Source organism: Salinivibrio sp. AR647 (genome assembly GCF_001995415.1).
Classification (GTDB): Bacteria; Pseudomonadota; Gammaproteobacteria; order Enterobacterales; family Vibrionaceae; genus Salinivibrio; species Salinivibrio costicola.
In genome coordinates this window covers 57672-115342 of sequence record NZ_MUFE01000007.1, presented here as the reverse complement: position 1 = coordinate 115342, position 57671 = coordinate 57672, and the positions used below count along the sequence as shown (strand labels likewise).

Here is a 57671-nt window from a genome sequence, read left to right as displayed (position 1 = left end):
AAACGCATCGCATCCAGGGTGCCAGCATACGCGGGGTCGTGATGCTTTTCGTGCATCCGTGCTTGGTTACGGACTTGCCAGGTAATCTCTGGCATGGTTTTTTGTAGTAACCCTTGAAGATATTGCTCACGCTCACGACTGGTATCGCTCGGATCATAGTAGATCACATCGATATCATTCAGCGCACTTGGCGGATATTTATGCATCGCATCCCAGACAAGGTTTCTCACAAACCCGGCGGCGATATAGCACTGAGGCAAATTGAGAGACTGAACACATCGTAATGCTCGCATCCTCACAGGATCTGCTTCAATTAAATCAATTAAAGCGCGACGATATGTCTTCTGGCATAAAAAGAATTGATGCTGGTGGCGTTTACGGATCCGACGGCGCTTCATGGATTAATCACCGTGGCGGACGTGTTCATAAATTGAGCGTGATACATGGTAGTTGTACTGCCTGGCAATTTTCTGGGCCAAAAAAAGCTGTGGTAATTCAAATAGCACTAAACCAACCAAAATCAGAGCGAAATACGGCTGGCTCATCACTAAGCCAATAATGGCGATTACCAATAACGTACATTCTACGATAAACAACCGGTACTTTCGCAAGTAAAGATGATGGAATCCGCCTAAGAAAGCCCAATTGAGTACCGCATAGGTGTCTGGATCTTTCAGTTGTCTGGTTTGCTCGGCAAAATAGCGTTTTTTCTGGCTTGGGGTTAAGCCATTCACTTGATCACGCAGCAAGGCTTCCTGTGTTTCCAGCTCTTGCCATGGTTGCGTTATCCGCATCTAAGGCACCTCATCGTGAATTATTTCTACTGCATCGGGATCATTACAACGACGAATGCGCGCTAAGCCGAGTTGCCAGCCGCGAAGTGCGCCGTACTTTTCGATCGCTTGGCGCGTGTACTCCGAGCAGCTCGGCTCGAAATTACACGCAATATTGAACCGTTTCTTTGATCCACCTTTAGCTTGGTAACGATGGATTAAAGTAAGCGACAAATACTTGAGCATTAGCGACCTAGGGTGACAATCACAGCTTCACGTTGCCAAAATAGCATATAACGTTTCTTTTCAATCACTTGAAAAACAACCTGCCAACCATCTTGTGCGTATTGATTGAGTTCGGCTTCGAGGCGTTGCAACGGCAAGCCACTTGAGCCCAGCAATAAGGTGCCGCAACCACCTTCAACAATATGAACAACTTTGTACTCGGTAAACTGACTCATTTTTTCTCCTGACAGTTAAATGGATAAAACGGAATGTCCGACTGGTGATTCCACGACTCACTCTTCCATTGCAGGATTGAGTTTGGCGGTGAGGACATGATCTTGCCAGCGGCCATTGATCTTGAGGTAACGGCGAGCATAGCCTTCGCGCTCAAACCCCAGCTTGGTAAGTAGCCGCTCACTGCGCGTGTTGTCCGGAATATAGTTGGCCATCACACGGTGCAACCCAACCTGATCAAATACAAAACGGATGCCTGCTTGGATGGCTTCGTGCATGTAGCCCTGCCCTTGATAATGCTTGTCAGCGGCATAACCTAACAGGCACGCTTTAAAGGCGCCGTGGATTACGTTAGTAAAATTGCACACCCCTATCACATCGTCCTGTTCATGATGCAAAATCACAAACTTGAAGGCTTGCTGCTGTTGAAACAAGTCTTTCGCTTCTTGCAGCGCGCGATGCCAATAGTCTTCGCGATAAAATGCGGCAGGACGTATGGGCTCCCATGGGGAAAGCTGAGCACGATTTCGTTGATAAAACTGCGCCATCATGTCGGCTTTTTCTGGGGGAAGTAAAACCAGTCTCGTCCTTGGCGTGCTTAGCACTTGGGCCTCCTTACATCGGTTCGCGTGACGGACAGTACCAAAATCTATCGCAAAAAATGCCGCCCTTAAGGCGGCATCAAAGATTACCAGATATTCACCCGCTGATCTTCGGGTAAATACATGCCGTCACCTTCTTTAATATCAAAGGCTTCATAGAATGCAGGGACATTACGCGGCGCACCAAGTACGCGAAATTGCGGTGGCGCATGCGGACCCAGCGACACGCGCTCACGCAGGGCATCTTCACGCATCTTCATTTTCCAGATCTGCCCCCAGCTGAGGAAGAATCGTTGCTCGCCGGTATACCCGTCCATCACGGGAGACGGTTCACCGTGCAACGATTTTTGATAGGCGCGGAAGGCGGTGGTCAAGCCGACTAAATCACCAATGTTCTCACCCAAGGACACCTTGCCGTCAATGAACAAGTCCGGCAATGGCTCAAACTGGCTAAATTGCTCAGCCAGCTTTTGGGTGCGTGCATCGAAGCGCGCCCGGTCCTCATCCGTCCACCAATTGGATAGGTTGCCATCGCCATCATAACGCGAGCCCTGATCATCAAAACCGTGTCCCATTTCATGACCAATCACTGCACCGATACCGCCATAGTTCACGGCGTCATCCGCATTCATATCAAAAAATGGTGGTTGTAAGATCCCGGCGGGGAACACAATCTCGTTGGCAGTTGGGCTGTAATAGGCGTTGACCGTTTGCGGGGTCATACCCCACTCTTTGCGATCAACCGGCGCACCAATCCGCGACAACATATCTTGATAGCCCCAGCGTGCGGCACGTTTGCTGTTGCCAATCAAGTCATCGGCGTTGATGGTCAGCGCGCTGTAATCTTCCCATTGCTCTGGATAGCCGATTTTAGGCGTGAATTTACTCAATTTATCCAATGCTTTCGCTTTGGTTTCATCACTCATCCAGGCTAAGGACTCAATCGAGTCTTTAAACGCGGCACGCAAGTTATCAATCAAGGTTTCCATACGCGCTTTGGCTTCTGGCGGGAAATAACGCGCGACATACTCTTGGCCGAGCGCTTCACCCAGCACCCCTTCGGTGGCTTGCACGCCCCGCTTCCAACGGTCACGCTGCTCAGGAATGCCGTTAAGGGTTTTGGAATAGAACGCAAATTGACGTTCAACCAGCTCATGATTTAAGCGCGGTGCAAACGCATTGAGCGTGCGAATGGTTAGATAATCTTGCCACGCTTGCAAACTGGTTTGCTCAAACACCTGCCCTAGCGCCTCAAAATAAGACGGCATGCGCACCACTACTTCATTGGCTTTGTCGATGCCCGCGCGCTTGGCAAAGCGAGCATAATCAAACTCGCCCATCAACTGGTTGAGCGCCTCAATTGGCATTTTATTATAGGTTGCTTGCGCGTCACGGCGTTTAGCGCGTGTCCAATGGTGCTCTGCCAGTGTCTTTTCCAGCTGATAAATTCGATCCGCGCGTTGTTTGGCCTTATCGTAGCCCGCTAAGGTCAGCATATCTTCGAGATAGCTTTTATACGCGGTGCGGATACGCTCAGCGTCCTCGGTGTCTCGGAAATAATAGTCTCTATCCGGCAAGCCCAACCCGCTTTGGCTCAGATACAGGGCGTTATAGTCAGGGTTTTTCGCATCGGCCCACGCATAAAAACTAAACGGGATCCCAACGCCAACTTGTCGCAAATCGGCCATCGCGTAAATCAGCGCAGGCTTCGAGGAAATCGCCGCAATACGATCAAGCTCAGGTTTAATTGGCGTGACCCCTAGGGCATCAATTTTATCTTGGTCCATATAGCTAAGATAAAAATCACGCAGCTTTTGCTCGTTGGAGCCGGGCTTGAGATCATCACGCGCCACCAGCTCATCAATGATGCCTTTCAGACGCTTTTCATTTTCTTCAGCCAAGATACGGAACGCACCATAGCTGGACATATCACTGGGGATTTGGGTTTGGTCGTACCAAGTGCCGTTCACGTGACGGAACAAGTCATCTTGCGGACGAACCGATCGATCAAAATCTTGTAAATACAGACCTGATTCGCGCTGTACTTCAGCGTGTGTGGTGTTAGCAGCGTACACCTGCCCAGGCACCAGGCTCATCACGCCTAGTGCAAACGCGACCCCCATCGCGGCTCGCTTAAATCGCACTCGGTTGACTGATTTATTTTTCATCATTCGTTTACCTAATTCCTTCCATAACATGGCTCAAGCGACGTAATCTTGCCGATTCCCGAAAAGACATGCGCTGTTCACGACATAAGGTCTCGATAGAGCACCACACAGTGATAATCACGCCCCTCGTCTTGCTCGGGTTCAAAATGGGTAATACGACAAAACCCTTGCTGATACCAGAATCGAAACGCGCGAATGTTCTCGGCATAAACATTCACCCCCATGCGTCGATAGTCCCCATAAGCTTGCACGGTTTCAATCACACTCGCAACCGCTTCGCTGCCATAGCCATGCTTTTGATATCTTGGAGAAATAGTGAGCATGGGCAGCCAAACACTCTGTGTATCCGGCGCATTGAGCGAGATTTGCAGATAGCCGATATCTTTACCGTCATGGGTTTGAATGCGACGAAGATAAAAGGCGTCTTCCACATCAGGCGCCTTTTTCTCCGCACTGTCGGCAATCAATGATTGATAGGTGGATAACGACCAAGGCTTAAACGTGGGATCTTGATATTGCAGATGCTGATTTTGCTCAAACAGTGCTTTAACGCGCTTTGCATCACTGTACTCAAACGCACTAAAACATAGGCGTTCAGACCGCCATGTTGCTGGGAACATGTTCCTATTCCTATTTTATCAGCGCATACATTGATTATTATCGCGCTACGTACCTTATCCAGACTGCATATTACTCGTTTCGCTGCCAGTGGTAATCCATTTGCTTGGCCACGCGCTGGGCTAAGTCCTCGCTGTGCAGATCAGCCACCAGCTGCAAACTCATATCAATACCCGCAGAAATACCCGCGGAGGTAAGATATTTTCCATCCCTCACCCAGCGCTTTTCTGATACCACGCTTAATGGCGGATAAGCACGGCTGAGCTCGTCCATATCTTCCCAATGCGTGATCACTTTTCGACCATCGAGTAGCCCGGCCTCTGCGTGCTCATACACATAAATACCAATATTCATCGTTTGTCCTTACATCCATGTAGGAGCGATTATGACGACGTGGCTACGAGGCGTGTTTTCTCCCGCACCGATAACAAAAGCATACCGATGCTGGCACACACAGCCATCGCAATAACAAGCAACCAAGTCACCGAATAGCCGAACGTATCGATGACATAGCCAATCAATACAAAGCTTGGCATCAGCAATAAGCTACGCAACGTGATCAATACCCCTTGAATACGACCGCGATGACTCGCCGGTGAGTTGTTGGCAAGATACACGCCCTCTTTGGTGAGGACCAACACCTCGCCAGCGGAAAGGAAAAACCACGCTAAAAAGTGAACGGGGATCGTAGGTGACAACATCACAAGACCATAACCCAACACAAACAAGAGCCCTGCATAGGCCAACGCCATGGTCTCGGTGTGTCCAGATGTGGCACGTAGCAATAGCGGCGTGATGATCACCACCAACACGCACGCATACGTCATCAATTGACCAAAACGCACGGGCCCTTCTTGGCCAAATAAATGACTCAAATAAAGCGGGCTAGCCATTGTCATTTGATTCAATGCAAACCAAAGCATGCCACAAAACAAAGTGAACACAATGAGATAAGGACGTGATTTAAGCACCGACCAGACACTGCCTTCTACCGCGCGCTCAAGGTCAGACTCAGACTCGGGGACGGCTTGCTCGGTCACGTTGACCAAAAAGGCCACCACAAGAATACCCACCAAGACGGCAAGCCCGTTACCAAAGAAAATCCACTCAGTGTGCTGCCAAAACAAATAGCCCGCTAAGATGGGGCCAATCGCTGAACCCAAGTTATAGGCAAGGTAACTAAGCGACATCACCGCATCGCGATTGCCTGCGTGAGATAAATCGGCCACCAATGCATTACTGGCCGGCAACGCCACACCAATAAAAAAGTACGCAGCGAATAATAACGCCGGCACCATCACCGGGGCATCGGGTGCAAACCCGCACACCAGCAGCAAGATAGCGCCGACACCTTCCCCCGCCACCATAGTATTTTTATGGCCTATCCAGTCAGAAAGCTTGCCACCAATAAAACTCCCCAGCAGGTACAAGCCAGTAATACTCATCGCCAATGTACCCGCCAGCGACGCGGAGTAGCCGAGCTTATCGGTAAACAAAAGCACGAGGAAAGGAATAATAAAGTTGCCCATCCCGAGGATCATGCGGGCCAGTGCAACGTAGTAAATATTGCGGTGCAATCCTTTATACATCGCCACCGCAGAAATAATCTTGTTGATTGTCGTAATCGTTAAACGTCCGTGTTAAAAAATCAGCACATAATGTACATGATTGATAAATTTATAAAAACTCGTCATTCACTAACGACCAATGGTGCGGCATGAGCTCGCGCACAGTTTTAAAAACTAGCTGGTTATCTGGCGTAGAAATCGCGGCTTTTGCGCGATTATTGTGCCCAAAAGAGGCAAATACGTGGCTTGCGCTTTTCTGTTTTTCGAAAAAATAAAATCCCTAATATGGTGGCTACGTTTCGACCTCTTCAGAGACACTTCGATGGATGATAACGCTCGGCAACTGCTTAACCACCTATGCCACGGCTATGACCAATTGGCCCTACGTCACCAGACGCGCGCTTTTCCAGAGCTCTCCACCGCTATCAAGCACCCACTCGGTTATTGTCTGATTCACTGCCCGGTCGGTAGTCAGCGAGTATCGATTGTTTCGCTACAATTAGCCCCCAGCGTTCGCGGCCGAGGAGTGCTGACGGCGTTTATCGACTATATTCAAGCGCATCCGCATCACTACCGCGGCATTGAAGTTGCCACCATTCAAAATCAAAGCTTAGCGAAACGGCTACTGGCATTGGGTTGGCGATATAAGTCTGCCCTAACCAAGCTATTTCGCGCCAACACCCCCACCTTGGTGCATGATTTCTAATCAAAATACGGAAGTTTTCGCTAAGTAGGGTTCCTATTATTGACAACTTTTTTTCTTTCGCAAGGTATTACAAGTAAGCGTCAAACCCAGTTCGTCAAGCGACGGTTACTTAAAGCAGACTTCCGCCCAACGCGCTAAGCCCGCGGTGACTGAGCCAAAGTAGTCGCCACTCACTACAGGAATGTTCGGCAGCTCTGCTTGTACAGCCTCCCGTAAGAAGGGCGAGCGCGCCGAGCCACCTGTCATAAAAATCACGTCAGGCTTTACACGGGCCTGCGCGACCACATCGTGAACTAGGGCGATCATCTTACGTTTGGGCGCCTCAATCGCATCAATCATGTTATCGCGCGATACATCAACGTCCACGCGCTCAGAGAACAGTTGAATACCCGCTCGGTAAGCCGCTTGATCCGACAGCGCAATCTTTGCCTCTTCCGCACGACGGACAATGTTGTGACCCAACGACTCGTGATATACCTCAAGCAAACGGGCCAGTTTATGTGGCTCTTGCGCTTGCTTGTGCAGCCCTTTGAGCACCGCCAAGTTTTCAAACGCATAGAAATCGTTTTGCGCTTGTACGTTGTTAATCGCGATGGGGTTGGAAAACTGCGTAATCGGCATCTCAATGCCAGATTCCATCTTACTGCCCATCCCAAACGGGAACATCATTTGTTTGAATGCCAACGCAATATCTAGGTCATTGCCGCCAATACGCTGGCCTTTGTGCGCTAACAAACTTGCACTGCGATCGCTACTACCGCGCCATGATGGCCCCATCTCAATCAATGAACAGTCTGTGGTGCCCCCACCGATATCGACCACAAGAACGATTTGGTCTTCGCTCAGTGTCGCTTCATAGTCCAGGCCGGCAGCGACTGGTTCAAACTGAAATTCAACCTGTTTAAAGCCCGCCCGCTTAGCCGCATTGAGCAAAATACCTTCGGCTTGGCGATTTGCCACCTCGCCTCCACGGCCTTGAAAGTTAATCGGCCGACCGATCACCGCATCATGAATACTCTGTTGAGTTTGGTGTTCGGCTTGGGTTTTGATGTTATCCATCATTGCGCATACGAGGTCTTCAAAAAAGCGCAGTTGGGCATCACGTAAACCTGACGCGCCAAGGAAAGATTTAGGCGATTTCACGTAGTACATATCACGCGGATCATCGAGATAACGATCGAGCGCCGCTTGACCAAACGCCATGTCCTCCGCCTCAAGTTCAATGCTTTCCTCTCGGTTTACATGGATGGCGCGGCGCAACATCTGCTCGCCAATCGTATCTAGCGGCTTGATACCCCGATGACGAAACAGATACTCAGACACCGATTCGCGCGTAGGTGCGGCAAGGGAGGAAGGAATAAACGTGCTGTCCCCTTCTAGACGTAACAGCGTCGGCTGACCGTTTTCAATCTTCGCCACCGAACAATTGGCTGTACCATAGTCAAAGCCGATATACATAAATGCCTCTCACCGCTGAAAAAGTCGGCAATGCTACCTCAACCGTCGCGGGATTTCTAACATCCGTCTACAGAGGCCAATCAGTCGCGGCGTCGCTGCGAAACGCCACGCGTTGACAGTGATGTTGATCCACTTTAACGGACACGTCTTTCGTTAAGTACATTGTTTTTCAAACGCTATCGGCGACATATAGCCAATGCTACTGTGTAACCGTGTTCGATTATAAAAGTACTGAATATATTTTCTGAGCTTCTCTCGTAAGTGCTTTAAGTTAGCAATCGGTGCATCTTTGATTAACTCGCCCTTAAGCGATTTAAAGAACGACTCGACTTCTGCATTATCCGTGCATTTCCCTGGCCGATTCATGCTCTGCTCAACACCGTGTTCCGCCAGTAAATGTCGCACCCTATCCGCACAATACTCGCGCCCTCTGTCGGTATGAAATAGCAGTCCCCGTTTAGGCTTTCGGCTAGCGAGTGCTTTGACGATGGTGAACATCGTCAAGTTTGAATCAAGTCTGTCGCTGAGCGCCCAGCTAAGTACTTTTTTTGAGTAAACATCAATCACTACCGCTAAGTAGCCCCATCGGTTTCCTACTTTTATATAGGTAACATCCGCGGTCCATTGTTGATTGATTTTGCTCGCTTTTTCTTGTTCTAAACGTCGATTGACGAGTCCTTTAAAGAACGTCCGACTCTTTTTCTGACGACGGTAAACACGGTCCACTCTCGCCTTTAAACCGGCTTCTCGCATCAAGCGGGCCATACGCTTACGACTCACTGCGAGACCTTTTGCCTTCAACGCCGCATGGATTTTAGGACTCCCATATCTGCCTTCGCTTTTACGGTAGATGAACGCTATCTCTGCGCCTAGCTCACTATCTGCGCGCGCGTGTCCTGACTGTCCGCGGCTTAGCCAATCATAATAGCCACTACGAGACACAGAAAGGTGCCTACACAGCTTCTTTACTGAGTAAACATCACTATATTGCTTTACGAATCGGTAGGCTTGCGCCTTTGTTCTGCTTGAAAGCGTTGCCACTTTTTTAAGATATCGTTCTCCTCTTCAAGCTCCGTGATCCGTCGCTTGAGCGCCGATAACTCATCCTTCGCCTTGTCTGGCTTCACTTTATTTTTTAGGGACTTGACCATACCAAACTCTCCATCTCGATACGCTTTACGCCATTTCGATAGCATGAATGGATGGATATCAAGCGCCTCTGCAACCGACTTCACTGTTCGATGCGTTTCATAGCTCCATTCAACCGCTTTCAGTTTGAAGTCTAGTGAATATTGCGCTGTCTTCTTACCCGTTTTATAGGCTGGCATACTGACCTCCTCAGGTCGTCGATGCGTGTCCAGTAAAACGGATCAAGTCCATGTCCTGATTAATTTGCTTGTTAGCTTTCTGGTTACTGATCCATGCATAGACTGTCTCATTAACTTCTTGCATTATTGGAGAGCTACATGAATTGGCATAGCTTAAAATCGAAGGATCTTCTTTTTGAAACCTAAGCATATGATCCATACCCTCAACAATATAAGCATCAGCTTGGCTTGGGGATATTTCTGGTATTAAAAGTGTATCATCTGGATGGCACTGAAAATCCTTGCTGCCTCCAATCGCTAAGATCGGATGCTTGGTATTTTTCAAGAATGATTTAACGTCATAGTTAAACGTCTCTCGATAAAACTTAGTACTCACCCTAGAAAAAGAAATCCACATTCGCTTGGCTTTAGTTTTTTCAACCTTGTGCCTAAGCTTTGTCATGGTTTCTAATGGATCTTTAGTATATAGGAACATTCGGGCTAGTATTCCTTTTAAACCTGTCATTTTGTTTAAATCTCGATTCATTACTTCGGCGTTTTTAACTCCGTCCTCTTCAAAACTTCTTAGACTAGCGCATAACATCAATATACCAGCAAGGTTATGTCTTTTTAATGCGATCTCAGGAGCTAAAACCGCGCCTTCACTATGTCCAAGCAGGTAAATTTTATTTGAATCTATAGCATCTGTTTGCTCACTAATGAAATCTATTGCAGCACAGGCATCTTTAACCATTTCAGATAAACCGGCAACTTTAAAATTCCCTTCACTTTTTCCACACCCTCTTTTGTCATAACGAAAAGAAGCAATTCCTTTATCCGCTAAAAATTCTGCAATGTATTTAAAGATTTGACTGTTAAAACCTGAGATGTTCCCATCTCGATCTTGTGCGCCACTACCATGAACCATGATGACACAGGATAACGGTGAATCACCTTTAGGAACTGTAAGCGTACCTGAGAGGAAAATTGCATCCGATGGAAAAGTTACTTCTGAATGCAAACCAAACTCCTTTTGAAAGCTAACGCCGCGTTCACCGGCTTGTCCGGTTCAACGTCTTGTTATAAGCGCTGTCGATTTCGGAAGATATATCTTTCATGCCCTTACTTAGGCTAGAACTAATTGATCCTTGGGGGATATACCTATTCATAACCACATCCAGCTTTTTCGCTTCAGGGTGCCTCATCATCACATCAAGATACACTTTCAGTCTATCAGGCTTTGTTGTCGGCCGTTGAAGCTCCTTTTTAAGCTTCTCTTGAAACCTAAAGATTTCGTCTTCGTCATCCCACTCATGCAACTCGCTGTACAAAATTCGAGCAAACCTGTTCTGAGTCCACCCTAGCTCTGCTAACAGCCCTTTTATTTGCAAAAAAAGCTCATGAGATTCCTGTTTTGTCCCCATTTGTCTTTTCCTAACCCCTAGCATTGTCAATGTCCCAGCGGGGACAATTTTTATTCAACTATGGAGACTACTATGTCCGAATCAATGTCAAAAGCCGCTGCTGCTCGAATTCAGTCAGCGACAGCTAAATCAAACGGTGGAGTCGTCCCAAAAGGTTCTTTTGCCGCAAGAGCGCAATCTGCAGCAAGTCAACCTGGTTCAACTCGCCCACACAACGGTCCAAGCACAACCGGTAAGCCTTCTGGAGGCAAGCGAGGCAATAACCCTCCAAAGGGAAAGTAACTAATTGCAGCTAGTCAGGCTGCCTCTAAAACGAGTCAGAAACTCTGACTCGTTTTTCTGTGCCTCTTTGTAACTGATCACTTGCATTGTTTTTTCTAAGGCACATAGACAAATCTGAATTTTGTCAGCTTGGTGGTAAGAGCTCCTTGGTATGCGCGACGAGTTTACACAACTATCTACAAGTTCATATTCAACATTAAGTGGATATCGTTGATCCTCAAAGAGTATTTGATCTGCCTTATATGTTCCGAATGCGCCAATAAATAGAGCAGTTGTAGCCGATAAAAGCGGCTTCTTAAATTTCTTGTAAGAGTGGCCTGAAAGTGACTCTTTGCATTCGCTACAAACAATATTTTCACCAAACTCAATTTTGTTGTCTGTAGTGCAAGATGGACATTCGATCTGCATGAATTTCCTTAAAGCTTATAACGCCCGCATTTGCGGATGGTTTGGAGCGCAGCGGAAAACCAGTCCGGCAACATGCGCTTGTTACACCTAACTCAACTCACCAAAAAGGAGGCTAAATATTGTTGCGTTATCGTTCATAACTGAAACCACCTCATTCGTTTGAACGACGCCGTGTTCCCGATATAGGAACACATCAAGTAGCAGCCCATATGAAATATGTAGCAGGTAATAAGCATGGGCATATGTGGCCAATTTTGCCGAACTACTTCTGAATGGTGGAAAAACCCCACCATGAAACCTCTCATTCCTAGAGTTAGCCAAGATTACTTTTATAAGAAACTTTGATAGTTCCTCATCTGAAAATAAAAATTTATCGCCAGCAAGATCAACTTCATTACCGCTAAAAATTAGCTTTAATAGCCGACCAGCCTTTCTTTGATCGGCTGGTGTAGGCTTACCATTGGCTCCTGGTGGATACTTGGAGACAAATTTTTCTATGAAACTAGCGCCTAGCGAATTCTTGGCCCTAGAGAATAATGTTGTGGCATGATTATCAACTTCGCTAGATGCCTCGATAACTCTTTTCGCAGCATATTCGCATGTCTGGAATGGAATTAGTGGAAGATAACTTAGAAATACTGCTGAAGATTTTCCATCATTCAGGATACGATCAACAAACCCGTCAAATCGCGAACAATTTTGGTTCCCTATCTCTTGTTGTACAAGGAAAAATTCAGAGTCTAACGCTTTCCAGACATGATCAAATGCTAGATCAGGTCGTTTTGGAAGCATATCAAGAGCATCAATCAGATAGCCTAGATAAAATTGAAATTGGTAATCATCTGAATAGCCTAAATCACAAGAGACGAATGCCTGTTGAAGCCCCTTAGACTGAAGCCTATTCAGGAACGTCTCTTCCACAGGAAAATCGAAGGATTTTGGCCAGTCATTATTGTACTTAATTCGTAATTTCTTAGTGTCCATACAATCTCATTAAGAGGTGTAACGCCAAATTAAGGTGTGAACAACGCTAACCATCTACCTAAAGCATTGTGCATAAACACTAAACTTGCTTGACATGAGAGCGCCGCGCGTTGTGAATCACCCTTAAATTTTATTGTTATGCTATTGTTCATTTACCGATGAAGGTACATTACAGGGCAAGGCTAATGGCACATCAAATTGGACTCGGTGAACTGCTTGAGTTTCGTCTGTGTTGGTTAGCCCACCACCGAATGATAATACAGATAGTTTAGCTTTGCCGCTTGCTTCTTGAGAACTAATGTCTTTCACTTGAATTGCAACATCAAACTTAATAATTTGCGCATCGGCGTTTGAGTAAAAGGGATCAGAGTAAGCAATTTCATGTTCTTTGGCTGGGTTAACAGCCCCCCCCATATCAGTTATTGCCTCTGATGCATATTTAACACCTTTAGTGATCTGAACTAAAGTTTCTTTGATGTACTCATCTAACTGCATGTATACCTACCAACTTCCTAATTAATGGATGAAATTTGGACAAATAGTATAACATTGTATTAGTGTGCGTGCTCGATTTGTCAAAATCGTTATACGCCCTGTTTTATCCATAACATCATGATAATAATGTGTTTTTTCCATCTTTCTCATCAAATCCTTATTGGTGATAATGTGCATGCCGCCTATCCCGGTTTAGGTGTTCACATTATCCCCGCGCTTGTACATTTAACCAATTGATTATTCGTGGTTTTTATTTTTTCGCCCCGGGAAAGTGTGAATCGGTCATGAGAAAGCGTGCATCTATGTAGGCGTTTTGTTGCGTTCCACGCTACCGCCCTTTGGTTAGCGGCGTCCAAAAGGCCATGTAAGAGGCAGAAATATAAGGGTTAGCGTACCAGAGTGCAGAATAGCTGTTTAGGCATAATCGCCTAAAATATTGGCGCAGTCAGGGTTTGGGGAGTTATGGGGGGATATAAACGCAAAAAAGCCGCTGACTGAGCAGCGGCTTTTTAGTATGTGGCGGAGAGATAGGGATTTGAACCCTAGAAGGGCTATTAACCCTTGCCGGTTTTCAAGACCGGTGCTTTCAACCACTCAGCCATCTCTCCGGAACGGGGCGTATAGTAGAGGCTACTCAGTGCGATGTAAAGTGTGTTTTTACTTTCTCGCGCTTAAGTGCTGAAATTATCAGCAAACACCTATTTGAATAGGTTTCCCCTCTGCCACCCCGTTGCTTATTTAACCAAAACGACCATTGATATAGTCAGACGTCAGCTTATGCTCAGGATCATTAAACACTTTTTGTGTTGTGTTAACCTCAACCAAGCTACCAAGATGGAAATAAGCGGTGCGATCAGACACACGAGCTGCTTGCTGCATGGAATGCGTCACAATCACAATGCTGAAGTTCTTCTTCAAATCCGAGATCAGCTCTTCAATCACCCCAGTGGCAATCGGATCGAGGGCTGAACACGGCTCATCCATCAAAATAACTTCCGGTGCGACCGCAATAGTACGTGCAATACAAAGTCGCTGTTGCTGACCACCAGACAAACCGGTTGCCGGCTGATCCAGGCGATCTTTAACCTCATTCCACAAACCGGCGCGTATCAGCGATTGCTCCACCAGCTCATCCAAGTCAGTTTTACTGTCGACTAAGCCGTGAATACGCGGGCCATAAGCAACGTTGTCATACACGGATTTAGGAAACGGATTAGGACGTTGGAACACCATGCCGACTTGTGAGCGCAATTCGACAATTTCACTCTCACGGTGGTAAATGTCAGTGTCTCCCAAAATGATGTCCCCCGTCACCTCACAGCCCGGGATCGTATCATTCATACGATTTAAGCAACGCAAGAACGTCGATTTACCACAGCCTGATGGCCCAATCATCGCAAGCACTTCTTTCTCGCCGATATCAAGGCTCACATTTTTAATCGCCGGCTTAGATCCGTTGTCATAATTAACGAACACATTTCGTGCTGTCATGCGTGGCATATCAACAAACGGAATACCACAGGTTTCACTCGGTGCTTGTGTGCTTTGTGGTGCGGCTTCTACTACATCTTCAGTCATGGTTAGGTTGTTCATTGTTGTCGTCGTCATGATTCTCTCTCCCGACTTACCAGCGTCGCTCGAGACGCTTACGCATAATCACCGCACAGGCATTCATAAAGGCTAAGAATGCCAGCAGTACCATGATTGCGCCTGAGGTGTTTTCGACAAAGCCCTTTTCAGGATTCTCTGCCCATAAATAGATTTGCACGGGTAACGCTGTGGCCGCATCAAGCGGACCGGATGGCACATCAACGATAAACGCGATCATCCCGATCATCAGCAGCGGTGCCGTTTCTCCGAGTGCTTGTGCCATCCCGATAATGGTACCGGTTAACATGCCTGGCATCGCCAATGGCAAGACGTGGTGAAGCACCATTTGCATCTTAGATGCACCCACACCCAAAGCCGCATCACGTACCGAGGGCGGAACCGCTTTAATCGCCGAACGACTCGATATAATAATCGTCGGTAATGTCATGAGCGTGAGCACTAAGCCACCAACGACTGGCGCCGAGCGTGGCAGATCAGCAAAGTTCAAGAAAACAGCCAGACCCAGCAAGCCAAACACGATCGAGGGCACGGCTGCTAAGTTGTTAATGTTAATTTCAATAATTTCGGTAATGCGATTACGTGGCGCAAATTCTTCCAAGTAAATCGCGGCTGCTACACCAATCGGGAAACTCAACGCCAGTGTTACCAACAAGGTGTAGAAAGACCCAACAGTCGCGCCCCAAATGCCCGCTAATTCAGCATCACGGCTATCACCATTGGTGAAGAAGCGCGTGTTGAACACGGTGCGCACGCGATTATCATCCTCCAGTTGGTTAAACCAGTTTATGTGCTTGTCTTTAAACTGACGATTTGACTCTGGGAGTTTGCCGTCGATGTTGCCTTTGTTGAATTGGTTGACGTTATCACCCGCCAATGCCCAAATCTCAATCTTTTGTCCGACCAGATCGGGGTTTGCGGCAACACGGTCACGCAAATCATATTCCGCGCCCGTAGAGATAAAGCGAAATAGATCACGTTTATCGCCCCGCGAGGTCACCTCTGGCATCGCATTAAATATGGCCTTCGCCAATACCGAACGATAACTGAGGTACTCCAATGTTTCATCGTTCAGTGGTTCTCCCTCAATGCCCAAGCTTTGCTCACTGAGATCAACCGTTAAACGGATTTCGGTGGTGTAAAACGCCGTATACCCTTGAGAGACAATCGACCCAATCAGCAATACCAAAAAGGTGAAAGCGAGAAAAATCGATGTCATACCATACCAACGGAAACGCTTTTCTTTTCCGCGACGTTTCGCAAGGCCTGCTTTTACCCTAGCACGCTTCTCTTGCGCAATTTTTTCGATTTTATCAGTCATATTGTTCTCGATATTTTTTCACGATGCGTAGCGCCACGAAGTTGAGCGCTAGCGTCACAACAAACAGCGTGAGACCCAAAGCAAATGCAGCCAGCGTTTTAGGGCTATCGAACTCTTGGTCACCGACCAACAATGTCACGATTTGAACCGTGACCGTAGTCACCGATTCCAAGGGGTTCGCCGTTAAGTTAGACGATAATCCTGCCGCCATCACCACGATCATGGTTTCACCAATCGCGCGTGATACCGCCAGCAATAAACCACCGACAATGCCTGGTAACGCGGCAGGAATCACAACCTGACGCACGGTTTCAGAGGGGGTAGCGCCTAGCCCTAATGAACCATCACGCAGTGACTGAGGCACGGCGGATATCACATCATCGGACAGCGAGGAGACAAACGGAATGATCATAATGCCCATCACCGCACCAGCTGCGAGTGCACTTTCTGACGATGCACTGGTAAAGCCGATCGCATGAGCCACATCACGAATAAATGGCGCCGCAACTAACGCTGCGAAAAAGCCGTAAACCACTGTCGGGATCCCCGCAAGGATCTCTAAAATAGGCTTAACAATGCCACGAACACGGGGCGACGCGTATTCAGCCAAATAAATGGCACTCATTAACCCAACCGGTGCCGCGATACACATGGCGATGAATGAAATCATCAAAGTGCCGGTAAATAGCGGGATCGCACCAAAAGAACCACTTGAGGCTTGTTGATCTGCACGCAGTGCAATCTGTGGCGACCATTCGGTGCCAAAGATGAACTCGGTCACGGGGATCATTTGGAAAAATCGCATCGCTTCAAACAACACTGAGAGCACAATGCCGAATGTGGTTAAGATTGCGAGGGTTGAGCAGAACAATAAAAAGCCCTGCATCACGTTTTCGACCCGATTGCGGGCACGTAAACGCAGTCGTAGCGAGCGCCAGCCAAAGGCTAATCCCGCCAACGCAAGTGCAGTCATTGCGGTGAATCGTAATGTGGTCCCTAAATGGTTCAGGGTTTGATAATGGTCCGCCGCAGCCAACAAGACAGCATCGTCAGTTTGGGTGATGCCACGAGCAATATTACCGATTTGACTGTATAACAAATCCGCATTGCCGAACTGCGTGACGTACGTATCGGAAATTTGTGCCATCACCAAACTGTGGATCAAGTTCGGTTCTACCGCTTGCCACAACAATAAAAGAACCAGTGCCGGAATCGCCGCCAAAATGGCGACATATGAGCCGTAATAGTTAGGTCGAGAATGCAGTTTGCTCAAGCCACCAGCCATGTTGGCAAGCTTAATAGAACGCGTTCGAGCAATAAAAAAGCCGGAAATTGCAATAATAGCAATCACGGTCATCAGCATGGGTGTTGTCATTGTTCCTCCTGAACACGAATAAAGGGGGTACGTGACACGTACCACCCTTTCGTATTCACAATGCGCTTACAAGTTTGGTTTTAAATCGACGGCAGCACTGCGTACTTGTTGCCACTCGTTTTCACCCAGTGGAATAAGGCCACGGTCAGCGAGATATCCCATGCTGCCCATTGCTTCTTCTGAGGTGAACGCTTTCACATAATCGGTCAGGCCAGGAATCACGTTCTCATGCGCTTTTTTAACGTAGAAATACAGTGAACGTGATACGGGATACTCGCCGGTACCAATGGCATCAAATGTTGGCAGAACACCCGAGATTTTAGAGCCTTGTACTTTGTCTGCGTTTTGCTCAAGGAAGCTGTAACCGAAGATGCCAAGCGCATCTGGGTTTGCTTCAAGCTTTTGCACAATCAAGTTATCGTTTTCACCGGCTTCGATGAAAGCACCGTCTTCGCGCATGCCGTGACAAATCGCTTTGAATTTGTCTTCGTTACTGTCTTCAAGTGCTGCGACTTCGGGATACTCGGAGCAGCCCGCTTCCATGGCTAGCTCAACAAACGCATCACGTGTCCCTGATGTTGGTGGTGGACCTAGCACCTCGATTTTGGTGTTAGGCAGTGATGGGTTCACGTCTTTCCACGTGTCATTGGGGTTGTCGATAAAGTTGCCGTTAGCGTCTGGGACGGTTTTAGCGAGTGCGGTGTAGATATCTTTTAGGGTGAGATCATACTGTTGCGATACTTTCGAGTTTGCGATAGCGATACCGTCATAACCGACTTTGATTTCGACAATCTCGTCGACGCCATTTGACTGACAGCGTTCAATTTCCGAGCTTTTGATTTTACGTGATGCGTTAGTCACATCTGGGGTGTTTTCACCGACGCCCGCACAGAACAACTTAAGTCCACCGCCTGAGCCAGTCGATTCGATTTTGGGTACTGAATATTGCGACGTGCGACCGAAGCGCTCAGCAACAACAGTAGCAAAAGGGTAAACAGTAGAAGAGCCAACGATGCTAATGTAGTCACGGCTTGCAGCCGTTGCGCTACCTGAGGCCAGCACGGCCATTGATACTGTCGTCGCTGCAAAGAGAGCTTTAAGTTTCACATCAACCTCCAAGTCGATTATTTAAGTTAGTGCTGTGTAAATCAATTTATCTACACATAACGAAGAACTCGGTTAACGGGGAGACACATTAAGCGCACAAAGTGACAGTTCCTTTATGCAATGATGAAGGTTTGATGACAGCCAGAGGCATTGGTAGCACACTCAAAAGTTGCTCAAGGTGCGCTAGCGCTGCGCGCGGAAGTGACTAGGATAGATGAAACATCGATAGCATAGCAGCGAGATAACATCACAATTGAGATGTTAGCTGCGAACAATTTGGATAAAGAAGGCAATGACAGATGCTAACCACAATGAGGACACACGGTTGAACACTGATGCCAAGCCATTGGTACTCTTTTTGTGTGATGGAAAATACGGCGCGTCGTTAATGGCAGCCGCAATGATGAAAAGCAAAGCGAACAGTTTTTTTGATGTGCACTGTTATCACACAACGCAAACCATGAGCACCGATAAGGCCGCACAAGCGCTGATCCAGTTTCAAATATCGACTTACGATCTGGCGCCGGCGCCATTGGATGCGCTGACACTCGACTATGTCGATTATTTAATTGCTCTGAATCCCGCATCGGTACAATCGGGCCTGCCATTGCCAAGCTACGGCAAATTTATTCCCTGGGATGTGACCGAAAACAGCGACGCCGGGCTTGCTGCCGTTTTGCGTGCTATCAACCAAAATGTGAATTACTTTCTCTCTCTGTATTTATTTCGATAAAAAATGCGCCACTTAGGCGCATCTTTTGTTGTTAACACGGCTCTCACAATGAGCCTTGGCTTTTCGGTTTATAGTCTAAACGCTTGAGCCTGCTCACTCATACTCGCGTTTTCTTTTTCTAACCGCTCGTACGCTTGGCGCGTTTGCTCTGCCGTTTCAGCCAAAGACTCCGCCGCACGGTGAATTGCTGCAACGTTTTGGTTTAAATCAGCGGCGGCAGTGGTTTGTTCTTCGGTCGCCGTCGCAATCGCCCCTGTCATTTCTGACACCTGCTGCGTTGACGCATTGATGGTCTCAATCGCCTCTGCCGCGCGTTTGGCGTCATCCAATCCTTTTTGGGTTAATGTTTGGCTGTCACTCATCACCTGATAGGCCTGACGCGCTTTGGTTTGCAGCCCTTCGATGATTTGATTAATCTCATCGGTTGATGACTGCGTCTTGGTTGCCAAACCGCGCACTTCATCAGCGACCACAGCAAAACCGCGACCTGCTTCGCCGGCGCGCGCCGCTTCAATTGCCGCATTAAGGGCAAGTAAATTCGTTTGCTCGGCAATGGTACTAATCACCTCTGAGACCTTACCGATATTTTCACTGTCTGCGGTTAACGCTTCAATCACTTGCGACGCTTCGTTAACTTGATCTTTCGCGGCCACGCTTTGCTGGTAAGACTGTTCAAAGGTTTCTCGACCTTGCTGGGCATACTCGCGCGATTTATCAGTGTGCTCGGCCGCCGCGACCGTATTACTCGCCACTTCCCCAAATGTTGACTCCATTTGTGTCATAGCACTGGCGAGCTGTGATAGCTCACTACGCTGTTGCTCAACACTGTTGACCGTATCCGTCACCTGAGTCGAAAGCTCGTTACTGACCGTTTGTAGCCGCTGTGTGCCTTTTATCAGCGAACCAATTAAGTGGGTAATACTGCTTTGCATCTGATCGAATGTATTGGCGGCCTGTCCTAATTCATCACGGTTAAACTGAGCAAGATCGAGCCGTTGCGTCAGATCGCCACTTTCTACCCGCTGCATTTGCGTAACCAGTAAGGACAATGGTCCGCGGATACGGTTTTGGAGTAAAAGTGCAACGATAACCATCAATACGATCAGCGCGACAATTACCGCTATCCCCATGACAATCAGCTGTTCGATTTTCTTAGACTCTTGTGCTTTGATGGTATTGGCCTGTGCTTCTAGATCAGCTTGTAACGACGCAAGGTTGTCCACTATTTGATCAAAGGGCGCTAACATTGGCCCAAGCATTTTGCGTCGTGCGTCGTCTATTCGCCCATTATCGATTAGACGAATATAATCATTTTGCATCTCGCGATAGCCATTCAAACGTGTCTCAATGGTGGTGACTTCATCGCTGTTGCTATCTCGACCCGTCAGCGTTTTCATATCCGTCAGCGCGCCACGTACCGATTCGTCATTGCGCTTAATTTTCACCAGGATATCGCGATGCGCTTGTTTATCATCGGTTAGGCCATAATCGAGCGCAAAACGGCGGTAGGTTACCGTGTAATAGCGTAAATCTGACACCGTGCTGAGCAAACGCACATTGCGCTCGACAACGTCATTGAACTGGGTTTTAACTGAGCTAATTTCACTGAACAAATAGGCGCCACTCAGGGCGACTGCAATCCCGAGCGCAATAAACACCGTCCGTAAATACTGAATGATTGTCATAGATTCCCCATTACCCTTAAATACCATTACTAAATTAATTGTTTTTCTGCGCCAAGGGTAACGGGTACGATCAATAGTTGTAATAGGTTTAGCCAACTATAAAAAACAAACCAGCTGAAAACGAACCAGCTTAAACGTATTAATTTGCAAAGAGCAGCAACGCATGAAAAGCCATCACACTCAGAGTGAGCCGATCGCGCATCGTTTGGTACCCCGCTGGCTGATCGTTTTTTTGTTGGCGATATCGAATCCACCGTTCGGTAAGCCACACTAAAAAGTAACCTGCCGTAAGCACGCTTACGGTCAAGGATAGAGGTGTCGCCCCTTTGACCAATGCGCCCCATGCAAGCAAGGCGAACACATTACTGAGTAACAACGCATACCGACTCAATGTAGGCAGTGTGTTATCCAGGCCGTTCCCCCACAACACGCCGGATAAAAAGCTTAAAATCACGGCACTGTAGGTAATAAACAATTGTTCGCCAGCTAAGCCAAAAACTGTCAGCCCAGTCCAACTGACCCCGAGGGCCCCCGCGAACGGTAATAGGCCAAGATAGCCTAAATTCAACATGGTGCGATCCGCTGACGATGAACGAACATCGGGTTGGGGCATTGTTTTACTCCTACTCATAAATCAGTTCAGCTAGTTTATACGGTATCACTGCCATGATGGCTGATAGCTCGTGTCGGTTTGCTGCTTTTCTCATCACTTTGTACTTCACTATCGTGATAAAAGCCTCTTTTTTTTGCAAAGAAAACGCACCTTGCGTAAATTGTTGCGCGTTTTGTTGTTTAAAAAGGAGTTACTCATGTCAGCACGAAGTACGTCGGATGCGAGCAATGCCAGCACATTGCAGCATCCGTTTGCCGATTGCGTCACCCAAACGGGGCCGTTTAAGGGCGTTCATAAAAATATGATGATCGCCGCTACCCTTCTGGTTTTCGTCTTCGTTTTTTTTACCGGGTTTAACACTCACCTAGCGGCCAGTGTGTTTGCTGCTGCTCGCGGATGGGTAGAGTCTACGTTCGGTTGGTATTACATGTTGGTGCTTGTTCTCTTATTGGCCGCCAGCTTCATTATTGCAGTCACCCGTTTTGGTAATATTCGTTTGGGTGACGACGACGATCGCCCCGAATTTAGTACTTTTTCGTGGCTATCGATGTTATTTTCCGCCGGTGTCGGTGTTGGCATATTGTTTTTTGGGGTAGCCGAACCCACGCTCTACTTTGATACAAGTGGTGCGTTCGGCTACCCCAACAACCCATATGCTGATATGGCAGGCGCAACCACCATGGGATTTGATCGCGCGGCCGCTGCTCTGCGTGTTACTTACTTTCACTGGGGCTTTCATGGCTGGGCCGTGTACGTCATTGTTGGCCTCGCGCTGGCATATTTCTCGTTCCGTAAAAAACTGCCGCTCGCGCTGCGATCCACCATTTATCCGCTGATTGGCGATCGGATCTACGGCCCCATTGGCCATATCACCGACATCTTGGGTGTCCTGGGCTGCGTATTCGGTGTCGCCACCTCGCTCGGGTTAGGTGTCAGTCAGATCGCGGTGGGGCTCGATCGCTTATTTGGCATCGACCCGGGTGTCATGACTCAGGTTATCCTGATCGTTTTGATTTCCGTGGCCTCAATCATGTCGTCTCTGTCTGGCGTCGGCAAAGGAATCCGCATTATTTCCGAGTGGAACATTATCGTCTCGGCATTGGTGATCGCCTACTTCTTATTTGGTGGGCCAACCACCTGGTTAATCCACGTCTTTGGTGCTTCACTCAGTGACTATTTGGTCGGTTTTATCCCGATGGGACTGTGGTTTCCTGAAACGCCAGGCCCAGCCGCATGGCAAAATGCCTGGACCATTTTCTACTGGGGTTGGTGGATTGGCTGGGCGCCCTTTATTGGCTTATTTATTGCCCGCATTTCTCGCGGACGTACCCTGCGTGAGTTTGTGGTTTGTGTGCTTTGCGCGCCAACGCTGATGATTTTTGCCTGGTTGGCCATTTTTGGCGGCAATGCGTTGCATCAAGAGCTTGTTGCTGAGACGGGTGTCGGTACAGCGGGAATCATTGATTTGGTGAATGGCTGGGACTTGCCTGCGGCATTGTTCGCCACAGCCGATGGCATTACCGGCGGCGGTATCTGGGGTTGGATACTGAACGCCATGATGATCTTTTTGCTGTTTAGCTGGTTTATTACCTCGTCCGATTCCAGCACCTTGGTGCTCACCACCATTCTGTCGATGGGCAATGATGATCCGCCGAAACGCTTCCGTGTTTTCTGGGGCACTATGATCGGCGCCGTCGCCGCGGTGCTTTTGGTCGCAGGCGGCTTAAGAGCCTTACAAACGGCCAACATGGTGACTGCATTACCTATCAGTGTATTGGTGATCTTAATGACCATCAGTGTGATGAAGTCTTTACTGGCAGAGCCGGTTGGCAAGCCCACCGCCTCGACGCCATCACAAGCGAATCGCTAGACCGGTTTCACTGACCAACGAAAGCGCCACCTCATACGGTGGCGTTTTTTATTCAAGGTCGTCTTATTCGAGGTCGTCGTCGCTTTTATGGGTTCGTACCATCGACGGCCATCGCCAGCACACTGACCGGATGCAAGGCTTCCAACGGTGTGTTCTCTTCAATTTGCCATTTGCAGGTTTCACAATCGGTGATAGCAAAGTCAGCTTCTGCAGCTTTAATCTGAGCAAACAAACCACTACCGATGGCAATCGAGGTTTGATAGTTCTCGGTTTTAAAGCCATAGGTGCCTGCCAAACCACAACACTCGCTATCGAGCACAACCACGTCTAGCCCGGGGATCATCCGCAATAGCTCAATGGTGAACATCGCATTGCCACTGCGCTCCAAGTGACAAGGGGTGTGATACACCACCCGTTTATTGACGGGTTTTAGCTTGGGCATCTCGCCATTCATTGCCGCTTTGAGTAAAAAACGGGTCACGAAGCTAATTTGTCCTGCCACATGCTGATTGTCGACACCCAATACATGCGGATATTCTTCTTTGAGTGTCAGCGCACACGATGATGACGTCGCGATCACTGGGCGCTCGTCGGCAACAGAATCGGCAATCATCGCGGTATTGGCGGTGGCATTGCGTCTTGCTTTATCATAAAAACCATTAGCAATTAAAGGCACGCCACAGCACTTATGCTTGTCGAGCAATTGCACGCCGTACCCCATCGCATTCATCACTTTCACCAAGTCTTTACCAAGCTGCGGGTTGTTAAAATTCACATAGCAGCCGTGGAAGTAACTGACTTGTTTGGGATAATCCGCTTGTGCGGCCGCTTGGCTTTTCATCCAACGCCGAAAGGTGCCAAAGGAATACTTAGGCAAGGATTTATGTTTATCCACCCCAATGGTGGCATGCATCACCGCTTTTACCGGTTTTAGATCCGTCATCGCATTCACAATCGGTGCCACCGGGTTCGCCAAGGTACCAAATAAATCGGTGTGGCTGAGCACGTAATCACGCATCAACTTAGGATTGATGTTTTTCTCGCCATGTTTACCCCGTGCCACGGCAATGATATCACCAATTTTCACCCCAGAGGGACAGGCGGTTTCGCAGCGTTTGCAGTTGGTGCATAGTTTGAGTAGGTCGTCATAATACTCTGGATTTTTGATCCGCAGACGCTCGCCGTCCGGCCCACACTCTTTGGGGCCCGGATACGCCGGATTCACTTTCGACACGGGGCAGTACACAGTGCAGACGGTACACTTGATACACTGGTCAAAACTGGTGGGCTGCGGTGCATGGTCGCGATATTCTCGCTGTTTAAGCCATTCAGTTAACATATGGCCTCCTTAGCGTTTGCCATCACGGCAAGTGCTCGTTGTGCCGCGGCGTAGCCTGTTGCAACCGCAACGCCTCCGCCGCAACCTTCAAATACGGGATCGTAACCACTGAGTACTGCCCCACATACAAACACGTTTTGACAACGTTTTCCGCGCGCGGTAGGCCGCAGTTGGTTATCGGTGTTAATACCGAAGGCCATAAAAGGATGACTTTTCTGGCTGAAAAAGTCGTCATTGCGCCATTCGCTGCGGTCAGGGCTTTGTACCATATCTAACCCCAGTGTTGGCTCGCTAACTTGGGTGCGATCCGCATTCAAGCCGCGGCTAAAATAGCTTCCCGTCGCCAAGATCACTGCCTCTGCGGTTAACGGAATATCCTCTAACTGACGGGTATGTAATGCGGTGAGGCGGCCAATGTCGTCAAACTCGCCGCTGGTGACTTGATCACCGCGCAGCAACATGCCACCTGCACTGGCAAATGCGCGCTGCAGGGCCTCTTCTATTCGAATCCCGAGTAACGAAGGCGGCATGGTGGGCACTTCATGGAAGCAACGATCGGTGCGCTGTTTAAGTGCATCCATGCCCTGCTCGCCCGCGACGTTGGCAATAATAGCAGGCAAAATCACGAGCTCATCCGGTCCAGATTGCGCGATTAACTGCTCGCACAGGCTGTCAAAGGCGTTAGGCTCGGCCAGTAAGCGTGACAGATCAACCGAGCGCAATTCATTGCGGTTACGGCGCAGACGCTCCGCACCAGGAATCGAAAGCGTGATGGTACGACTCGGGCAGGAGGCAAAATCACGCTGCGCGGTAATGGTGTCTTTGGCTAACGTCGGTTGCGCATCGCGATAGCCGTCAATGGCGGCAAAACAGAGACCCGAAAAACGGCGCGGGCCACGATGTTGATACACGTGCCCTTGCGATAACCACGTCGGACGCACGGTGCCCAGCGGCGTGATCCGGCCATGATTGGCGTTGTCTTCTTGGTGATACAAACATACTTTTTGCGCACTGAGTTGCTGTTGGAACCAGGTTAACGAATCGGTGATCTCATCAAGGCTCACCTTGGCATAAGGGTGCTCAGGGTGCTGGCGGACCAATTTGGGAATCGCCTCAAACGGTTGGGTAACCGGCTCACCATTAGGAAAATGGCCCAGTACATCAATTGAACCCGAGGAAAAATGCAGTGCACTTTGTCCCGCACTGATCATTACCGTTTTTTTGCCGGCTTCCAATGCACGTATCGCTGCCGTATACCCAGCAATGCCACCGCCAATCACCGCAATATCATAGTGAATCATTGTGAGACCTCCTGATCGACAGCTTGAGTGGACACTTGCTCATTCATTTCCGTTTTTGACTCCTCGCTCGACGACTTAGGCACATCACCGGCGCCAAATAATCCTTGATAAATCCAGTAACTAAATTCGGCTTCGCGTAAAGCGTCCCCCCAGAAGATAGGCTTGACGCCCTTCCAGCGCTCTTCAAGAAAGTCCACCAGCAGCCCAGCACTCGCTTGCCCATCTAATCCTCCGCACTCACTGAATAAGCTGGCGGCGCGATAACTGCACAACTCGCCCTGACACGGCCCCATTCCAAGACGGGTGCGACGGCGTAAATCAGTGATGTTTTTTGCATCCAACGATTGAATGGCGTAATTCACCTCGCCTTTGGTCACCATTTCGCATTCGCAAATCACCGCTTGGCTGTCGTCACTTTCATCCAAGAAATGGCTGACGCGTTCGCCATGGCGATAATAGGCGGATTGATAGACGGGTTTGACCAAGCTTGCACTGGCTTTGCTGATCCCTTTGGAGGGCTCAGAGCCCGGTAGCGGCCGTGTCGCGGTTTGGCAGACATTGCGGTTACCCAGTTTTTCAGCCACCAAATCTGTGGCTTGCTCGGCCATCAGTCGATAGGTCATGAGTTTGCCACCGGTAATGGTGATCAAACCGTCAAGGCCATCGCGCGCTTGGTGGTCAAGCAACACGATGCCGCGGCTAATATTACGACCACTGCCATCATCGTCCACCGAGACCAATGGACGTACGCCTGCATAAGCCCGTAACACCCGAGTATTGGCCATGATGGGAGCCAGCTTGGCGCCCTCGCGCATCAGCACATCCACTTCTTGTGGCGTCACCGCCAACTTATCAATTTGGTCGTACTCAATATGCTCAGAGGTGGTACCGATTAAGGAAATGGTGTCACCGGGCACCAAGATGTCGGCGTCGGCCGGTTTGCGACAGCGGTTGATCACTCGATTATTAATGCGGTAATCGAGGATCAGCAATGAGCCCTTGGCAGGAAACATTTTGATGTTGAGATCGGCATACTCACAGATAGTCTGGCCCCAAATCCCTGCCGCATTGATCACTTGCTGGGCCATAATCGAAAAGCGCTCACCCGTAAGAGTGTGGATACAATGAACCCCTTGTACCGTCGCGCCTTGGCGAATTAATCCAGTGACTTGGGTATGATTAAATACCTTGCCGCCATGCTCTTTACCGTCTAACACATTTGCCGCACACAAACGAAAGGGGTCAACCGTGCCATCGGGCACTTGCACGGCGCCTATCATGGCCGGGTTAGCATTGGGCTCTAGAGCGAGCGCCTCATGCGGTGTGAGTTTTCGTGTCGGAATACCGGCTTTATCACAACTGGCGATAAAGGTATCTTGGTAGGCCAGATCGTCTTCCGGCAAGGTAATAAACAGCCCCTTGGTATCTTCCACGCAATGACGCGCCACAGATTTAAGAATGGTGTTTTCTTGGATGCATTCGCGTGCCGATTCGGTATCCGTGACCGCGTAACGAGCCCCAGAGTGCAACAACCCATGGTTGCGACCCGAAGTGCCTGCCGCAATATCGTCACGTTCGAGCAAAATGCACGAGATGCCGCGAAGCGCACAATCGCGCATGATGCCAGTGCCGGTCGCACCGCCACCAATGATGACCACATCCGTTTCAATATAATGGCGAGTTGGCATGGGGCCTCCTTGTTACTTTATCGTAACCAGAGTGTGGCATTTCCCGTGCAACAATGACGGCGACAACATCACACTATGCGCGAAAGCGAAAAGGAAACTGCGGCTTGTTTGATTTAGGACAAACTTTTGCGTGGCGGATAGCGCGCGAATGGTGACACGGCAAATGGGTACTACAAGAAATCAGGCCGCGTTTATCCGCCATTTGAGGAAAACACCTAGGGATAGCATGGTCGTGAAAAAGAAGACAAAGAAGACAAAGACGCCATGCTCGAAAACGCGCATTGTTAATACATTGTGTATTTATTGGCTATTATTGCCCGATCTCAAATGTTGTCGAGTCATGGTGGCGCGATAACACAGTGCCACCACGAAGCATAATCCCGCCGGAAACAACAAGGCCGTAAAGTGGAAATGCGCAAATAACGCCGCCCCTACCACGCCGCCGACAATAAACCCAGACGCAATCAGTAAAAACAGCATCAGTTTACGCTTATCAACGCGGTTACCGCGCAGCTTGCCGCCCAACATTAAGCCTAAATCGGTGATAATACCGGTTAAATGGGTTGAGCGTACAATCGCACCACTATAGGTGGTCGCCATCGCATTTTGCAGGCCACAAGCCGCCGATGCCGCCAGTTGACCAATGGCAATGCCGCGGGACAAAAAATAAAACGCCACCACAATTAACCCGGCTTCAACAAAGAGTGCCGAGTCATAATGGCGGCCCAGCTTTAGCGTGCTGCCATGCAATAAGCAGCCGGACACCGCAGCACCAAGGAAAAAGGCCAACAATAAGCCACCCAGCTGAACAACGTGCATCCACTGGCCCGCAAACAGCCCCGAGCCAAATTGCGTCGCAGTGCCTGACACGTGTGAGACGGCTTGGTGTTCAAAACCCAACAGACCGATCGCATTGATGGTGCCGGCGATCAGCGCCAACACGAACGCCCCGGATTCAACCCACCGAGGCAAACGGGTAATCATTGGCTTTCCTTGCGTTAGTTAGTCGGTGACGATGCTGGCGGGTCGAGCCTATCGAGTTGGTTATGACGGATCATCGCTTGCAACTCTTCCACATAGGCCTGCCCACGCTCAGAGTAGCGCCCTAACCCATTGGCGAGCACCGCGCCTGAAAGCGTTTTGTTTTGCTCTCGCAGACGGGCGCGGATCTCGCGTAGTCCTTGATATGCGGCATGGGTATTAAGGTTGTTGATATAGCTTTCTACCGAGGCTTGTGGCCCTTCAAACGCAGCCACTTCATGGGTTTTGCCTTCCGTTCGCTGCTTAGGCACCAGACCACACCCTTTGCTGAAACACCACTGGCCAAAGTAGTTATTGCCTTCACGTGCAAACCGCGAGGTGCCCCACGCACTCTCATTGGCTGCCTGCGCTAACACCAGCGACGGCGGAATGATATCCACTCGTTGGATCAGCGCCATCCAATTCGCTTCCTGGCTAACATCAAAGTCTGCTAACTCGTACTGATTCGCCAACGCTTGGACGCGTTTTGTTTCTCGGCTACTTAACGCATTTTTACGCGCATGCCATGCCAACAATGCGGTACGATCGGCCCGTATTTGGCTATTAATCGTATTGACAACGGGCGTGAAGTAATCAAAAAACGCCTGCTTGCGCTCTGCCCCCGCGGCAAAAGATTGGAAATCGGGCACAAGGGGAGCTTTGGGCTGCTGACGCGAGATCAAAATGGTGATAGCCACAGCAACAATAGCCATGCCAATCAAGACAAAGTTACGATGTTTCATGATGCCCCTGATGTTGTCGATGTGAGCGGTATTATACGCGAAATACCCGTTGGCGACGAATATCGCCCGCTCAACTTTATACTGGCAGTGCCACATCTATGTTAACAGGGAAAAATCACCCGAAAGCACGCCCCACCTAAATCACTATGGTCAACCTCAACATGGCCGCCGTGACGAGTGACAATTTGTTTAACGATCGCAAGCCCTAAACCATAGCCGGAACGCTTTTTATCGCGGGAACGATCCGCACTGTAAAAGGCATCAAAAATAAACGGCCAGTGTGACGATTCGACCCCCTCACCATCATCGTGTACCGCGATCACCAGCTGAGTGTCCTCACAATAGACACGCACGGCTATTTGACTGGTCGCATACTTCTCCGCATTACCGATTAAGTTTGTGATCACGCGTTTAAGCAAATGCAGGTCGGCCTCAATGCAGGGCAAATCTTGCGGTGCATCCAAGCTCACGGACTTGGTGCTCAGCGTCTGCCAACGCGGCCATTGTTCGTGCATCCACACAGACGTATCCAGCGTTTGCAGCGAAAATAGCGTGTTAGGATGATCAACTCGGGCCAGATACAGAAGCTCATCGACCAGTGACGTCATTTCATCAGTGTCTTCAATAATACTCGCCACTTTTTTTTGCTGCTTGCTATCTAACTGGCTTTCTGCCAACAATTCAGCTTGCCATTGAATTCGAAATAACGGCGATCGCAATTCATGCGCCACCGCATTGGTTAATGCTCGGCTACTCGTAACTAAATGACCAATGCGATCGGCCATATGATTAAAGGTGCGATTCAGTGATCCAACACGCTGGTGGCTCCGCGTGGACGCACGTGCGGTAAGATTACCGTCTGCAAACTGATGTGCTGTTTTCTCGAGCGCACGGACACGACGACTTAAAAACCACACCATAAAGAAGCTATAGATGGCAAACCCGCCGAATAAAAACACAACCAGCAAGTCTTCATTAAACGCAACGGATTGATGTAGCTCAGAGTCTGGCGCATTTTGCATACTGTAAAACGTTTGATGATCCGATAGCTTGAGCCATAGCGTGTCTTCATCATCGTAAAAGACATCAGCTTCACGGCTTTGCTGGTTAAAATAGGTTGCAACAGTTGCAGGGACAGTATGATTGTTGTACACATCCAGCTCTAATTCGACCTTGTCAACGTAGCCTCGGAGTACCTGCAAGGCAGCCTCTGTACCAGACGTCGCTTCAATGGCATCAAGCATATCTACAATGCCATCCGCTCTTCTTTGTTCGAGTATGGCGTCATAATCACCGAGCACGCCCTCTTCAAAGACAAAAAAAGAGGTCATGGTGATAAAAAAAACAACCACTAACCCCACATAGAATTCAATATATATTCTGCGCATGCCCGTACCTTAAAACGCGAATGATGAGTATGAATAGACAGTCCTTGCTGCTTGTCCAGATAGTGCTCATGCAGATAATGCTTATGCAGAACCAGACGATATCATGATACTAAATCATCTGCGCATCGACTTCTGTCGGTGGTTTGTCACGATCCTGAACCTTATTTTTCAGCGCATTACCTTGATGGCGACATCCATTGACCACTTGTCGACATAGACAGACAAAAAAGTGACATTCATCGCCCTTTATATTGAGTACCCTGCAGCCCTATAACAATCAGGGGTGTAAATCATGAAAACACATTCAATGCTCGTTATTTTAGCATTAACGTCATCAGCCTCTGCGATGAGTGTCAATGCAAAAGAAAATAAAGAAAATCGTTACTTTATTGGTTTTAAACACGGCAACACTATTTTTACAGACGCCAAATCACCGAAAATAAGGCATTGGGACATAGCAGAAGGATGGAGCAGTCATCCTGACTCGCCGTCAGGTGCAGACTTTGATGAAGTGTCAACAACATCGATCAACATCGGGAAAAACGTTTATCAGCATGGCAGCCATAGTATCGACATGTATGGTTTTTATGATTTGGGAGGCTCTACGTTTACGTCCTTGAAAGACCGTTCAGAAACCAAACGTCATATAGATACCTTCGGTCTAGGCGGAAAATATAAGTATTCGATCAGTGCTACTCTTTATAGCTTTGCTGGATTGGAAGTAGGTCATTATAAAGACACGCTCAAGCATAAGGCGATAACCGAATGCAGTAATAGCAGCTATTGCTACGAAACCGAAAAAAGTCAAACCTCCAAATCTGGACTAATGACTGCCGCATTTATTGGTGCAGGTGTTAACTTAAACGAAGATGTAGACGTTGAGTTAGGGTTAAGACACCAACGCCTCAATAAAAACAAATACGATGACGAGTTTGATTTCAAAAAGTCAAACCAAATCTATCTCGGCCTTAACTATCACTTTTAATCTTCCACTAGGCAGTCATACCATGGCTGTTTAGTCCTACTAGTCATACGGTCATGTTAAACAGAACATTAGTCCTCATTGCCACACTTGTTATAGCTTTATATTGTTATTTTATATCAACATCTTATACTCCTAACAGCCAACGAAACATGGCGCTTGTTGATCGCGTTATGCTCAATGAATTAGACGCATTATTTTCTTTTCCACCTCAGGACATATGGAACAATCAGTATGTGTTACAGGATCACCCTATAATATTGGTAAGTAAAAAAAAGTGGAATATATACAGCACAATATTTATCGTCAATAAACCGGACAACTACGATAGCGTTTGGCTAAAAAAAGTCGATACCTCGCCATATCAGAATATTAGCAACCTCTACAGCACACGCTGGTATGATCTAAGCACGCTGTTATGGCGATTTATTGCGAACTTCACAAACACAATGATTGAGGGTAAAGACGCATTAGTGTTCTATTATTCTGAAGGGGCTTTCCTCATTAATGACAATAGAGGTGCAGGGTTCTCACAATTTATGTCTCATGAAGCATTCCACCTGTATCACCAAAAAAGATGGCATTATGATCAAAATGGTAATGAATTTATCGCACAATACCCACATAATCATGAACACTATCAGCTACTCGCGCGCGAAATGACGCTACTTGACCAAGCGTTAGACAATTTATCAGACAAAAACGTATTAAAAAGCACGCTGCGAGACTGGGTTACGATTAGAGAAAAACGCTATCAGCAATGGCCCCAACTCGTCGCGGAGACGAACAGTGAAACAATGGAAGGAACAGCAACATACGTAGAGCTCAAACCCTTTCTTCTACACTATGATGAAATGTTTGTTCCCGCCGCAAATGACACTGTTCTCTCATTTAATGACTATTTTAATTGGATCATTAGCAGTAACAATCACCATTTACTCGAACGAAGAATGTCTTATGAAAAGGGATTGGCGCTATGCCTCATACTTGACCAACTCTCAGAGACGTGGAAACAAACCCTTGGTGAAAATGCGCCTACGCTCTACGCGTTGATTAAAACAAGGGTCGTCACGTCAGAGCAAGCTTACCAAGTGTCAGGAACAAATAAGTAACCTTTCCCCCGTACCGTGATAATACGGTGCGGGCTCGCCGCGTCATCCATCAGTTTTTTTCGCAGTGTAACAATCTTATTGTCTACCGTTCTGTCGATACCGTCATATTCAATGCCCCGTAGCGCTTTGGTCAGTGTATCTCGAGACTGAACCGCATCGGGGTGTGACGCGAGCTGCCACAGTAAGTCAAACTCACTTTCCGTTAACGTAATGCTTTGTTCATCCAACTGGCACTGTCGGCGCGCTTGATTAAGCACAAGCCCACCATATTGCAACAGCCTTGACGGTGTTGATGGCAGGATAACTTCTGATTGACGACGCAATAACATCCGTACTCGCGCCATCAGTACTCTTGGTTTAATGGGTTTACTAACAAAGTCATCGGCGCCAATTTCCAGTGCCGCGACATGATCAAAGTCGTCATCACTGGCGGTTAACATCATAATAAGTCCGTGAAAATCATTGCGTATCTGTCGACAAATTGTCAATCCATCATCGCCAGGCAGCATCAAATCCAGCAAGACTAAATTAGGCTGATCCGCTAAAATGCGTTCTGCCGCCCCCGTACCCTGCTCTAATGCCGTTACTGTGTAATTTTGTGCCTCGAAGTAGTCTGTCAGCATTTCGCGCATTTTCGGATCATCTTCAACCACAAACAAATGTATTTTTTCTTCCATTTTCACTCATAACAACGTGATTACCTTACCTATGGTTACCTCAATTGTAGTCTAATTTCTACTGATTATTTCGTTTACAAACACCAGACAATTCCATACCAACTTAAGATACTTTTATTGCATCGCTGCGTTTAGAGTACTGCCAATCCGAGCGTTAGACACTTTTAAGGTAAAACACATGAAAAAACTAGCTATTATTATCGCAGCGATCGCGTCAAATGCAGCCTATGCGGGCGACACATATATCCGCAACGGCAATATCTACTCACATGAAGGACAAGCGGTCGCTGAAGTGGGTATCAGCACGACAAGTGATCTTTACAAAAGCCAAGATGACACTACCTATCTGAACCTAAACCTTGGCTATCGCGGTGAAGACTTCAACGCTGATCTAACAAATGGCCTTAACTACCGTTTTTTCGGCAATAATGATGACAGTGTGAATATCAACGCTTTTATCGGTCATGCATCAAAGGGTTACGAGAGCAAAGACGCTGATAGCCTGGCTGGCATGAAAGATCGTAATGCAGGGATCAATGGCGGTTTTAATATGGATATCAATACCGGTATAGGTGGTGTTCTTTCTACATTTGTAGGGCACGATATCACTGGCGAATACGACGGTCTAAACGCTGGCATGAAGTACATGCATATCACACACTTTGGTAAAATCGACTTTGTTCCATTCGCAGGCGTGAACTGGCTAAGTGATGATTATGTTGATCATTATTTTGGTGTAAAAGACAGTGAAGCGACCATGCAACGTTCGGCTTATAAAGGCGATAACAGCTTTACCTACAACTTAGGATACAAGCTTGTGATGCCAATGGGCGAAAACTGGGATATCAGCCAAAGTACACAATACACCCGTTTGGGCAGTGACATTGCTGATTCGCCAATCGTAGATAGCGCTAATCAGTGGGATGCACAAGTGACCATGAGCTATCATTTTTAAGATCCCAAGCTCAGATAATAACTATTTCAATAAGGCCTCCGCTTCATCCGGGGGCCTTGTCACGTCATGGAGTTCGCTTAATGAACACGACGACACACGTTTAGCTATCTCGCTGATTCAGACGTCTCGCTGGTCCCCCATTGCAGGCAGTAATTCAGGTGGTGGCATGGTCACGGTTTGCAGTCCTGCCGTTTGCAAGGCGACTTTTACGATATCAAGATGCGCTTGTGTTGCCTCTGGCCAATTACTGGCATCACCCGTCACACCTGCGCGGTGAAAGCCATTTAAACGCACGGAAAAGCGCCTGAGAGGCGCCTTTCGGTTTAAATCTGGTGCTTAGTTTTAATCGTCACCGTAGTATTGTACGCCGAGCTTAATTCGCTCGCGTCCTTGTGCTAGGCGGTGTTTATTCGTATCCCGCAGCGAATAAATACACCCGCAGTATTCCTGCTGGTAAAAACGCTCGCGCTTGCTGATTTCTATCATTCGCTGACTACCACCTTGCTTGCGCCAGTTGTAATCCCAGTAGCTTACATCTGGATATGGGGCGGCTGCGCGATGGCCACAATCATTAATTTGCTGCATGTTCTTCCAGCGCGAGATACCCAGTGAACTACTGATAAACCGGAAACCATGTTCGGCGGCATATAACGCTGTACGATCGAACCGCATATCAAAGCACATGGTACATCGGATGCCGCGCTCAGGTTCAAACTCCATCCCCTTAGCTCTGGCGTACCAGTTATCGGTGTCGTAATCCATATCGATAAACGGCACGTCATGATCTTCTGCAAAGCGAGTATTCTCCTGCTTGCGAATTTCGTATTCTTTAACAGGATGTATGTTGGGATTATAAAAAAAGATACTGTAACGGATCCCGCTTGCTTGTATCGCTTCCATCACTTCTCCCGAACAAGGGGCACAACATGAGTGGAGTAATAGCTGGTCGTGGTCGCGATCAAAGTCAGGCGGTAAAGGCAACGGTGCGCGTGTAAATTCAGGCATGGCAATTCCGTGTTCACAATGCAAAAAATAAAACGCCAATATTCATATATTTGCGTATGTAACGGATTCTAGCACGCCATCGCCCAAATTTGCAGACGTTGTGATTTTCGAGCGGTGTTTTGCGCTTATTTATGATGAACTTTACATCACTTACTCGGGCGAGTGTGAACAGACTTCGGAAAGAGAGAGTTAAAATAGATACAAAAAAGCCGCTGATTTTTCAGCGGCTTTTTTAGATTTGGCGGAGGGACAGGGATTTGAACCCTGGAAGGGCTATTAACCCTTGCCGGTTTTCAAGACCGGTGCTTTCAACCGCTCAGCCATCCCTCCGAACAGTTTTGTATACTAATGATGCCCTAGTGCAATGTAAAGTACTGCAACACTATTTTTTGTTTAAGTGATGGATATTCATCCATTACTGACATGACGCGGCTTCACATTCGGTGAACAAGTTGGTACAACGTGCATATACTCTCCATTGAGAGCTCGCATGTTACTAACTCAGGAACCGACATGACCTTAGACAGCTTTCTCGCCAAGGTAACGCAAACACCCGATATGGTAATGTTTGATGAGACGATGGCGGTGATAGATGCACATTACGACTACGCGCCCACGCGATTTACTAACGGTAATCTCGCCAATAAAGCTGGACAAAATACAGGCTCTTGCAAAGTGCTCGCGTTTTGCCAGCTGCATGAGTTAACGGAAGCGCAAACGCTCGCGTGTTTCGGAGGGTACTACCGCGAGGACGTGTTGAGCCATCCCTCTGGGACTGATCATAAAAATATTCGTAATTTTATGGTAACTGGATGGAAAGGTGTGTCGTTTGACAAAATGCCCTTAAAAGCAAAAACGCGAACGCATTCTTAAATGACGTCCGATCAAAAACGGCGACCCGCGGTCGCCGTTTGCCTATGACGCCAGACTTGATCGAACGCTAGCTAGTATGCTGACGCGGCAGAAATATCTCCCCCATCATACAACGTACGCTACCGCCGCCAATTGTCTCTATTGTTGTGACATCGATAGGAACCAGTTTCCCAAACTGGCGTAATGTACGCTTTTGCGCTTCTGTAAAAGCACTGTAAGCAGACAACGACATCACAATCACCGATTCGCCATGTCGATTTCGCAATTGCAAGATATTGCCACAAAGCTGATTCATTTGTGATTCACTGATCGAGACGAGCGTTTTGTCTTCGCTCAGTGTATTGCAGACCAAATCCCGCTGCCCGGCCTCTATTACCTCATCACAAACCACGGCAAACGCTTCGCCCACAGCCATCATCACATTGGTATGATAAACCGGATTGCCATCGCTCATCTCGGTGTTGAAGCTCACGACTTGTCGCATGCCCACCTTTGCTGCCCATTCGGTCAATAAAATACTGTCACAACGGTGTGAAAGCGCCGCATAAACACGCTGGTTAAGGTGATCGATAACCATTGCGCCTGTGCTTTCGAGAAACGCCTCTTCTTTATCATGACATTTGACCTTATGCACATGATTAACGTCATAGCCGGCACGATCCAATGCTGCCATTAAACGCTCTGGCTTTACCTCCAACTGACGGTTTGGGCATGCCATAGGGTAAAGATAAAGCTCACCACTGGGCAAGGTGCTAAACCAGTTATTCGGGAAGACGGCATCCGGTGTCGCCGGATCCGAGTCAGGGTATTCCATCACCACCACATCAATACCGTGGCGACGCAAAATCATCACCATGTTATTAAACTCTGCCATGGCGCGCGTTTTTACTTCCTCGTCGGGCAATGAGGGAGCGTGTTGAAAACCATTATCCTCACTGGTTTGTGCATTAAACTTAAAATGAAGCGGGGGCACCATCAACACGGCCGACGCTGCGTGGGGATGGGATAGCGGATATTGGGTATCATAGCTCGCTAAAAACGCCATAAGCAAACCTTCTAAAACAACATGACTGAAAGAGTATAGATGGGCTATGGGGTACGCGATCAGTTTTAAACGCGCAACAGCCTCACCCGGTGGAATGAATAACCGCAGGAAAATATCATTGAAACAAGTTTTTTACAAATCGGTTTTTACACCCCGGTTTATACAAATCATTTTTTTTACAAATCCAGGTGAATCCGCACATTGCAGGGCGGAAGTTTAGTTAACTACACTATTAAAATAAACAGGGAGAACAAAGCATGAAACCAGCGCAGCCAACTCGCCACGAAGATAAGCGTCTTCACGCCTTGTACGATCTAGGGATATTAGATACGGGCCGTGAAGATCGATTTGAGCGAATTGTGCGTGTCGCAGCCTACGTATCTGATTGCCCGGTGGTTGCGATTAGCCTGGTTGATGAAGATCGCCAATGGTTTAAAGCCAAACGTGGGTTAGCCGTTAATCAGACTGGGCGCAGTGAGTCCATTTGTGGGCATGCTATTCATCAACTCGAACCATTTATCATTGAGGACACGCTTAATGATCGTCGATTTGATGATAACCCATTGGTAACCGGTCCTCCTAACATCCGTTTTTATGCTGGATTCCCTTTTAGTCTTGATAGCGAGCACTTGCTTGGTACCCTCTGTGTCATCGATCACAAGCCTCGTCAGCTCACTGACGCCTGTGAGCGCGCGCTGTCAGATCTCGCGCGAATCGTGGAACATGAGCTGGTCATGACTCAACAAAATGTGATCGACCCTTTGACAAGCGTATTTAATCGCCGTGGCTTTTACCGAGAAGTAACCAGCTATTTGACCGATGAGATGGTGATCGAAGATCAACATACTTTGTTGCACTTTGACGTCCGTCAGCTACAAGGCATAAATCGGCACTATGGCAAGCATGCGGGTGATGGCGTCCTGAGAGCATTTGCCGCCTGTTTAAGGGATGTCTTTGATGATACAGGCTGGATAGGACGTTTAGAAGGCTGTGAATTCGCCGTATTATTGATTCAACAAGACGTTGACGCCGTCGAAGCCCAATTAGATCGATTTTACCTAAGGCTCTGCCGGCGTTTATCGTCAGAACGTTATCCGTTTGTCTATTCGGTCGGCCTCGCCCACTTCACCCAGATCGATGAAACAGTGACATTAGAAACCATGTTATTAGACGCAACGAACGACACTCGGACATACCCTGTGCCTTCGGAAACACGTGATATTGGATAACGCTAACAAAATAGGTGAGATAAACGATGAGGAGATTGGAGCGACATACGAGGTTCGAACTCGTGACCTCGACCTTGGCAAGGTCGCGCTCTACCAGCTGAGCTAATGTCGCTTATTCAATCAAGCGCCTAAAAGCGCTTAGAAAATTGGTTGCGGGAGGCTGATTTAACGCGCCGTGCAACGGCACCGACCGTAGGTCGTATTGACTTTAACCAACTGTTAAATGCTTTTCGTCAACCTAAAATTGGTTGCGGGAGGCGGATTCGAACCACCGACCTTCGGGTTATGAGCCCGACGAGCTACCAGACTGCTCCATCCCGCGTCCGTAACATCAATCATGCTTGATGTGGGCAAAACTTGGAGCGACATACGAGGTTCGAACTCGTGACCTCGACCTTGGCAAGGTCGCGCTCTACCAGCTGAGCTAATGTCGCCTATGCAATTAAGCGTTGCATCACGCTTTGTAAAAATTGGTTGCGGGAGCTGGATTTGAACCAACGACCTTCGGGTTATGAGCCCGACGAGCTACCAAACTGCTCCATCCCGCGTCCGATTTTACTGTGCACCTAGAGGAACTTGGAGGCGCGTCCCGGAGTCGAACCGAGGTACACGGATTTGCAATCCGCTGCATAGCCACTCTGCCAACGCGCCTTTGTTTTGTTTCCGTCTCTGCGGTACGGGGAGGCATTCTACGGATAAACGTGATCGAGTCAACACTTATTATTTAATAAAAGTTTCAGATGGCTGTTTTACAAACAAAAGCGTCAAACTTCGACCAATCCGCTGTTATTTTCAGCATTTATTACTGCCATTCCCCTATTCGTTGCTAAAAATCTCACGCGTCTTTCCTAAAAATTTCACGCGATCGCATAGACGAGGCGTAATGCGATAGTGACTTGTTCACCGCAGGCGATCAGCTTGCTTTACTTAGCCTCTTCACTGTTTAACCAACGAAACGTCAGGTTGATTCGCTCACCCAGCGGCTTTTGCGTTTTGGGCACACTATGTTGCCAGTGGGTTTGCGTCTCGCCTGCCATCACTAACAGTGAGCCATGATCGAGTAAAAACTCACGCTTTAGCTGTCGCTTGGGGTGACGGAATAAAAACCGACGACTCGCGCCCAGACTCACCGAGGCAATGGTCGGCTGCTTCCCCAATTCCAATTCATCGTCTCTATGCCAGCCCATGTAATCGCTACCATCTCGATAGAGATTGAGCAAGACGGTATTGAAACGGGCGTGGGTGGCGGCTTCAACACGCGCTTTCAAATCCAGTAACTCTGATGTCCAAGGACGGGGAGATAATGTGAGTCCACTGTAGGTATAAGCATGATCACCATACCAAGCTAACAAGCGCGGCTGCATCACGGTCCGCCCAAACATCGAAATAGGAAGTTGCTGCCAAGCCGTTTGTGCGCGAAGCGATGTAAAAAACGCATCCGCTTGATTGCTCGCTAGCCAGTTTGGGGACCAATAGACGTCAGCTTGGGGCATAGCTCCACCTTGCTGCGGATCAAACGTCGTGTCGGTAAAAAAACATTGTTGCTGTGGGGGGCGTGCCATACACAATTGTCACCTCGGTTCTCATATGGCATTCAGTATGGCTGTGGTTAACGAATTGGATCAACACGTCGGCCGCTCATGCCATTTAACCGATACCAACCCGCAATACTAAACCGTTGCCTTTTGGCCGGGAGCACTTCATGGGGAAACGCTTCGGATAAAAAAGTGACCAGCCGTCCCGCTTTGGGCCACAGCGTTTGGCGATGCGACCCATCAGGGTTGTAAATCACGATTTCACCACCGTCTTGCTCAGACCAATCGTGGTTTAGATAGAGTACCGTCGTGACTTTACGATTTGATCGTCCCTCAAACGCATCATAATGTTTGGCATAAAAATCACCGGGATTGTACTTAGCAAAATGCGCCTCGTACTCAAACAATCCCAAGAATAAATGCCGATTGAAGGCGTACTGCAAATTCGCCATTTTATCCAAAAGCGTATCGATAGCGGGCGCCGTATCACGTTCTAACCAATAGATTTTGTCGCGACGAATTTGGGTGTTGGTATGCTGTTTACGCTCTCGGCCGATTGCCGCTTGATTCCACTGAGCGGGTAAGCATGCCTGCAAATCGCTAACCGCTTGCGCCGATAAAAAATCGTCACAAACACTAAGGCCATGAGTCGCAATATCATCGATGATGGTCAGTTCGTTCAAACACTTATCTCCGCCGCCAATTAGAACGGTTACCTTACTGCCTTTTGACTGGGGGGCAACCTATTTTCTTTATCGTGACGATAAGGACTATTTATAGAACCGTCGGTGTCATCACCCATATCACTCACCTTGTCTTCGGCGCGAGTTTAGGGGGCGAGCACGGCATTATGCTACTGTTTAGCGGAACCTTTAAAAAGGCCGAGATTGATCAAGAAAAGGCTTTTATACAGAGTCTGGGTGCAATATTATGCGCTCGACGTGTACTCGGCCAATTAGCCATTGAAGGACCATGATAATGAAGAAAATCACTCACGGAATCACCGCAACAGCACTTGCACTCACGACTGTATTCGCAAGCGGCGTCCATGCCGAAGATAAGGTGCTCAATCTTTATAATTGGGCAGAGTATATGCCCATGGATGTCATTGAAGCGTTTGAAGAAAAATACCAGGTTGATGTGAACTACTCGACATTCGAGAGTAACGAATCCATGTATGCCAAGCTTAAGCTGCTAAACAGTGAAGGCTATGATCTGGCGTTTGCCTCAACCTATTTTATTGAGCGCATGATCAACGAGGATATGCTCGCTAAAATTGATAAAAGCCAGATTGGTCATTTTGACCAGTTACGCCCAGGCTTGCTCGGCCAATCATTTGATCCAAAGAATGACTACTCGCTCCCTTATGTTTTTGGTGTCACGGGTATTAGCTACCACAGCGATTACATCGACGGTAGCAAAGTGACAAAATGGGCAGATTTATGGCGCGACGATTTTCGTGGCCAAGTCATGCTGCTGAATGATGTGCGCGACGTGTTTGGGATGGCGTTAAAAGCCCAGGGCCATAGCATTAACAGCACCGATGAAGCGGAAATTAAGCAAGCCTATCAGTCCCTGCGCGATCTGCGTGATAACGTGGTGGTTTATAACTCCGATGCGCCACACGTTCCGTTTATTACAGGCGAAGTCAATATTGGTCAGCAATGGAATGGCAATGCCCATATGGCTCAACAAGAGATCGATGGGATTGAGTTTGTCTACCCGCAAGAGGGCGCGATATTATGGATGGATAACTTTATTATCCCGAAAAACGCTGAGCACAAAACCTTGGCGCACAAGTTTATCGACTTTATGTATCAGCCTGAAAACCAAGCAAAATTAGTCGAAGAGTTTGGCTACCCCGCCCCCAACACTGGCGCTGCGGAGTATTTAGATGCCGATCTACGAGAAAACAAAACGATTTTCCCGTCTGATGAAGCCGTCAATAACGGTGAATTTACTGATGATGTTGGTGAAGCGGTGACGATCTACCAAAAATACTGGCAAATGCTGAAAAGCTAAACAGTGACGCTTTTCGAGCTTACGCCAACCGTAGGCCCTCGCTGATAGAGGGCCTTTGATGATAAGGATGTTGCCTGATGATTGATTTTCGTTCTGACACAGTGACTCAGCCTGACGAGGCGATGCGAACGGCGATGGCGAATGCCCCCGTCGGCGACGACGTGTATCGCGATGATCCTAGCGTCAATACACTAGAAGAGTGGGCCGCTTCACGCCATGGCTTTGACGCTGCCCTCTTTACTGCCTCAGGAACCCAAGCCAACCTAATGGCCTTAATGGCCCATTGTGAGCGTGGTGATGAATATTTATGTGGTCAACAGGCCCATAATTATAAGTATGAAGCCGGAGGCGCCGCCGTATTAGGCTCGATTCAGCCCCAACCGATAGACAATGCCCCAGACGGCAGCCTTCCCTTTGATAAGCTCGCGGCTGCAATCAAGCCAAACGATTTCCATTTTGCGCGAACGAAACTCTTAAGCTTAGAAAATACCATCGGCGGTAAAGTTTTACCTTTATCCTACCTGGCCGAGGCGCGCATTTTTTGTGATCACCACAAGCTGCAGTTACATCTCGATGGCGCGCGCGTTTACAATGCGGCAGTCGCGTTAGGCGTCGATATCACCGCCATCAGTTGTCACTTTGATTCAATGACCATTTGTTTATCCAAAGGACTTGGCGCCCCCGTTGGCTCTCTTCTTCTTGGTTCTCAAGCCTTTATCAATAAAGCAAGACGCATACGGAAAATGCTCGGTGGGGGGATGCGCCAAGCGGGGATCTTAGCGGTTGCCGGTCAGAAAGCACTCAATGAAAATGTTGACCGCCTGGCTCAAGATCATGCCAATGCGCAGTACTTAGCGAGTAAATTGCATCAACTTGACGGCTTTTCAACTGACGCTTATCAGGTCCAAACCAATATCGTCTACGTCGATATCGCCGATACGATCGAGCGTACACGGCTTCAAATGCGGCTGATTGAGAAGGATATTCGCGTCACGTTAAGTGGTCATCCCGCTCGTTTGGTGACCCATAAAGACATCAGCCGTGAGGATATCAATACCCTTATTCGTGCAATAGCCGACTCTCTTTAGTCGCTATCATCGAAGCGCAGACCTTCTTCCTTCGCGATAAAATCGATAAAAAGCGGGCGCATAAGTCCGTTTTTTGTTTATAAAATAACCAGCCAATGTAAAACTGTGACCCTATCATCGCTTTCTCCACCAAAGTCACTAAAACAATCACTTACAGTCGCTACACTAAAATCAGTAACGATTAAACGCCAATACGGGGACAGCCATGGCTCTCACTCAGCTCACCAGCGATCGCTTGTATCGTGAATCTAGCTTGAAACACAGCGACATTACGTCAACCAAGCATCTTGCGCAACTTGACGAAATTGTCGGTCAAGATCGCGCTCGCCACGCCGTTGAATTCGCGATGTCAATTAAAGAAAAAGGTTACAACATTTACGCCATCGGTCAGAACGGACTCGGTAAACGCACCATGATGATGCGCTACCTTAACCAGCACTGGCAGACTGATTCACCCGTTTATGATTGGTGCTATGTTGCGAATTTCCAAGAAGCACGTTCACCACAAGTCCTAAAACTCCCCGCGGGAAAAGGTAGTGAATTAAAAAAGCATATTGAACAGCTCATGGGTAAGCTCGCCAATGCCCTGCCAATGGCGTTTGATAATGAAATGTACTACCAACGTGCGGAAACATTAAAAAATCAACTCACTGAGCGGCAACAAACGATTCTGCAAGGCTTAAGTGAAACCGCAGAGAAAAACAGTGTTAGTCTTTCTATCACGCCACAAGGGGATTATCAGTTCGTTGCCCTTAACGGTGAGGAGCCACATACTGAAGACACCTTTGATGCTTTATCACAAGATGAACAGATGGCCTTCGGTAAAGTGATTGATAAGCTTGAGACTGAATTACGCGGCGTTGTTCGCCAATTGGGTGAATGGGAGTCAGAATACGCAGACAAACAAAAAGCGCTTGATGAAGACATTGGCCAAGAAGTGATTGCCACCCATATCGCGCCACTGAAAAAGACGTTCGCAGAGCTGCCCGAGATCATCACTTTTCTCGAGGCAATGCAGGCCGACATGCTGGAACACCTTGATATTTTTTTAGAAGACAGCGAAGAGCAAGCGGCACTCGCCTACGCGGCGTTAGATAAAAAGCTCCCTCGCCGTTATCAAGTCAATGTATTAGTTAGCCAACACGACGCGCAAGCCCCCATCGTGGTCGAAGACAGCCCCAGCTATCACAATTTATTTGGCTATGTTGAAAACGCCACCTTTAAAGGCACGGTCTTCACTGACTTTTCTCTCATTCGCGCCGGCAGTTTCCATCGCGCCAATGGCGGTGTGTTGATGATGGATGCCATCAAAGTGCTCGAAAAACCTTACGTATGGGAAGGCATTAAACGTGCCTTGAGCAGTCGTCAGCTCAGCGTCAGTGCGCTAGAGCGAGAGGTAACCCTCAGCGGAACCGTGTCACTCGATCCAGCCCCCATTCCACTTGATCTCAAAATTGTTTTATTTGGCGATTATCAAACGTATCAGCTTTTACAACGCTACGATGCAGAATTCAGTGAGCTGTTCCGAGTCACAGCAGATTTTGAAGATGACATGCCGCGTACAGAGAGTACTGAGCATCAATACGCCAAATTTATTTCCAGCATTATCCATGATGGCAACCTGTTGCACTGTAGCCGCGGTGCTATCGCTCGTATTATCGAGCACAGTGCGCGACAAGCTGAGGATCAAAACCGTTTGTCGCTTCATTCAGCTGACATCGCTAACTTATTGCGCGAGTCCAATTACTGGGCCACGCAAGCAAAAGCGAATACCGTTGGCGCGCTGCATGTTGAAAAAGCCCTTGCCAGTCGAAACATGCGGGTAAGCCGCTTACGAGACAGCATGATGCAGAATGTAGAAAACGGGGTAACGTTGATCAACACCCAGGGAACGGCTCTCGGCCAGATTAACGGCCTGTCAGTGCTCAGCACCTCTGACTACAGCTTTGGTTTACCTAATCGTATTACCGCGACCACCGCGTTTGGCGAAGGTGAAGTACTCGATATAGAGCGTAGCGTAAAACTAGGCGGGCGTATTCACTCAAAAGGGGTAATGATTTTATCCGCGTATCTTGCCACGCTTTTGGGTAAAACCGATAAGATCCCGCTTAAAACGCATCTGACCTTTGAACAATCGTATGGCGGCGTCGACGGTGATAGCGCCTCCATGGCGGAATTTTGTGCGATTTTCTCGGCAATGACTGAGGTGCCACTGCGCCAGGATATCGCCATCACAGGATCCATGAACCAATTTGGCGAAGCACAACCGATTGGCGGTGTGAATGAAAAAATCGAAGGCTTCTTTGACGTCTGCACACTCAAAGGGCCAAACCACCAGCAAGGGGTAATTATTCCTGCCACCAATATTCAGAATCTGATGTTGCGCAAAGATGTGGTGCTGGCGGTTGAAAAAGGCGAATTTCATATTTATGCCGTTTCGCACGTCAGTGAAGCACTCTCGCTTTTATCAGGAGAGAAAGCGGGTTTTGGCCCCGAGGGTAAAGCCCCCAACGGACTATTGACCATCGCGATGGATAAACTGAACAATCAACGCGATGCACATCGTACTTCCGCAAGTTAAAGACAGCGGCCACACTGGCCGCTTTTTTCTTCTTAGTTCACATCAGGATCGTCACTTCTCATTGTGGCAGCAATCACGTTATTGACTTTCACCATAGCTTGATCCGACGCAAAAAAAATAGCGACCTTTGCGCGTAATATGCAATGAAAACCATTCTTATTTGGATCTCGCATTATGAAACTGTCAACGCTTGGTCGCGGTCAGTCCGCGCGTATTACCAGTGTCCATCATGTGCCCGCTGTTATCCGTCACCGCCTTGCTGTTATGGGATTAATCCCGGGCACCGCGGTGGAGCTGGTTCGGCGAGCACCGCTTGGAGACCCATTACAAATCCGGCTCGATAACGAACAACTCGTCGTTCGTCGTGACGTTGCCAAATTGATTGATGTGGAGACACTGTAATGGAAAAAAAACGCATTCTTCTTGCCGGTAACCCAAACTGCGGCAAAACCACATTATTTAATGCGTTAACCGGCTCTCGCCAAAAAGTCGGTAACTGGGCTGGCGTCACGGTTGATAAGAAAGTCGGCCAGCTCACGTTCAATCAAACAGCGAACGACAATACAGAGTGTGAAATTACCGATTTACCCGGTTTATACGCGCTAAATGCAGGCTTTGATGCCAGCCTAGACGAACAAATCGCGACGTATTCAATTGATAGCCACGACTGTGATGCGATCATTAATGTGCTAGACGCCAATAGTCTTGAAAGAGGGCTGTACCTTACCTTGCAATTACGCGAGCGCGGCGTCCCGATGATAGTGCTGATCAATAAGATGGATCGGTTAGATCGCAACGGACAACAGCTCGATATCGGGAAGCTACAAGAATGGCTTGGTTGTCCCGTGCTTACCGTTACCGCATGCCAAGCCGACAGTGTGGCGACTTTCCGCCATCAGCTCGCCCATATGATGATGGAACTTCCGCATTGCGACGCCATGCAGTTAAACTATGGTGAGCATATCGAGGCATGGATCCAATCTCATCTTGGCGCCCCGTTTGCAGGCTCGGCAGCGGCACAAGTGAATCAACGCGCCCATTTGCTTGAGTGCCTAGAGCGAGATCGTTTGCCCGATGGCAATGATACGTCCCTACAAGCGTTATTTTCCCAGGCTTGCCAATCGCTGGCCGGACAAGATACCGACATTCTTATCGCCGATACACGCTACAGCTATATTCGCGATCTGGTACATGACACACGACGCGAGCACCGCCATTTAAGCCGCAATAAAACCGAAAAACTCGACAAGGTGATCCTCAATCCTTTTTTATCGCTGCCTATTTTGCTTGCCGTACTCTATGCCATGTTCGTATTTGCCATCAATATTGGCGGCGCCTTTATCGACTTTTTTGATATCGCCGCTGGCGCTGTTTTAGTGGATGGCACCCATCAACTATTAGATGGCATATTGCCCGAAGCGATAGTGACACTCGTTGCAGATGGTGTGGGTGGTGGTATCCAAACCGTGGCGACCTTTATCCCGGTGATTGCTGGGCTGTATCTTTTTCTCACCGTTCTAGAAAGCACCGGTTACATGGCGCGCGCCGCCTTTTTGCTCGATGGTTTGATGCAAAAAATTGGCTTACCGGGTAAAGCATTTGTCCCCCTGATCCTCGGCTTTGGCTGTACAGTGCCTGCCGTCATGGCAACGCGCACTCTTGAGCAAATTCATGAGCGCAAAACCGCCGCAGCAATGGCCACCTTTATGTCCTGTGGTGCACGGCTCCCCGTTTACGCCTTATTTGCCGCAGCGTTCTTCCCGCAAAACGGACAAAACCTGGTATTTGCGCTCTACTTACTCGGGATTGCAGCGGCCGTGCTCACTGGTTTGATTTTGCGCCACACCCTTTATCCGGGCCAGAGTGAAAGTCTGTTAATGACACTGCCGGACTACGAGCTCCCTCGTATGCGCCACGTGTTGAGTCATACCTGGCAAAAGCTGCGCCGTTTCGTATTGGGGGCAGGTAAAACCATCGTCATTGTGGTAACCCTCTTAACTTTCTTTAACTCTCTCGGTACCGATGGCAGCTTTGGCCATGAAGATAGCGAGACCTCCGTGTTATCGAAAGCGGCTCAAGTTGTCACCCCTGCTCTCTCACCCATTGGTATCGAAGAAGATAATTGGCCAGCCACTGTCGGCTTAGTGACCGGACTATTCGCCAAAGAAGCAGTGGTTGGTACCTTAAATAGCCTCTATGCCCCAACCAATGCAGAACAAGACGAAGGCTCGATCAGTGATGCGCTTGTTGACGCCGTTCAAAGCATTCCGGAAAACTTATTTGGCATTGATTACAGCGATCCATTCGCGATGAGCGTGGGTGAGATAGAAAACACCGAAGCCGCTGCGCAAGAGCAAGCAGTGAGTATGGCAACGTTTGACAATTTACACCGCCAATTCACGACGACGGCCAGTGTTATGGCTTATCTGATTGTGATCCTACTGTATACGCCCTGTGTTGCCGCGATGGGAGCTTATACCCGTGAGTTTGGCCGTCGATTTGCGCTATTTATCGCGGGATGGTCAATGCTCTTAGCTGTCAGTGGTGCCACACTGTGCTTTCAAGTCAGTCAAATCGGCGTGGCGACCACTCAGGCGACAGTTTATATTGTCAGCCTTTCTGCCCTACTGATTACCGTGATCGGCGTAATGCGTTATGTTGGTCGCCATCCTCATTGGTTCAAGGAGACCTATTATGATCCTGCAAAAGCTCAAAGCCAGTGTCACTCAGGCGGGTGTCATTAGTCGAGAAGCGCTTGCAAAAGAGTACGGCCTCAGTCCCGACGGTATTGAGGCCATGATGGAGACTTGGATCAGGCGGGGCACGATCATCCGCCAATGTACTTGTCACGATCAGCAAGAGGTTCAATACCGTTTAGCGCATCATAACGAAATACAATGCTTGAGTATGGTATAGCGAGACATACAAAAACGGCGACCATTAAGGTCGCCGTTTTACTTTGTAATGGTGCCCCGGGCCGGACTTGAACCGGCACAACGCGAACGTCGAGGGATTTTAAATCCCTTGTGTCTACCAATTCCACCACCAGGGCACGCAATTTTTTTTCAGCCGCTTACGCCACTGTTTTTAATTTGGAGCGACATACGAGGTTCGAACTCGTGACCTCGACCTTGGCAAGGTCGCGCTCTACCAGCTGAGCTAATGTCGCTTATTCAATCAAGCGCTTAAAAGCGCTTAGAAAATTGGTTGCGGGAGGCGGATTTGAACCACCGACCTTCGGGTTATGAGCCCGACGAGCTACCAAACTGCTCCATCCCGCGTCCGTTTTGTACTAGCCAGAGTTCTATGGAGGCGCGTCCCGGAGTCGAACCGAGGTCCACGGATTTGCAATCCGCTGCATAGCCACTCTGCCAACGCGCCTTCGCGCTTCACCTCTCGGCTAAGTGGTTTGAATTCTACATAAGTTTTTCTGGCTGTCACGTACAAATTATCGTTTTTAGGTTTAACCGTCGATTATTTATCCAAACATCGCATTAACACCCTTTTATTGATCACAATTCGTCCGAAACATGAAGATAAACACGATGAAAGTACCGCAATAAAAAAGTCGCCGATCCGCAGATCGGCACGCGCGCCTTAAAAAGGAGATCAAACAGCAGATAACAGGCGCTCACGTTCATCTTCTTCAATCAGTTTCCAATGCCGGCCTTGTTGCGCCCCTGCCAATTTCCAAAGCAAACATAAATCAAGATCGTTACCATGCGTCACTTGCAAACGACGAAAAATCTCTTCCGGCGCCATGCTGTAAAATGTGGAAATATCTTCTACCCCCGACTTTTTCAACATCCGCTCTATCGTCAAACGCAGGTTAGGGAGATCGCGCAAACGACGGTGATGTCCCCCAGCTTTATATGCTCTATCATTCAGCGCATGATCGCGCGACGCCTTAACCAACACCGCCAGTTCAACATCGTCCTCAATAAAGAGTGCGGTCACATCATAATAATTCACAACCGCAGACGAGCTTTTCTTCACGTGAACAAACTTTTTGCACCCTTTATCAACCAACGCATCAGTTACTATGCCGCCACCACGCAGATAAAATCGCTTATCGGTGAGTAGCGCAAACATCGCATCCTGATGGAAAAACCCAGTACCACCAAACATTGAGCGCTGCTCCATCTCGCCGAAAGTGTTTAAAAAACATGTCACTTGGGTTTTTAATTGCTTTTTCATCAAGGGCTCCTCCTATTAGCAAGTGATTAATAATGGCAATAGCATTTTTGACTGATAAATTAATTATTTTGCATGTTTATTTGCGCAAAGAAGAGTGCATCAAATTGATATGAAATACTATGCATTTGATCACTCATCCCCATAAAGACCACTTTCATATTGTGGAATATGTCGCATTTATGACAGGTATTTTCATCAGCTTAAAAAAGTCTTCAATTAAGAAAGCTTTATCCATTGCACTACAGTGCGCTAAATTAGAAGTAAGCCAGTCATGAGTAGGGAGCCGGTATGTCGATACACCCTTTGCTGATTGAAACCAATCATTTATTACCAGGTGGCGTAAACACGTATATTGTGTCTGAGGCTTTCTACTTAGACGCACTCCCACAAGCAGGCGAGCCACCGCGATTACTTGTGGCCATGATAGATATGGACGAAATCAGCCCTCAGGCTCCGTCGACTCCGCGTCCTTCCACGATTTCCCCGATTGTGACACTTTGCCAAGTGGCTGATTTTAATCGCCATGATCCCCAGCAGATCGCACTGACATTACAGGGCATTGAAAGTGTCAAGGTGGAGGCTATCGAACGAGGAGAAAGGGATATTGACTTGGCACGGCATACTCCGTTGCCGATATGGCGACGTCAAACCGTTCCTGAGCCCTATCACTATCTGAGTGACAAGCTAAAACAATACTACCGTTCCAATCCTGGGTTGCATGACCATTTTCAGCTGACCCAATATGACGACATAGGTTGGGTCTGTTTACGCTGGTTAGAGCTGCTTCCCATTGAAGTTAAGCAAAAACAATTGTTACTTTCACAGCCTAACGCCTTATTCGTTGCCGAATTTATTGATAAACTATTGCGTTATCCGCTTACCGACCCTGAATAGGCGCGAGTTTGCTGTTTAAACCATCACCAAAGACGCCATCAGGCGCACTGATTCGATCAAAGGCGGTTCTATTTTGCTTTTGGCCGCATTACCATGCCGTCTGGTGACAAACACTATCGGGACTTATGGATCATCTGTCATTTTTCTGGGTCTCACCGGATCGCGATAAATATTTGCGCTCCCTCGAGACCGAATTTTATAAACGCGCTGTCGAAACCGTTCGCGTTAACCGCCTCTCTCTTCCCCCTTTACCGGACGCCATTCTGTCCATACAGCACGCCAGCAAGCAGCCTGAAACCACGATGCGGGATATTGCTAACTTGTTGATGGAAGATCCTAGCTTGTGCGGCGCGGTACTCAAAGCGGCAAATTCCGCCCTTTTTGCGCCTAGGGCAACTGGACAATGCAAAGATGTTCAAACCGCCGTTTCACGTCTAGGGGTCGACCGTGTTTTAGGTATTATTACCGCAGCGGCCATTCACCAATTGAAAAGCGATGCGACGTTTTCTCGCGACTGCAACGCGCTTTTGAAGCAAAGTGCACAGAAGTCGCGTGAATTTGCCGCGGCAATGGCGTTAGTGACCCAAACTATCAGACATTATTGTGATGAGCCGCTATCGGTCGAACCAGAAAAAGCACTGATTGTCGGTTTACTGGCCGACATCGGTTTATACAGTGTGATTGGTGAATTCCAGCGCTTTATTCATGAAGGTCACTACCTTCAATTTGATATTGCCGAGCAAGTCTTTTTTGCGCTCGCCGGCGATTGTAGCCGGTTAGTCCTGAAGCAATGGGCATTCGATCGCGATTTTATTGAAGTGGCTATCAATAACAAGCTTTACACCAAACCGCGTCCTGATATCACCTATCTTGATGTGGCAAGAATGGCGAACCACTTATTGATGTTTCGCAACCACGATGACGCGATTGAAGAGCATGAAGTAGAAATGACTGCGCCAGGCGCCGAGGCGTTATACGAACTCTCCAATCTGGATGATCGCGAGTTTTCACGTCAACTCAACCGTGTTATCGACGCCACGAGCATCTAGTAGGATGCAAACGTTTGATGCAAACGTCTCATACTAAACCCGCTGCATACTCCCTCCGCTAGCAAGTAACTAGAGTGGCTCTGATGTTGAAGGCGCAAGTCACTCTGGTCTGATTTTATTGACCTGCCTATTAACTGATTGATAACCTCGAAGTCCCTTTCTTAACACCGAGCATCATCTAATGTTTTCAGGGATGTTATTTATCTTCGCGCCACTTATCGTTGGCTACTTGATCCCACTCAAGCAGCCCCGCCATGTTCATACCGTGAATACGCTGACGATGCGATTGGTCATGGTTATCCTGGTGTTAATGGGGCTTAGCCTCGCGGGCTTAGACAACCTCGGCCAACATATCTCCACCATTTTGCATTTTGCCGCCACTTTCTTCATTTGTATTGGCGCCGCTAACCTTTTAGCGCTGCCGATTCTCGATAAATGGATGCCGACACAAACGCAAGGCCACCAATATAAGCTGACGTTACGTGGCATGATGTCTGAATCTGGAAAACTGATCGGCGCGGTCGCCACAGGTTTAATCGTTGGTCTACTGTGGCAACAAGATCTCTCTTGGGTCGACGCCGCCAGTGAAGGTATTTTGTTATTGTTGCTATTACTGATTGGCATCCAGCTACGCAATAGCGGCATGACGCTAAAACAAATCATCCTCAATAAGCGTGGTTTGATGATTGCCGCACTGGTGGTGGCAACGTCTTTACCTGGGGGGTTACTGGCAGCTTGGTGGTTGGGTATTCCTTATCACCATGGTTTAGCGATGGCCTCTGGGTTTGGCTGGTATTCTTTAGCCGGCATTTTAATGGGCGATGGCTTAGGCCCTGTCTATGGTGGCGCCTCGTTTATTCTCGAGTTGGGACGCGAGCTTGTAGCGATTATGATGATTCCAATATTGATTCGTCGCTATCCACTTACCGCCATTGGCTACGGCGGCGCAACCGCGATGGACTTTACTCTGCCAATCATTCAAAGCACCGGGGGTATCCGCTGTGTGCCGATTGCCATTGTCAGCGGGTTTATTCTCAGCCTCCTGGTTCCCGTCCTTATGCTCTTTTTTCTTTCTTTAGGCGGTTAATCACCCAGCCAGTTGGATCAAAAAAGGGGTAGCACCCGGCTACCCCTTTTGCAAAATGGATAATGGTAGCGCTTATTGCGCGCGCATCCAGTTGTCCATTTCAGTTCGTAGGTTGTCTGACTTAGTACCAAAGATAGCTTGTACACCACCTGATACTTTTACAACACCCGCTGCGCCAAGCTGCTTCAACTTCGCTTCGTCAACAATGTCAGTATCCGCCACAGAGACGCGCAGACGTGTGATACATGCGTCTAAAGCAGTAATGTTGTCTTTACCACCGAAAGCTGCGACCAAGTCACCCGCTAGTTCAGAGCCTGTCGCTGTCGATACATCCGCCACGGCTTCGTCTTCACGACCTGGGGTTTTCAGGTCAAGGGCGCGAATCACCACGCGGAAGACAATGTAATACAGCACACCATAACCAAGACCAAGTAGTACCAGAGTAGTCACGTTTTCAGCACGTGGCATCTGTACGATAAAGTCAATGAAACCGTTCGAGAAGGTATGACCGTGAACCACACCCAGTGCGTTCGTCAGCACATAAGCAGCACCCGCCATGATGGCGTGAATACCGTAAAGTACCGGTGCGATGAACAGGAACGAGAACTCAATGGGTTCAGTGATACCGGTCAGGAACGACGTCAGAGCGGCCGATGCCATGATACCCATGATTTTGGCACGGTTCTCTGGCTTCGCTGAGTGAGCGATAGCAAACGCAGCGGCGGGTAGACCGAACATTTTGAACAAGTAACCACCGGCTAACTGACCAAAGCCGTTACCTGCTTCACGCGTTACGTCGTTAGCGGTCAAGAAACACGTCATGATACCGTTGACTTGCTCACCGGCGTTGTTAACACAGCTACCTGCTTCATAGAAGAAAGGCACGTTCCAGATGTGGTGCAGACCAAATGGGATCAATGCACGCTCTACTACACCGTAGATACCAAAGGCGGTAACAGGGTTTTGCTCTGCGGCCCAGTGAGAGAAGGTAGCGATCGCACCACCGATTGGCGGCCAGATCACAGACAGGATCACACCCAGAGCAATCGAAATAAAGCCGGTGATAATAGGCACAGAGCGTTTACCGGCAAAGAAGCCGAGATAGTCTGGCAGCTGAATCGTGTAGAAGCGATTAAACGTCCACGCAGCAACACCACCAGCGAGAATACCACCAAGCACACCTGTCTTGATCGTATCTACACCCATAACCGGTGCCATCACATCCAGCGTAGCCACCATGATGCCGTAACCGACAATCGCAGATAGGCCCGATACACCGTCGTTATTGGTGAAGCCAAGTGCCACACCTACCGCGAACAGCAAGGCCATTTGACCAAACACCGAGCCACCCGCTTGTTCCATCATGTGAGAAATGATGTCTGGCATCCAGCTAAAGTTGGCCGCACCAACACCTAATAGTATACCTGCAACCGGTAGCACAGATACTGGAAGCATCAGCGCCTTACCGACTTTTTGCAGATTAGCAAAGAGGTTTTTTGACATAGTTCTTGCTCCTAACAAGGACGTTTAACAATTGTGTCTCTAAAGACAGACCTTTCGATTCCCCCCGCAAGAGGTCACACGATACAACAGGTGCCCAGAGAACAAACGATTTGTGATTATTGAACTCACCCAAACTATAAGGGGGGAATCAGTACCTTGCCTATCCGTAACGACTTTACTGATTAAAAAGTAAATATAGATCACAAACAGAACGGGTGACAAAAACAACAAAAATAAACGTAAGATAATGATTAAAAATAACTTTTTACACTGACGACGGATAAAAAGACCGCATAAAAAAACAGCGACTTAAAAACCTCAAAAGTTATTTCATGTAACGAAAAATCTCATGCACACGATAAACGTTACAATAGCCATTTTTTCTCTATTTTCCATGTAGTTATGATTAAATTGCGCCAGATCAAATTTCGAGCCGCATTCAGTGCAAAGCAACAACCTGAGGAAAAAACAACCGATTATTGACGACAGTATAGCCAGATCATCATCAAAACGACGCGCTTTATAGCGATAAAAAGCCGCGCTTTTTGTCGTTATCATTCATGGGTACATTCAGGTAGGAAAAAAGCCCGATTGAACAATCGGGCGACGTGGATTATTGCGGATTCGCACTCGAAAAAAGCGCAAAAAAGTTCCGGCTAGTGATATCACACACCGTTTCAACAGACTCACCTTTTAACATCGCCACGTATTCGGCGACCTCTTTCACGTAAGCCGGTTGGTTTTGCTTGCCACGATGCGGCACCGGAGCCAAATAGGGCGAATCCGTTTCGACCAGCAATCGTTCAAGCGGCAAACGCCGCACCACATCCTTTAGCTCCGTCGCTTTATTAAAAGTAACGATGCCAGAAATCGAAATGTAGAAGCCTAGCTCAATCGCCGCTTCTGCCATTTCATAGCTCTCTGTAAAGCAGTGTAGCACACCGCCTACACGCTCAGCGCCTTCCTCGCGCAAAATCGTCAAGGTATCCTCTCGCGCGGCACGGGTATGAATAATCAGGGGCTTATTTAGCTCGACGGCGAGACGGACATGCTGACGGAAAATCGCTTGTTGCTGCTCGGCCAGTTCCGGTTGGTAGTGATAATCCAACCCAGTTTCCCCGATCGCGACCACGCGCTCATCCGCGGCCAGGGCTTTCAGTTGCTGATAGTCAAACCCATTTTCTATATCTAAGGGGTGAACACCACACGAGGCAAAAACATGAGGATAAGGGCGGATCATGTCTAGCATCGCCGGGAAACTATCCAATGTAACGCCAACAGAGAGAAAATAATCGACACCCCTTGCCTGTGCTTTATCCAGAACATCTTCCACATTCTGGTGCAGCGAATCATAGTCCAGTTTGTCGAGATGGCAGTGAGAGTCTATTAACACGTTATTCTCCAATCGATAATAGCCATTGGCTAAGTACCAATTCGGTATTTAGCCCAGTATGCGTTTGCAGCTGACGCTGCAGTTGATGTAATTGTCGCAATTGCGTATGGACGTGCTGAGTCGCCATCACATTCGCCACCTCAGCCACCAAGGCGTGATGATGGCGATGCAAAATAGCGTGTTTTGCGCCTTGTCGCCATTTGAGCACATCAAGTAGAAAGTGGCTCAGCCAGTCCAGTGAGGCGGGATAGTGTGCGACCAACACCTCTGACGTGTCAAATAAGCCAGTACGGCTTTTTACGTAGGTCGCGAAGCCATTGATCACCGCATGATGATGTTCGAGTCCTCCAGATTCAACAAAATCACGTGCTGCCAATGGCGCACCGCGGTAAAGCGTGACCGCATGATCAGGAACCGTGCGCTTCAACGCTTGCTCAATCCAATGCTTCGCGGTTTCGTTATCCGGCTGTGGCGCTTTCCAGACGCTGCATCGACTGATAATCGTCGCTAACAAGCTATCAAGTGACGCGGTTAGCAACACGAAGTAACATCCTTCTGGCGGCTCCTCTAATGATTTTAATAGTGCGTTAGCCGCGGCCTCACCGAGGTTTTCAACGCGCTCAATCACGATAAAACGGGCACCGCCTAGCTGTGACGTTTCCATCGCTTGACGTTGCACCTTACGCACCGCATCAATACCTATCTGCTTACCAGGTTTTTCAGGCATCAACCAGTGCATATCAGGGTGATTACCGGCATCAAATAACTGGCAACTATGACAACACCCACATGCTTGGTCGGCCTGCTGCTTGCACAAACGCACCTTGGCCAAATGACTGGCCATTGCGCGCCGACCGCTTCCCGGAGGGGCAGCCAGTAATACGGCATGCGGAAAGCGTGCGGTCACTAACAGTTGCTGCCAGTGCGTCCATACCGTATTAAACCAAGGAAACACGTGCGGGGCGGGATGGTGCGCGACGACTGACTCACTCATAACGTTTTAAGTTGCTTAAGCCACGTCGATAACGCCGTTTTAATGCTGGCGGTCACCACCTCAAGCGGTTGACTGGCATCGATAATCACCACACTCGGATCCTGGTGCGCTAACGCCAAATAACGCGCGCGAGTGCGCTCAAAAAAGTCGATCTGCATTTGCTCAATCCGATCGAGCTCACCGCGTCCACGGGCACGCGCCAACCCCATTTCAGGATCAATATCCATATATAGCGTCAAGGCGGGAGCAAAGTCACCGAGGACAGTCGCTTTTAAGCTTTCCATTAGTGCAGTATCCATCCCGCGTCCACCGCCTTGATACGCTTGGGAAGACATATCATGACGATCGCCAATCACCCACTGCCCTTTTGCCAACGCTGGTTTGATCACGTTTTCAACCAGTTGAAC

56 protein-coding genes, 11 tRNA genes and 1 pseudogene (2 of these 68 cut by a window edge) are annotated in these 57671 nt (G+C 48.3%); 17 read left to right on the top strand and 51 right to left on the bottom strand.

Going from position 1 to position 57671, the window contains the following annotated elements; all coding sequences use genetic code 11:
• From BZG76_RS10315 to BZG76_RS15560, 10 genes and pseudogenes are all read right to left on the bottom strand, one after another.
• Window positions 1-293, bottom strand: partial view of a nucleotidyltransferase family protein gene (locus BZG76_RS10315; protein ID WP_241824082.1) — the 5' portion only. Its footprint begins 235 nt before the window's first position; only the first 293 of its 528 coding nucleotides appear in the window; it begins with the start codon at window positions 291-293; its stop codon lies off the left edge, out of view.
• Window positions 294-401: 108 nt separating this feature from the next.
• Window positions 402-794, bottom strand: coding sequence for a hypothetical protein (locus BZG76_RS10310; RefSeq protein WP_077461264.1), 393 nt, complete (start codon window positions 792-794; stop codon window positions 402-404).
• Window positions 795-1019 carry a membrane protein insertion efficiency factor YidD gene (gene yidD, locus BZG76_RS10305; protein WP_077461263.1) on the bottom strand — a complete coding sequence of 75 codons (225 nt, stop codon included), beginning with the start codon at window positions 1017-1019 and terminating at the stop codon, window positions 795-797.
• Window positions 1019-1234, bottom strand: coding sequence for a DUF4177 domain-containing protein (locus BZG76_RS10300; RefSeq protein WP_069362674.1), 216 nt, complete (start codon window positions 1232-1234; stop codon window positions 1019-1021). The genes yidD and BZG76_RS10300 overlap by 1 nt, the downstream gene beginning before the upstream one ends.
• Before the next feature lie 57 nt (window positions 1235-1291).
• The gene (rimJ, locus tag BZG76_RS10295; RefSeq protein WP_077461262.1) at window positions 1292-1837 is read right to left on the bottom strand and encodes a ribosomal protein S5-alanine N-acetyltransferase; all 546 of its coding nucleotides are present in this window, start codon (window positions 1835-1837) and stop codon (window positions 1292-1294) included.
• 83 nt (window positions 1838-1920) lie between these two features.
• Complete coding sequence (locus BZG76_RS10290) at window positions 1921-4005, bottom strand: M13 family metallopeptidase (protein WP_198532331.1); 2085 nt, start codon at window positions 4003-4005, stop codon at window positions 1921-1923.
• 74 nt (window positions 4006-4079) lie between these two features.
• Window positions 4080-4622, bottom strand: coding sequence for a GNAT family N-acetyltransferase (locus BZG76_RS10285; protein ID WP_077461261.1), 543 nt, complete (start codon window positions 4620-4622; stop codon window positions 4080-4082).
• Between the two features lie 70 nt (window positions 4623-4692).
• Window positions 4693-4974 (bottom strand): hypothetical protein, encoded by a 282-nt coding sequence (locus tag BZG76_RS10280; RefSeq protein WP_077461260.1) that lies wholly within the window; start codon window positions 4972-4974, stop codon window positions 4693-4695.
• A gap of 29 nt (window positions 4975-5003) precedes the next feature.
• Window positions 5004-6209, bottom strand: coding sequence for an MFS transporter (locus BZG76_RS10275; RefSeq protein ID WP_077461259.1), 1206 nt, complete (start codon window positions 6207-6209; stop codon window positions 5004-5006).
• A gap of 88 nt (window positions 6210-6297) precedes the next feature.
• Window positions 6298-6396, bottom strand: a pseudogene (locus BZG76_RS15560) (cytidine deaminase); the annotation flags it as partial.
• 114 nt (window positions 6397-6510) lie between these two features.
• Between BZG76_RS15560 and BZG76_RS10265 the strand changes: the two are divergent.
• On the top strand, window positions 6511-6894 hold the full coding sequence (locus BZG76_RS10265) for a hypothetical protein (protein ID WP_077461258.1): 384 nt from the start codon (window positions 6511-6513) through the stop codon (window positions 6892-6894).
• A 105-nt stretch (window positions 6895-6999) separates the two neighbouring features.
• Here BZG76_RS10265 and yegD read toward each other — a convergent pair whose 3' ends face one another.
• The 12 genes from yegD to BZG76_RS10195 all read right to left on the bottom strand — a co-directional run bounded on the left by yegD (window position 7000) and on the right by BZG76_RS10195 (window position 18663).
• Window positions 7000-8352, bottom strand: a complete 1353-nt coding sequence (yegD, locus tag BZG76_RS10260) for a molecular chaperone (RefSeq protein WP_077461257.1) — start codon at window positions 8350-8352, stop codon at window positions 7000-7002.
• A 153-nt stretch (window positions 8353-8505) separates the two neighbouring features.
• The gene (locus BZG76_RS10255; RefSeq protein ID WP_077461256.1) at window positions 8506-9393 is read right to left on the bottom strand and encodes an IS3 family transposase; all 888 of its coding nucleotides are present in this window, start codon (window positions 9391-9393) and stop codon (window positions 8506-8508) included.
• Complete coding sequence (locus tag BZG76_RS10250) at window positions 9345-9680, bottom strand: transposase (RefSeq protein ID WP_106407015.1); 336 nt, start codon at window positions 9678-9680, stop codon at window positions 9345-9347. The genes BZG76_RS10255 and BZG76_RS10250 overlap by 49 nt, the downstream gene beginning before the upstream one ends.
• 10 nt (window positions 9681-9690) lie before the next feature.
• A complete protein-coding gene (locus BZG76_RS10245; RefSeq protein ID WP_077461255.1) occupies window positions 9691-10680 on the bottom strand; it encodes an alpha/beta hydrolase in 990 nt (329 codons plus the stop codon).
• 31 nt (window positions 10681-10711) lie between these two features.
• Window positions 10712-11083: a hypothetical protein gene (locus BZG76_RS10240; RefSeq protein WP_077461254.1), complete on the bottom strand. Its 372-nt coding sequence runs from the start codon at window positions 11081-11083 to the stop codon at window positions 10712-10714.
• 777 nt (window positions 11084-11860) lie between these two features.
• On the bottom strand, window positions 11861-12757 hold the full coding sequence (locus tag BZG76_RS10225) for a hypothetical protein (RefSeq protein WP_077461251.1): 897 nt from the start codon (window positions 12755-12757) through the stop codon (window positions 11861-11863).
• Between the two features lie 141 nt (window positions 12758-12898).
• Complete coding sequence (locus tag BZG76_RS10220; protein ID WP_077461250.1) at window positions 12899-13252, bottom strand: hypothetical protein; 354 nt, start codon at window positions 13250-13252, stop codon at window positions 12899-12901.
• A gap of 517 nt (window positions 13253-13769) precedes the next feature.
• Window positions 13770-13860 (bottom strand) — tRNA-Ser (locus BZG76_RS10215).
• 130 nt (window positions 13861-13990) lie between these two features.
• Window positions 13991-14743: a phosphate ABC transporter ATP-binding protein PstB gene (gene pstB / locus BZG76_RS10210; RefSeq protein WP_443216264.1), complete on the bottom strand. Its 753-nt coding sequence runs from the start codon at window positions 14741-14743 to the stop codon at window positions 13991-13993.
• Between the two features lie 133 nt (window positions 14744-14876).
• Complete coding sequence (gene pstA / locus BZG76_RS10205) at window positions 14877-16181, bottom strand: phosphate ABC transporter permease PstA (RefSeq protein WP_077461248.1); 1305 nt, start codon at window positions 16179-16181, stop codon at window positions 14877-14879.
• Entirely contained in the window at window positions 16174-17556 is a 1383-nt protein-coding gene (gene pstC, locus BZG76_RS10200) for a phosphate ABC transporter permease subunit PstC (RefSeq protein ID WP_021023114.1), read from the bottom strand. Before pstC ends, pstA begins: the two co-directional genes overlap by 8 nt.
• Before the next feature lie 66 nt (window positions 17557-17622).
• Window positions 17623-18663 carry a substrate-binding domain-containing protein gene (locus tag BZG76_RS10195; RefSeq protein ID WP_077461247.1) on the bottom strand — a complete coding sequence of 347 codons (1041 nt, stop codon included), beginning with the start codon at window positions 18661-18663 and terminating at the stop codon, window positions 17623-17625.
• Between the two features lie 292 nt (window positions 18664-18955).
• On the opposite strand from BZG76_RS10195, the gene BZG76_RS10190 reads away from it, so the two are divergent.
• Entirely contained in the window at window positions 18956-19396 is a 441-nt protein-coding gene (locus BZG76_RS10190; protein WP_021023116.1) for a hypothetical protein, read from the top strand.
• Between the two features lie 68 nt (window positions 19397-19464).
• On the opposite strand, the gene BZG76_RS10185 is transcribed toward BZG76_RS10190, so the two are convergent.
• A complete protein-coding gene (locus BZG76_RS10185) occupies window positions 19465-21081 on the bottom strand; it encodes a methyl-accepting chemotaxis protein (RefSeq protein ID WP_198532330.1) in 1617 nt (538 codons plus the stop codon).
• A gap of 139 nt (window positions 21082-21220) precedes the next feature.
• Window positions 21221-21694, bottom strand: coding sequence for a DUF3429 domain-containing protein (locus BZG76_RS10180; protein WP_241824080.1), 474 nt, complete (start codon window positions 21692-21694; stop codon window positions 21221-21223).
• A gap of 196 nt (window positions 21695-21890) precedes the next feature.
• Here BZG76_RS10180 and BZG76_RS10175 point away from each other — a divergent pair, with 196 nt between their 5' ends.
• Window positions 21891-23564, top strand: coding sequence for a BCCT family transporter (locus BZG76_RS10175; protein WP_077461245.1), 1674 nt, complete (start codon window positions 21891-21893; stop codon window positions 23562-23564).
• 85 nt (window positions 23565-23649) lie between these two features.
• Here the strand turns inward: BZG76_RS10175 and glpC are convergent, their stop codons facing one another.
• The 6 genes from glpC to BZG76_RS10145 form a co-directional block, all read right to left on the bottom strand.
• The gene (gene glpC / locus BZG76_RS10170) at window positions 23650-24903 is read right to left on the bottom strand and encodes an anaerobic glycerol-3-phosphate dehydrogenase subunit GlpC (protein WP_077461244.1); all 1254 of its coding nucleotides are present in this window, start codon (window positions 24901-24903) and stop codon (window positions 23650-23652) included.
• Window positions 24897-26204: a glycerol-3-phosphate dehydrogenase subunit GlpB gene (gene glpB / locus BZG76_RS10165; RefSeq protein ID WP_077461243.1), complete on the bottom strand. Its 1308-nt coding sequence runs from the start codon at window positions 26202-26204 to the stop codon at window positions 24897-24899. Before glpB ends, glpC begins: the two co-directional genes overlap by 7 nt.
• Window positions 26201-27892: an anaerobic glycerol-3-phosphate dehydrogenase subunit A gene (glpA, locus tag BZG76_RS10160; protein ID WP_077461242.1), complete on the bottom strand. Its 1692-nt coding sequence runs from the start codon at window positions 27890-27892 to the stop codon at window positions 26201-26203. Before glpA ends, glpB begins: the two co-directional genes overlap by 4 nt.
• A 300-nt stretch (window positions 27893-28192) precedes the next feature.
• The gene (locus BZG76_RS10155) at window positions 28193-28876 is read right to left on the bottom strand and encodes a YoaK family protein (protein WP_077461241.1); all 684 of its coding nucleotides are present in this window, start codon (window positions 28874-28876) and stop codon (window positions 28193-28195) included.
• A 14-nt stretch (window positions 28877-28890) separates the two neighbouring features.
• Entirely contained in the window at window positions 28891-29655 is a 765-nt protein-coding gene (locus tag BZG76_RS10150; protein ID WP_021023126.1) for a glucosaminidase domain-containing protein, read from the bottom strand.
• A 101-nt stretch (window positions 29656-29756) separates the two neighbouring features.
• Complete coding sequence (locus BZG76_RS10145; RefSeq protein ID WP_077461240.1) at window positions 29757-31043, bottom strand: HAMP domain-containing histidine kinase; 1287 nt, start codon at window positions 31041-31043, stop codon at window positions 29757-29759.
• 292 nt (window positions 31044-31335) lie between these two features.
• Here BZG76_RS10145 and BZG76_RS10140 point away from each other — a divergent pair, with 292 nt between their 5' ends.
• Together BZG76_RS10140 and BZG76_RS10135 are read left to right on the top strand one after the other, a co-directional pair.
• A complete protein-coding gene (locus BZG76_RS10140) occupies window positions 31336-32028 on the top strand; it encodes an outer membrane protein (protein WP_077461239.1) in 693 nt (230 codons plus the stop codon).
• Between the two features lie 149 nt (window positions 32029-32177).
• A complete protein-coding gene (locus BZG76_RS10135) occupies window positions 32178-33137 on the top strand; it encodes a hypothetical protein (protein ID WP_077461238.1) in 960 nt (319 codons plus the stop codon).
• Here BZG76_RS10135 and BZG76_RS10130 read toward each other — a convergent pair.
• On the bottom strand, window positions 33110-33814 hold the full coding sequence (locus BZG76_RS10130) for a response regulator (protein WP_077461237.1): 705 nt from the start codon (window positions 33812-33814) through the stop codon (window positions 33110-33112). The genes BZG76_RS10135 and BZG76_RS10130 overlap by 28 nt on opposite strands.
• A gap of 178 nt (window positions 33815-33992) precedes the next feature.
• Between BZG76_RS10130 and BZG76_RS10125 the strand changes: the two genes are divergently transcribed.
• Window positions 33993-34769 carry a MipA/OmpV family protein gene (locus BZG76_RS10125; RefSeq protein WP_077461236.1) on the top strand — a complete coding sequence of 259 codons (777 nt, stop codon included), beginning with the start codon at window positions 33993-33995 and terminating at the stop codon, window positions 34767-34769.
• Window positions 34770-34886: 117 nt separating this feature from the next.
• Here the strand turns inward: BZG76_RS10125 and BZG76_RS15370 are convergent, their stop codons facing one another.
• The 3 genes from BZG76_RS15370 to BZG76_RS10115 form a co-directional block, all read right to left on the bottom strand.
• Window positions 34887-35063 (bottom strand): hypothetical protein, encoded by a 177-nt coding sequence (locus tag BZG76_RS15370; protein ID WP_158011337.1) that lies wholly within the window; start codon window positions 35061-35063, stop codon window positions 34887-34889.
• A 48-nt stretch (window positions 35064-35111) separates the two neighbouring features.
• The gene (locus tag BZG76_RS10120) at window positions 35112-35774 is read right to left on the bottom strand and encodes an epoxyqueuosine reductase QueH (RefSeq protein WP_077461235.1); all 663 of its coding nucleotides are present in this window, start codon (window positions 35772-35774) and stop codon (window positions 35112-35114) included.
• 239 nt (window positions 35775-36013) lie between these two features.
• A tRNA-Ser gene (locus BZG76_RS10115) sits at window positions 36014-36104 on the bottom strand.
• Window positions 36105-36287: 183 nt separating this feature from the next.
• Here BZG76_RS10115 and BZG76_RS10110 point away from each other — a divergent pair.
• Window positions 36288-36647 (top strand): HopJ type III effector protein, encoded by a 360-nt coding sequence (locus BZG76_RS10110; RefSeq protein ID WP_077461234.1) that lies wholly within the window; start codon window positions 36288-36290, stop codon window positions 36645-36647.
• Window positions 36648-36714: 67 nt separating this feature from the next.
• Here the strand turns inward: BZG76_RS10110 and BZG76_RS10105 are convergent, their stop codons facing one another.
• Entirely contained in the window at window positions 36715-37692 is a 978-nt protein-coding gene (locus tag BZG76_RS10105) for an arginine deiminase-related protein (protein WP_077461233.1), read from the bottom strand.
• Between the two features lie 257 nt (window positions 37693-37949).
• On the opposite strand from BZG76_RS10105, the gene BZG76_RS10100 reads away from it, so the two are divergent.
• The gene (locus BZG76_RS10100) at window positions 37950-38921 is read left to right on the top strand and encodes a sensor domain-containing diguanylate cyclase (RefSeq protein ID WP_077461232.1); all 972 of its coding nucleotides are present in this window, start codon (window positions 37950-37952) and stop codon (window positions 38919-38921) included.
• Between the two features lie 36 nt (window positions 38922-38957).
• Here BZG76_RS10100 and BZG76_RS10095 read toward each other — a convergent pair.
• From BZG76_RS10095 to BZG76_RS10065, 7 genes are all read right to left on the bottom strand, one after another.
• Window positions 38958-39033 (bottom strand) — tRNA-Gly (locus BZG76_RS10095).
• 133 nt (window positions 39034-39166) lie between these two features.
• A tRNA-Met gene (locus BZG76_RS10090) sits at window positions 39167-39243 on the bottom strand.
• Between the two features lie 36 nt (window positions 39244-39279).
• A tRNA-Gly gene (locus BZG76_RS10085) sits at window positions 39280-39355 on the bottom strand.
• 37 nt (window positions 39356-39392) lie between these two features.
• A tRNA-Met gene (locus BZG76_RS10080) sits at window positions 39393-39469 on the bottom strand.
• 29 nt (window positions 39470-39498) lie between these two features.
• Window positions 39499-39572: transfer RNA gene (locus BZG76_RS10075), tRNA-Cys, on the bottom strand.
• Window positions 39573-39844: 272 nt separating this feature from the next.
• Complete coding sequence (locus tag BZG76_RS10070) at window positions 39845-40414, bottom strand: alpha-ketoglutarate-dependent dioxygenase AlkB family protein (RefSeq protein ID WP_077461326.1); 570 nt, start codon at window positions 40412-40414, stop codon at window positions 39845-39847.
• Between the two features lie 116 nt (window positions 40415-40530).
• A complete protein-coding gene (locus tag BZG76_RS10065; protein WP_021023132.1) occupies window positions 40531-41139 on the bottom strand; it encodes a 2OG-Fe(II) oxygenase in 609 nt (202 codons plus the stop codon).
• A 295-nt stretch (window positions 41140-41434) separates the two neighbouring features.
• Here BZG76_RS10065 and BZG76_RS10055 point away from each other — a divergent pair, with 295 nt between their 5' ends.
• The 6 genes from BZG76_RS10055 to BZG76_RS10030 all read left to right on the top strand — a co-directional run bounded on the left by BZG76_RS10055 (window position 41435) and on the right by BZG76_RS10030 (window position 49063).
• Window positions 41435-42478, top strand: coding sequence for an ABC transporter substrate-binding protein (locus BZG76_RS10055; protein ID WP_077461230.1), 1044 nt, complete (start codon window positions 41435-41437; stop codon window positions 42476-42478).
• Window positions 42479-42558: 80 nt separating this feature from the next.
• Entirely contained in the window at window positions 42559-43566 is a 1008-nt protein-coding gene (gene ltaE, locus BZG76_RS10050; RefSeq protein WP_443216190.1) for a low-specificity L-threonine aldolase, read from the top strand.
• 205 nt (window positions 43567-43771) lie between these two features.
• The gene (locus tag BZG76_RS10045; protein ID WP_077461228.1) at window positions 43772-46147 is read left to right on the top strand and encodes a Lon protease family protein; all 2376 of its coding nucleotides are present in this window, start codon (window positions 43772-43774) and stop codon (window positions 46145-46147) included.
• A 174-nt stretch (window positions 46148-46321) separates the two neighbouring features.
• The gene (locus BZG76_RS10040; RefSeq protein ID WP_021023136.1) at window positions 46322-46549 is read left to right on the top strand and encodes a FeoA family protein; all 228 of its coding nucleotides are present in this window, start codon (window positions 46322-46324) and stop codon (window positions 46547-46549) included.
• Window positions 46549-48891, top strand: coding sequence for a ferrous iron transport protein B (gene feoB / locus BZG76_RS10035; protein WP_077461227.1), 2343 nt, complete (start codon window positions 46549-46551; stop codon window positions 48889-48891). The genes BZG76_RS10040 and feoB overlap by 1 nt, the downstream gene beginning before the upstream one ends.
• Window positions 48842-49063 carry a FeoC-like transcriptional regulator gene (locus BZG76_RS10030; RefSeq protein WP_158011336.1) on the top strand — a complete coding sequence of 74 codons (222 nt, stop codon included), beginning with the start codon at window positions 48842-48844 and terminating at the stop codon, window positions 49061-49063. The genes feoB and BZG76_RS10030 overlap by 50 nt, the downstream gene beginning before the upstream one ends.
• Window positions 49064-49112: 49 nt before the next feature.
• Here BZG76_RS10030 and BZG76_RS10025 read toward each other — a convergent pair.
• The 5 genes from BZG76_RS10025 to BZG76_RS10005 all read right to left on the bottom strand — a co-directional run bounded on the left by BZG76_RS10025 (window position 49113) and on the right by BZG76_RS10005 (window position 50344).
• Window positions 49113-49199: transfer RNA gene (locus BZG76_RS10025), tRNA-Leu, on the bottom strand.
• Between the two features lie 41 nt (window positions 49200-49240).
• Window positions 49241-49316, bottom strand: a tRNA-Gly gene (locus tag BZG76_RS10020).
• A gap of 35 nt (window positions 49317-49351) precedes the next feature.
• Window positions 49352-49428 (bottom strand) — tRNA-Met (locus BZG76_RS10015).
• 26 nt (window positions 49429-49454) lie between these two features.
• Window positions 49455-49528 (bottom strand) — tRNA-Cys (locus BZG76_RS10010).
• 228 nt (window positions 49529-49756) lie between these two features.
• Window positions 49757-50344: a TfoX/Sxy family DNA transformation protein gene (locus BZG76_RS10005; RefSeq protein ID WP_077461225.1), complete on the bottom strand. Its 588-nt coding sequence runs from the start codon at window positions 50342-50344 to the stop codon at window positions 49757-49759.
• A 288-nt stretch (window positions 50345-50632) separates the two neighbouring features.
• On the opposite strand from BZG76_RS10005, the gene BZG76_RS10000 reads away from it, so the two are divergent.
• The 3 genes from BZG76_RS10000 (at window position 50633) to BZG76_RS09990 (ending at window position 53374) form a co-directional block, all read left to right on the top strand.
• Window positions 50633-51238: an LON peptidase substrate-binding domain-containing protein gene (locus BZG76_RS10000; protein ID WP_077461224.1), complete on the top strand. Its 606-nt coding sequence runs from the start codon at window positions 50633-50635 to the stop codon at window positions 51236-51238.
• 125 nt (window positions 51239-51363) lie between these two features.
• Window positions 51364-52287 (top strand): HDOD domain-containing protein, encoded by a 924-nt coding sequence (locus BZG76_RS09995; protein ID WP_077461223.1) that lies wholly within the window; start codon window positions 51364-51366, stop codon window positions 52285-52287.
• Between the two features lie 181 nt (window positions 52288-52468).
• A complete protein-coding gene (locus BZG76_RS09990) occupies window positions 52469-53374 on the top strand; it encodes a lysine exporter LysO family protein (protein WP_021023143.1) in 906 nt (301 codons plus the stop codon).
• Window positions 53375-53446: 72 nt separating this feature from the next.
• Here the strand turns inward: BZG76_RS09990 and ptsG are convergent, their stop codons facing one another.
• From ptsG to tmk, 4 genes are all read right to left on the bottom strand, one after another.
• On the bottom strand, window positions 53447-54877 hold the full coding sequence (gene ptsG / locus BZG76_RS09985; protein WP_077461222.1) for a PTS glucose transporter subunit IIBC: 1431 nt from the start codon (window positions 54875-54877) through the stop codon (window positions 53447-53449).
• Between the two features lie 613 nt (window positions 54878-55490).
• The gene (locus tag BZG76_RS09975; protein WP_021023145.1) at window positions 55491-56270 is read right to left on the bottom strand and encodes a TatD family hydrolase; all 780 of its coding nucleotides are present in this window, start codon (window positions 56268-56270) and stop codon (window positions 55491-55493) included.
• Between the two features lies 1 nt (window position 56271).
• The gene (holB, locus tag BZG76_RS09970) at window positions 56272-57264 is read right to left on the bottom strand and encodes a DNA polymerase III subunit delta' (protein ID WP_077461220.1); all 993 of its coding nucleotides are present in this window, start codon (window positions 57262-57264) and stop codon (window positions 56272-56274) included.
• On the bottom strand, window positions 57261-57671 hold the 3' portion of the coding sequence (tmk, locus tag BZG76_RS09965; RefSeq protein WP_021023147.1) for a dTMP kinase. 228 nt of this gene lie beyond the right edge of the window; the window shows 411 of its 639 coding nt (coding positions 229-639); its start codon lies off the right edge, out of view — the gene reads right to left on this strand; the stop codon is at window positions 57261-57263. The genes holB and tmk overlap by 4 nt, the downstream gene beginning before the upstream one ends.

Coding starts and splice junctions, on each gene's coding strand:
- holB (WP_077461220.1), bottom strand. CDS start 57,264: ATGAGTGAGTCAGTCGTCGCGCACCATCCCGCCCCGCACGTGTTTCCT.
- BZG76_RS10175 (WP_077461245.1), top strand. CDS start 21,891: ATGTCAGCACGAAGTACGTCGGATGCGAGCAATGCCAGCACATTGCAG.
- pstA (WP_077461248.1), bottom strand. CDS start 16,181: ATGACTGATAAAATCGAAAAAATTGCGCAAGAGAAGCGTGCTAGGGTA.
- BZG76_RS10180 (WP_241824080.1), bottom strand. CDS start 21,694: ATGCCCCAACCCGATGTTCGTTCATCGTCAGCGGATCGCACCATGTTG.
- BZG76_RS10040 (WP_021023136.1), top strand. CDS start 46,322: ATGAAACTGTCAACGCTTGGTCGCGGTCAGTCCGCGCGTATTACCAGT.
- yegD (WP_077461257.1), bottom strand. CDS start 8,352: ATGTATATCGGCTTTGACTATGGTACAGCCAATTGTTCGGTGGCGAAG.
- BZG76_RS10055 (WP_077461230.1), top strand. CDS start 41,435: ATGAAGAAAATCACTCACGGAATCACCGCAACAGCACTTGCACTCACG.
- BZG76_RS10135 (WP_077461238.1), top strand. CDS start 32,178: ATGGCGCTTGTTGATCGCGTTATGCTCAATGAATTAGACGCATTATTT.
- BZG76_RS10280 (WP_077461260.1), bottom strand. CDS start 4,974: ATGAATATTGGTATTTATGTGTATGAGCACGCAGAGGCCGGGCTACTC.
- BZG76_RS10300 (WP_069362674.1), bottom strand. CDS start 1,234: ATGAGTCAGTTTACCGAGTACAAAGTTGTTCATATTGTTGAAGGTGGT.
- BZG76_RS10285 (WP_077461261.1), bottom strand. CDS start 4,622: ATGTTCCCAGCAACATGGCGGTCTGAACGCCTATGTTTTAGTGCGTTT.
- BZG76_RS10145 (WP_077461240.1), bottom strand. CDS start 31,043: ATGCGCAGAATATATATTGAATTCTATGTGGGGTTAGTGGTTGTTTTT.
- BZG76_RS10005 (WP_077461225.1), bottom strand. CDS start 50,344: ATGAAAAAGCAATTAAAAACCCAAGTGACATGTTTTTTAAACACTTTC.
- BZG76_RS10070 (WP_077461326.1), bottom strand. CDS start 40,414: ATGCCCCAAGCTGACGTCTATTGGTCCCCAAACTGGCTAGCGAGCAAT.
- BZG76_RS10140 (WP_077461239.1), top strand. CDS start 31,336: ATGAAAACACATTCAATGCTCGTTATTTTAGCATTAACGTCATCAGCC.
- glpB (WP_077461243.1), bottom strand. CDS start 26,204: ATGATTCACTATGATATTGCGGTGATTGGCGGTGGCATTGCTGGGTAT.
- pstB (WP_443216264.1), bottom strand. CDS start 14,743: ATGACAGCACGAAATGTGTTCGTTAATTATGACAACGGATCTAAGCCG.
- BZG76_RS10030 (WP_158011336.1), top strand. CDS start 48,842: ATGATCCTGCAAAAGCTCAAAGCCAGTGTCACTCAGGCGGGTGTCATT.
- glpA (WP_077461242.1), bottom strand. CDS start 27,892: ATGCCAACTCGCCATTATATTGAAACGGATGTGGTCATCATTGGTGGC.
- BZG76_RS10100 (WP_077461232.1), top strand. CDS start 37,950: ATGAAACCAGCGCAGCCAACTCGCCACGAAGATAAGCGTCTTCACGCC.
- BZG76_RS10125 (WP_077461236.1), top strand. CDS start 33,993: ATGAAAAAACTAGCTATTATTATCGCAGCGATCGCGTCAAATGCAGCC.
- pstC (WP_021023114.1), bottom strand. CDS start 17,556: ATGACAACACCCATGCTGATGACCGTGATTGCTATTATTGCAATTTCC.
- BZG76_RS09995 (WP_077461223.1), top strand. CDS start 51,364: ATGGATCATCTGTCATTTTTCTGGGTCTCACCGGATCGCGATAAATAT.
- BZG76_RS10150 (WP_021023126.1), bottom strand. CDS start 29,655: ATGAAACATCGTAACTTTGTCTTGATTGGCATGGCTATTGTTGCTGTG.
- BZG76_RS10310 (WP_077461264.1), bottom strand. CDS start 794: ATGCGGATAACGCAACCATGGCAAGAGCTGGAAACACAGGAAGCCTTG.
- BZG76_RS10220 (WP_077461250.1), bottom strand. CDS start 13,252: ATGCAGTTAGATGAGTACATCAAAGAAACTTTAGTTCAGATCACTAAA.
- BZG76_RS10190 (WP_021023116.1), top strand. CDS start 18,956: ATGACAGATGCTAACCACAATGAGGACACACGGTTGAACACTGATGCC.
- BZG76_RS10225 (WP_077461251.1), bottom strand. CDS start 12,757: ATGGACACTAAGAAATTACGAATTAAGTACAATAATGACTGGCCAAAA.
- BZG76_RS10120 (WP_077461235.1), bottom strand. CDS start 35,774: ATGCCTGAATTTACACGCGCACCGTTGCCTTTACCGCCTGACTTTGAT.
- yidD (WP_077461263.1), bottom strand. CDS start 1,019: ATGCTCAAGTATTTGTCGCTTACTTTAATCCATCGTTACCAAGCTAAA.
- BZG76_RS10105 (WP_077461233.1), bottom strand. CDS start 37,692: ATGGCGTTTTTAGCGAGCTATGATACCCAATATCCGCTATCCCATCCC.
- BZG76_RS10185 (WP_198532330.1), bottom strand. CDS start 21,081: ATGACAATCATTCAGTATTTACGGACGGTGTTTATTGCGCTCGGGATT.
- BZG76_RS09990 (WP_021023143.1), top strand. CDS start 52,469: ATGTTTTCAGGGATGTTATTTATCTTCGCGCCACTTATCGTTGGCTAC.
- BZG76_RS10250 (WP_106407015.1), bottom strand. CDS start 9,680: ATGCCAGCCTATAAAACGGGTAAGAAGACAGCGCAATATTCACTAGAC.
- glpC (WP_077461244.1), bottom strand. CDS start 24,903: ATGTTAACTGAATGGCTTAAACAGCGAGAATATCGCGACCATGCACCG.
- BZG76_RS10265 (WP_077461258.1), top strand. CDS start 6,511: ATGGATGATAACGCTCGGCAACTGCTTAACCACCTATGCCACGGCTAT.
- BZG76_RS10045 (WP_077461228.1), top strand. CDS start 43,772: ATGGCTCTCACTCAGCTCACCAGCGATCGCTTGTATCGTGAATCTAGC.
- BZG76_RS10275 (WP_077461259.1), bottom strand. CDS start 6,209: ATGTATAAAGGATTGCACCGCAATATTTACTACGTTGCACTGGCCCGC.
- ptsG (WP_077461222.1), bottom strand. CDS start 54,877: ATGTCAAAAAACCTCTTTGCTAATCTGCAAAAAGTCGGTAAGGCGCTG.
- BZG76_RS10130 (WP_077461237.1), bottom strand. CDS start 33,814: ATGGAAGAAAAAATACATTTGTTTGTGGTTGAAGATGATCCGAAAATG.
- BZG76_RS10000 (WP_077461224.1), top strand. CDS start 50,633: ATGTCGATACACCCTTTGCTGATTGAAACCAATCATTTATTACCAGGT.
- BZG76_RS10155 (WP_077461241.1), bottom strand. CDS start 28,876: ATGATTACCCGTTTGCCTCGGTGGGTTGAATCCGGGGCGTTCGTGTTG.
- BZG76_RS10290 (WP_198532331.1), bottom strand. CDS start 4,005: ATGATGAAAAATAAATCAGTCAACCGAGTGCGATTTAAGCGAGCCGCG.
- BZG76_RS10240 (WP_077461254.1), bottom strand. CDS start 11,083: ATGGGGACAAAACAGGAATCTCATGAGCTTTTTTTGCAAATAAAAGGG.
- feoB (WP_077461227.1), top strand. CDS start 46,549: ATGGAAAAAAAACGCATTCTTCTTGCCGGTAACCCAAACTGCGGCAAA.
- BZG76_RS10110 (WP_077461234.1), top strand. CDS start 36,288: ATGACCTTAGACAGCTTTCTCGCCAAGGTAACGCAAACACCCGATATG.